This window comes from Klebsiella sp. GG_Kp146 (assembly GCF_040061975.1).
In the GTDB taxonomy this organism is placed as follows: domain Bacteria; phylum Pseudomonadota; class Gammaproteobacteria; order Enterobacterales; family Enterobacteriaceae; genus Klebsiella; species Klebsiella quasipneumoniae.
Genome location: NZ_JBEAHA010000001.1, coordinates 227472 through 282704 on the forward strand (window position 1 = coordinate 227472; position 55233 = coordinate 282704).

The window sequence follows — 55233 nt, forward strand, 5'->3', positions numbered from 1 at the left end:
GCCGCACGCGCAGCTGTCGCTGTTTTATCTGTTTAACGGCCTGCTGTCGTCCATCTCGGATAACGTTTTTGTCGGTACGGTCTACATCAACGAAGCGAAAACCGCCCTCGAACATGGCGCCATCAGCCTGAAGCAGTTTGAGATGCTGGCGGTGGCGATCAACACCGGCACCAACCTGCCGTCAGTGGCCACCCCGAACGGCCAGGCGGCATTCCTCTTCCTGCTGACTTCCGCGCTGGCGCCGCTTATCCGGCTCTCCTATGGCCGCATGGTGTGGATGGCTCTGCCCTACACCCTCGTGCTGACGCTGGTCGGCCTGCTGTGCGTCGAGTTCACCCTGATGCCGGTCACCGAATGGTTGCTGGCTCACGGCTGGCTGGTTACCCCCACCCTGCCCTGATCCACCTGTCGCCCGGGTTCGCCCGGGCGATTCAATAACCAGTTACGTAATATTTTCCGCCGGGCCGCTGGCGTCGGTTCGGTTTTCGTTTACACTGCCATGATTTAGCATCTTCCAGGGAAATGATTATGTTGCAATATTTAAACCAGTGCTCGCGGGGACGCGGCGCCTGGCTCCTGATGGCATTGACCGCGTTCATTCTCGAACTCGTCGCGCTGTGGTTCCAGCACGTGATGCTGCTGCAGCCGTGTGTGATGTGCATTTATGAACGCTGCGCCCTGTTTGGCATCATGGGCGCGGGCCTGGTGGGCGCCATTGCCCCCAAAACGCCGCTGCGCTATGTCGCCATGCTGATTTGGCTGTACAGCGCGGTACGTGGGCTGCAGCTGGCGTGGGAACATACGATGATCCAGTTGCACCCATCGCCGTTCCAGACCTGTGATTTCGCCGCCCGCTTCCCGAGCTGGCTGCCGCTGGATAAATGGTTGCCGCAGGTGTTTGTCGCGTCCGGCGACTGTTCGGTACGCCAGTGGCAGTTCCTGTCGCTGGAGATGCCGCAATGGCTGGTGGGCATTTTCGCGGCCTATCTGGTGGTGGCTATCCTGGTGATCGTTGCTCAGCCTTTTAAAGCGAAAAAGCGCGATCTGTTTGGCCGCTAAGCCGCTGTGAGTCCCGCACACCATGAAACGCCCTCCGGGGCGTTTTTTTGTGCCTGCTGTTCATCGCTGAATCGTTTCCAGTCTATGGTTGACCACGGCCACCAAAAGATGCATATTAGATACATCTTATATAGCCCCACAGGAGCTCACATGTCATCTTTACTGATCCCCGCAGACTGGAAAGTTAAACGCTCCACCCCGTTCTTTACCAAAGAGAACGTCCCCGCCGCCCTGCTGAGCCACCACAACACCGCAGCCGGCGTCTTCGGTCAGCTGTGCGTCATGGAAGGTACGGTGACCTATTACGGTTTTGCCAATGAACAGGCGACGGAGCCGGAGAAAAAAGTCGTGATTCATGCCGGGCAGTTTGCCACCAGTCCGCCGCAGTACTGGCACCGCGTCGAACTCAGCGACGATGCCCGCTTCAATATTCACTTCTGGGTGGCGGATGAAACCGACGGTGAAAACGGGCTGTTCCACGCGAAAAAAGCGTGACGGCGCTTACCGGGCCCTGTCAGGCAGATTGAGGATGTGGTCCTGCCAGTCGACAACGGTGGACTCGGGCACCGCAATATGACGGACGGAGATGCGTTCGCCGTGCATCGCCGCTTTTGAGCCGGTCAGCAGCGGGTGCCAGGCCGGCAGAGGCTTGCCTTCCGCCAGCAGGCGATAGGCGCAGGTCGGCGGCAGCCATTCGAAAGTCGGCAGATTTTCGCGCGTGAGCTTGATGCAGTCCGGCTCATATTCGAAACGACGCTCGTAGTTACGGCACTGGCAGGTTTTGATATTGAGCTGACGGCAGGCGACGTTGGTGAAGTAGATCTCATCGGTATCTTCATCCATCAGCTTATGCAGGCAGCACTGGCCGCAACCGTCACACAGCGATTCCCACTCCGCGTCGGTCATGTCATCCAGGGTTTTTTGTTGCCAGAAAGGTTGTTCGCTCATCGAAGTGTCCGTCGTTGCCAGTTAAGGGTGCACCTTATAACCAGTCTGGCACGACGATGCAAGTTTTGCCGCCCCAAAAGGCGGCAAACCGCGCTTACAGTACCCGGGTGGTGAGCGACAGGCCGTTGAAGCCGACCACCAGCTCGTCGCCGCTGTGCAGCGGCCCTACCCCTTCCGGGGTGCCGGTGAGGATCACGTCCCCGGCTTTGAGAGTAAAGAAGCGCGACATATAGGCGATCAGCGGCACGATCTTATGGATCATGTCGGCGGTGGTGCCCTGCTGGCGCACCTCGCCGTTAATCTTCAGGCTTAACGGCGTATTCTGCGGGTCGCCGTGGAACTCGGCGGCCGGAATAAAGCCGGAGATCGGACAGGCGTTATCGAAGCCTTTGGCCTTTTCCCACGGCTGTCCGGCCTTTTTCATCTTCGCCTGCAGGTCGCGCAGGGTGAGATCCAATGCGACGCCATAGCCGGCAATCCCTTTCTGCACATGCTCTTCCGTCGCCTGACGCAGCGTACCGCCGATCAGCACCGCCAGCTCGACTTCGTGATGCACCGAGCCCAGCCCCTCAGGAAGCACCAACGGCTGACGGAGATCGCATAGCGCGCTCTCAGGTTTAATAAACAGCACCGGCTCTTCCGGCGTCGCACTGCCCATTTCCTTGATGTGCTTTGCATAATTACTGCCGACGCAAACCACTTTGCTCACTGGATAATCCAGGAGCGCTCCCTGCCAGTTATGATGTTGGTACATTATTTTCCCTCGTGGGTTAATCGGATTGTTTCCCCTGTTCCGCCAGGTGTTTCTTTAGTAGATTTTCAGACGGCGGAGGAAGTTGCAGGTAATAGCCCTGTTCGCTTAACGCCTGTTTCACTTTTTCCAGGTCGGCGTTAACCAGTTTTTTGCGCCCATCCAGCGGCAGCAGCATCGCCATTTGCGGCGTGCCGAAGCCGCGCATCAGCTCGTCAGGAACGCGTGAGAAATCGTCCTTTTTTTCGACGTATAAATAGGTTTGTTCACGTTTAGTACTTCGATAGATCACACAAAACATAGTTTTACTCGGAATTAGACCCGTGGTCACTTGCCTCAATATATGAGTGACTATAACATGCCTTTTAGTCTTCGGAATATCACCGCACTTCGGCGGTCGATAAACAGCAAATTGAGTAAGGCCAGGATGTCAAATACGCCAATCGAACTTAAAGGCAGTAGCTTCACGTTATCTGTCGTTCATTTGCACGATGCAAATCCCGAGGTTATTCGTCAGGCGTTAGAAGACAAAATCGCCCAGGCTCCCGCCTTTTTACGCCATGCTCCGGTGGTGGTGAATATCGCCAGCGTCGAGGAGAGCGTCGAATGGCGCGCCGTCAACGAGGCTATCGCCGCGACCGGTTTACGTATTATGGGCGTCAGCGGATGCAAAATCCCGCGCCTGAAAACCGAAATCGACCGCGCCGGTATCCCGTTATTAACCGAAGGGAAAGAAAAAGCCCCTCGTCCGGCACCGTCCGAACCCGCCCCGCCGCCGCCAGTTGCTAACCAGATCACAAAAACGCGTTTGATTGACCAGCCGGTACGTTCCGGTCAGCGCATTTATGCGCCACACTGTGATCTTATTGTTACAAATCATGTGAGTGCCGGCGCGGAACTTATCGCTGACGGCAATATCCATGTATATGGCATGATGCGAGGACGCGCATTGGCAGGCGCCGGTGGCGACAGAGACGCCCAGATATTTTGTACCCACCTTGCGGCGGAGCTGGTCTCCATCGCCGGGGAATATTGGCTGAGCGATAACATCCCGGCCGAATTTTATGGCAAAGCGGCACGCCTGCGTTTAGGCGAAAGCGCTTTGACAATTCAACCGTTAAATTAATCCCTTTTTAACAAGGAATTTCTATGGCACGCATTATTGTTGTGACTTCGGGTAAAGGGGGCGTTGGCAAGACCACCTCCAGCGCGGCCATCGCTACAGGTTTGGCCCAGAAGGGAAAGAAAACCGTCGTTATCGACTTCGACATCGGCCTGCGTAACCTCGACCTGATTATGGGCTGCGAACGTCGCGTCGTTTATGATTTCGTCAACGTCATCCAGGGCGATGCCACATTGAACCAGGCGCTGATCAAAGATAAGCGCACGGAAAACCTCTACATTCTCCCGGCTTCCCAGACCCGGGATAAAGACGCCCTGACCCGCGAAGGCGTCGACAAAGTTCTCGAAGAACTGAAGAAGATGGAGTTCGATTTCATCGTCTGTGATTCCCCGGCAGGCATTGAAACCGGTGCGCTGATGGCGCTCTATTTCGCTGATGAAGCCATTATCACCACCAACCCGGAAGTCTCCTCCGTTCGCGACTCCGACCGTATCCTTGGCATTCTCGCCTCCAAATCCCGCCGCGCGGAAAATGGCGAAGAGCCGATCAAAGAACACCTGCTGCTGACCCGCTACAATCCAGGCCGCGTCAATAAAGGCGATATGCTGAGCATGGAAGACGTACTGGAGATTCTGCGCATCAACCTGGTGGGCGTGATCCCGGAAGACCAGTCAGTCCTGCGCGCATCCAACCAGGGTGAGCCCGTGATCCTCGATGCCGCGTCGGACGCAGGCAAAGCCTATGCCGATACCGTTGAACGTCTGCTCGGAGAAGAACGCCCTTTCCGCTTCATTGAAGAAGAGAAGAAAGGATTCCTCAAACGCCTGTTCGGAGGATAAATTATGGCTTTACTCGACTTTTTTCTCTCGCGAAAAAAGAACACGGCTAATATTGCGAAAGAACGCCTGCAAATCATCGTCGCCGAGCGCCGCCGCGGGGACGCGGAGCCGCATTACCTGCCGCAGTTGCGCAAAGATATCCTGGAAGTGATCTGTAAATACGTGCAGATCGACCCGGAGATGGTCAGCGTGCAGCTGGAGCAACGGGACGGTGATATTTCCATTCTTGAGCTGAACGTGACCCTACCCGAAACGGAAGAGTCGAAACCCTGACCTGCTGTTCCATCCCGAAAAAAAACCGGCTACGCCACGCGCCGCCGGTTTTTTTATACCCTGAACCAGACCGCCCGCTAGCGCGGATAGTCGTTTAACAGCCTCTTCAGCCGTTCGCCCATCAGCTCACCACGCCAACCGGAAATCAGCTCAGGCTCAGCGGCCTGCGTTTTCAGCTGCCAGTGCCAGTTCAGCAGCTGGTTGATCTGTCGACGCGACGCCAGCAGCTCCGCGCTTACGCCCTTCTCCGCGCTCACTTCCTGCACCAGCGCTTTAATCTCTTTAAAGGCTTTGCGGTAGCCCGGCATGTCGATCAGATTCTGCAGCGGCGCCGGCAGCGACGACTCCGGCAGCGCCTGGGCTTTCTCGACCAGGCCGATCAGCGTTTTGCCATGGAAGCGAATTTCGCTACCGGACAACCCGAGGCTGTCGAGCTCGCCGAGGCTGGTGGGCATATAGCGCGCCACGCTCCACAGATGCTCTTCCCGCACCACAAAGTTCACCGCCAGGTCGCGTTCACGCGCTTTGCGCAGACGCCACTCCGCCAGCAGCTGCAGGCAGCCCAGCTGGCGGGTACGCAGCTGCCAGGCGTTGCCGATATCGCGCCAGGCCTCGGCCGGGTCGACCACCTCCTGACGGCGCTGCTGCATCAGGCGGCATTCGTCCAGTGCCGCCGATAGCCAGCCCGCGCGATCGGTCTCCGCCATTAATTGGCTGGCGATCGGCAGCAGGTACCAGACGTCGGCCGCAGCGTATTCACACTGACGCTCGGTCAGCGGTCGCGCCAGCCAGTCGGTGCGGGATTCGCTTTTGTCCAGCGCGACCCCGGAATACTCTTCCACCATCGAGGCGAAGCCCCAGGACATCGGCCGACCGCAGAAGGCCGCCAGGATCTGGGTGTCGATCAGCGGCTGCGGCATCAGGTTGAACGCGTTGAGGAAGACTTCTAAATCTTCGCTGCCGGCATGCAGATATTTGGTCACATCCGGATTGAGCAGCAGGTCGCGCATCGGCGCCCAGTCGTTAATCGTCAAGGGATCGATCAGAGAGACCTGGTGGCCGTCGAACAGCTGCAGCAGGCCCAGCTGCGGGTAATAGGTGCGGGTACGGACAAATTCCGTATCCAGAGCGACGGCGGAGGCCGCGCTTGCCGCTTCGCAGACAGCGCGCAGGCCATCGTCGGTGGTGATCATCTGATAGTTCAATGCATACTCTCTTAACTTGCGCCCATAAAAAACGCCGGCGTAGCCGGCGTCTGGCGACTCATTCGTTACTCAGCCTTTATTGTCCACTTTAGCGCGCGCTTCGTCACGCAGTTCTCGCCGCAAAATTTTCCCGACGTTGGATTTCGGCAGTTCGTCACGGAATTCCACCAGTTTCGGCACCTTATAGCCGGTCAAATGGCGTCGGCAGAACGTAATCAGCGCTTCTTCGGTTAACGCGGCATCTTTCTTCACCACGAAGATCTTCACCGCTTCGCCGCTGCTGCCGGACGGCACGCCGATGGCCGCCACCTCCAGCACGCCGCTGTGCTGCATGACCACATCTTCGATTTCATTCGGATAGACGTTAAAACCCGACACCAGGATCATATCTTTTTTCCGATCGACGATGCGCAGGAACCCCTCTTCATCCATCACCGCAATATCCCCGGTGTGCAGCCAGCCGTTCTTGATGATCTCATCCGTCGCGTCAGGTCGCTGCCAGTAGCCCAGCATCACCTGCGGCCCCTTGATACAGAGTTCGCCAGGCTGGCCCGGCGCCACTTCGTTATCGTCATCATCCACCAGTTTGGCTTCGGTGGAAGGCACCGGCAGACCAATGCTGCCGCTGTGGTAGTCGATATCGTGGGGGTTGACGCTGACCAGCGGCGAACACTCGGTCAGTCCGTAGCCCTCAAGCAGATATTGCCCGGTCAGTTTCACCCAGCGCTCAGCCACCGCCTGCTGCACCGGCATGCCGCCGCCGGCGGAGAGGTGCAGCGAGGAGAAATCAAGCTGCTGGAACTCTTTGTTGTTCAGCAAGGCGTTGAACAGGGTATTGACCCCGGTCATGGCGGTAAAGGGATATTTCGCCAGCTCCTTCACCAGTCCGGGTATGTCGCGCGGGTTGGTGATCAGCAGATTCTGCCCGCCCAGCTCGATAAACAGCAGGCAGTTCATGGTGAGGGCGAAAATGTGATACAGCGGCAGCGCGGTCACCACGAACTCTTTGCCGCGATGCAGCAGCGGGCCGTAGGTGGCATTGACCTGCTCGAGGTTGGCCAGCATGTTGCGATGGGTCAGCATCGCCCCTTTAGCCACCCCGGTAGTGCCCCCGGTGTACTGCAGAAACGCCAGATCTTCCGCTACGATCTCCGGCTTCACGTACTGCATGCGATAGCCGTGCTGCAGCGCGCTGCGAAACGAGATGGCATCCGGCAGATGGTACTTCGGCACCAGGCGCTTGATGTACTTAACCACAAAGTTCACCAGCGTGCCTTTGGCGGTAGAGAGCTGATCGCCCATGCGCGTCAGGATCACGTGTTTCACCTGGGTCTTCGCCACCACTTTTTCCAGGGTATGGGCAAAGTTGGAGACGATGACGATCGCCGCCGCGCCGCTGTCGTTGAGCTGATGCTCCAGTTCACGCGGGGTATATAAGGGGTTGACGTTGACCACGATCATCCCGGCGCGCAGGATGCCAAACAGGGCCACCGGATACTGCAGCAGGTTAGGCATCATCAGGGCCACCCGATCGCCCTTCTGTAACCCTAAGCCCTCCTGAAGGTAAGCGGCGAAGGCGCGACTGCGCTCTTCCAGCTTACGGTAGGTCATCACTTCACCCATATTGATAAACGCCGGTTGGTCGGCGTAACGGGTGGTGGCATGTTCAAACAGTTCAACCAGGGATTGATAGCGGTCAGGATTTATCTCCGCCGGAACATCTGCGGGATAACGGTTTAGCCAAACCTTTTTCACTGCATCACCTCTGAAATAGTTATTCGTCGTCATCACAGCCCCTGGGAAATACATTTTGTTAACATTATATTAACTCAGCGTACCAGTTTATTAATTAGGCAATGAGCAGGTTGCGAAGCGCGTCACTATTTTTTTTCTTATTCGACTGAAAACAAAGAAACAGCGGACTGGCCGCTGTTTCTTTGAACTAACAAAAACAACAAAATCATTCAGTTACAACGTTTCTTACCTCAGCAGGGCCGGGGTTGTACCATCCCCATCCGCCATAGCCGTACCCCCAGGGGCGGGGACCCAGCATCCACGGGTCGATGGGCTGCGGGGGCATCACCACCTGCTGCACCACGTTCCAGCGTTTGTAGCCGGTGGCGTTCATCAGCATAAATTTGTAGGGCGTGCTACCCACTTTGCCATCCACCACCCCGGCAATCGGACCGACCACGGTCACCAGCTGACCCCGGAAGTCCACCGGATCGAGGAAGCCGTTAACATCGGCAAAGATTCGCCCGCGCGAGGGTTCGCCCAGTTCCGGCCGCGCACCGCTGTCCAGCGGCACGGTAGCGATTTCTAAGCGGGTTTTACCCTGCTGGTTCTGCACGTTGACCACCTTGCCGCCAAAGCGCGCTTCCTGACCAACGTACAGCTGCGGGGCGTTCATCACCCGCACCAAATCCTGCTGCGGCGTGGGGCTGGTGCCTTTGATGGCATCCGGCACCGATACGCAGCCGCTCAGCGCAACGGCAACCGCCGCGGCCAGCAGCCAGCGAACGCCCTGTTTTTGACCCGCCATGATGCGACTCCTTTTCTCAGTCTTCTTGTTACTGAGATTCACTCGCGGCCCGGAAGTTTCTTCCACGCCACCTCGTTACGCAAATAAACCGGCTCCGCTTTCTCCACGGCCACGGTTTTCCCTGCCGCCAGCAGATAACGGGCTAACGGCAGCATATCCTCTGCCGCCGGCAGTTCGATTTCGCCGCTGCTTAAGGTCAGTCCGCTCTCTTTCGCCAGATCCGGCCACGCCTGCCAGCCGGTGCCGACGGTGGCCCATTCGCCGGAAAGCTGCGCCAGCCGTTCGGCCACCGCGTCCGGTTTGAGCACCGCTTCCGTCTCTTCGCCGTGCCAGACGCCCTGCTCGTCGCGCTGGTACTCAGCCCAGTAGACTTCACCCATCCTGGCGTCAATCGCCGCCAGCACGCGGGTGGCGCCGGTTTTGCGCCAGGCGCCTTGCGCCATGGTGGCCAGCGTGGAAACGCCGATCATCGGCAGCTCCGCGCCGAGCGCCAGCCCCTGGGCGATACCGATGCCGATACGCACGCCGGTAAAGCTGCCCGGGCCGCGGCCAAAGGCCAGCGCGTCCAGCTCGGTCAGGGTGGTGCCGCTCTCGGTGAGAACCTCCTGCACCAGCGGCAGGATACGTTGGGTGTGTTCGCGGGGACAAATTTCGAAATGAGCACTAAGGGTGCCATCATTCCACAGCGCCGCGGAGCAGGCCTCTGTGGCGGTATCGATAGCCAAAATTCGCATGGGTGGTCACGCTCTCGTTACATAGTTCAGGCCTTCAGGCAGCCTGTTTACCGGCAGACGGTCAATCCGTCGCCACACCGCCCGAAGTCTAGTGGGAACCGCTAATTAACAAAATGGCGCGCAGCTTAACACATTTTAGGGCGGATTACCTTGCCGGCGGCACGGCGAGGAAGCGCACCGCCCGGCGGATATCGCGGGTCCGCGGCGCGGGCGGCAGGCTGGCCAGGAACACCGCGCCGTAAGGGCGCATCACCAGCCGGTTGTCACAGATAACCAGCACCCCACGGTCGTCGATATCGCGGATCAGCCGGCCCACCCCCTGCTTGAGGGTGATCACCGCGTCCGGGAGCTGCACTTCATCGAACGGATCGCCGCCGCGTAGCCGGCAATCTTCCATCCGCGCTTTCAGCAGCGGGTCGTCCGGCGAGGTAAACGGCAGCTTATCGATGATCACCAGCGACAGCGCGTCTCCGCGCACATCGACCCCTTCCCAGAAGCTGCTGGTGGCCACCAGCAGGGCGTTGCCGGCGCTGACGAACTGCTGCAGCAGCTGGCCTTTACTGGTCTCGCCCTGCAGCAGCACCGGCAGGGTCATGGTGGCGCGGAACTGCTCCGCCAGATCGCGCATCATGGCGTGCGAAGTACACAGCATAAAGCAGCGACCGTCGTTAGCCTCGATCAGCGGTTTAAGCATGGCCGCCAGATGGCGCGCCGCGCCGGGCTGGTTCGGCAGCGGTAGATTACGCGGTACGCAGAGCAGCGCCTGATGCTGATAGTCAAAGGGGCTAGGCAGCAGCAGAGTCTGCGCCTCGTCGATTCCCAGCCGGGCGGTGAAGTGGTGTAGATCGTCATTTACCGACAGCGTCGCCGAGGTAAAGATCCAGCTTCCCGACTTCTGCGCCATCACCTCTTTAAACTTCTCGGCCACGGTCAACGGCGTCAGCGCAAGGGTAAAGTGGCGCGAGGTGCACTCATACCAGTAGCTGTAGCCCGGCTGATTGATCTCTTTCAGCCGCTTCAGACGCCCGCGATAAAGCGTGGCGCGCTCAAAGGCGGCGTCAAGCAGCGCCGAGCGCCCCAGCGAAAGTTTGGCGACGTCGTAACACAGTTCAAGAGCATCATCGAGCAGCAGCAGCGCCCGCTGAATGTGGCTGTCCGCCAGCAGCTCGCGCAGGTTGCCGCGGTAGCCCGGGTCCCCCAGCTGCAGGCGAAAATCCTGGGCGCTTTGCGCCAGGCGGTCGGCGCATTTTTGCAGCTGCTGGGTGTCTTTCAGTTCGGTGCGGTAGGCAATGGTGATGTCTTTCGCCAGATCCAGCAGCTGGCGGCTGGAGAGCGACTGGCCAAAGTACTGGCTGGCGATATCCGGCAGCTGATGGGCTTCGTCGAAAATCATCACCTCCGCCTCGGGGATCAGTTCGGCAAAGCCGCTCTCTTTGACCACCATATCGGCAAGAAACAGATGATGGTTGACCACCACCACGTCGGCGTCCATCGCTTTTTTACGCGCCTTCACCACGAAGCAATCTTTATACAGCGGACAGTCGCTGCCAAGGCAGTTATCGTTGGTGCTGGTGACCAGCGGCCAGGCCTGGGAATCTTCCGCCACGCTGGCGCAGGTGCTGATATCGCCATCCTGGGTTTGGTTCGACCAGGAGCGCAGGAGGATCACGTCGCTGAGGGTTTGCACCGGCAGATCGCCCCCCGCCAGCGCCTGCTGTTCCAGGCGTTCGAGGCACAGGTAGTTGGAGCGCCCTTTTAGCAGCGCCAGTTTGCCGGTGAATTTCAGCGCTGTGGCGACGGTGGGCAGATCGCGGCTGTAGAGCTGATCCTGCAGCGCTTTCGACCCGGTGGAGATAATCACCTTTTTTTTCGCCCGCAGCGCCGGCGCCAGGTAAGCGTAGGTTTTACCGGTTCCGGTCCCCGCTTCCACCACCAGCGGCCGGGAGGCCTCAATCGCTTCGCTGACCGCCACCGCCATCTGGCGCTGCGGCTCGCGCGGTTTAAATCCCGGTATGGCTTTGGCTAGCTGGCCGTCTGCTGCAAAATCGTCGATCACATTGCCCCCTGGTTATTTGGACAGTGATTATGTCAGGGAGGACGGCGTTTCGCCAGTCCGGGTAGTGACGCGAGCGGAACATTATGGCAGTCTTGCCGCTGCCGAATGGAATGCTCAAAGAGGAATGAGAAATGACAATTACGCGTATTGATGCCGAAGCCCGCTGGTCAGATGTAGTGATCCACAATCAGACCCTTTACTACACCGGCGTACCGGCGAATCTTGATGCCGATGCCTTCGAGCAGACCGCCAACACCCTGGCGCAGATTGACGCGGTGCTGGAAAAACAGGGCAGCGACAAGTCGCGTATTCTTGACGCCACTATTTTCCTTGCCGACAAAAGCGACTTTGCGGCGATGAATAAAGCCTGGGACGCCTGGGTGGTAGCCGGTCACGCCCCGGTGCGCTGCACGGTGGAAGCGACGCTGATGAACCCGCAATATAAAGTTGAGATCAAAATCATCGCCGCGGTGTAATTACTCGTCTTCGTCTTCATCTTCAAAGCGCGCGACGATTCGTTCGCCGGTATGCGTCGCGCGTAGCTCTTCCGCCACCAGGGCAATCGCCTGGCCGCTGCTCATCCCCTGGGCCATCAGTTCCTGGATACGTTCGACCGCTTTTTGCTGTTGCTCGTGGCTCAGCGAAGGTAAACCTGCAAACATCTTGTACTCCTGCTACATTGTGGGGCGTAATTATTTCACGCCGTCCCCGCCTACGCCAGAGGGACGGTAACGTTCAGGATCGAGAAAGATGTTGTCCCCCGCGATTATTACCCTGCCCTGGCGCCCGGATGCCGCCGAATACTATTTTACGCCGTTAAGCGCCACGCCCTGGGCGATGCTGCTGCATTCCGGCTTTGCCGACCATCCGCATAACCGTTTTGATATCCTGGTGGCGGCCCCGCGCGCCACGTTGCTGACGCGCGGTGAACAGACCTGGATCGATGACGGCGAGACCGTTTGTGTCTCGGCTGACGATCCGCTGCAACTGCTTCAGCAGCAGCTGGATCGTCAGCCGTTCACGCCGCAGCCCCATGAGGATCTGCCGTTTCTTGGCGGCGCGCTGGGGCTTTTCGGTTACGATCTGGGCCGCCGTTTTGAGCGACTTCCCGCTGCCGCGCAGGCCGATATCGCGCTGCCGGATATGGCGGTGGGGATTTATGACTGGGCGCTGATCGTCGACCATCAGCGCCAGCAGGTGTCGCTGCTCAGCTATGACGACCCGCAGCAGCGTCTGCAGTGGCTGGAGGCGCAAACGCCGGCGCCGGGTGAAACCTTCGCCCTGACCTCGGCCTGGCAGTCAAATATGAGCCGCCAGCAGTACGGCGAGAAATTTCGTCAGGTGCAGGCCTATCTGCGCAGCGGTGACTGCTATCAGGTCAACCTCGCCCAGCGTTTTCAGGCCCGCTACGTCGGGGATGAATGGCAGGCCTTCCGCCGGCTGAACGCCGCCAACCGCGCCCCCTTTAGCGCCTTCATCCGCCTTGCGGAAGGGGCGATTTTAAGCCTGTCGCCGGAGCGATTTATTCAGCTCCGCCAGGGTGAGATCCAGACGCGCCCGATTAAGGGCACCCTGCCGCGGCTCGATTCGCCGCTGGCGGATGCGCAGCAGGCGGAGAAGCTGGCTAACTCGCCGAAAGACCGCGCTGAGAATTTAATGATTGTCGACCTGATGCGCAACGACATCGGCCGCGTCGCCGTCCCGGGCAGCGTGCGGGTCCCCGAGCTGTTCGTGGTGGAGCCGTTCCCGGCGGTCCATCATCTGGTCAGCACCATCACCGCCCGCCTGCCGGCGACGCTTCATGCCAGCGATCTGCTGCGCGCCGCCTTCCCCGGAGGGTCGATCACCGGCGCGCCGAAGGTACGGGCGATGGAGATTATTGATGAACTGGAACCCCAGCGACGCAACGCCTGGTGCGGGAGCGTCGGCTATCTGAGCTATTGCGGCAATATGGATACCAGCATCACCATTCGCACCCTGACGGCCTGGCAGGGGCAACTGTATTGCTCCGCCGGAGGCGGTATCGTCGCGGACAGCGAGGAAGATGCGGAATATCAGGAAACTTTTGATAAAGTTAATCGTATCCTGCACCAACTGGAGAACTAGACCATGGCGGACCACGCCCTCAATCTGGATGATTTTCTGTCCCGCTTCCAGCTGCTGCGCCCTCAGCCTTCGCGCCATGCGCTCAATCAGCGGCAGGCGGCGGTACTGGTGCCGATCGTGCGCCGGCCGCAGCCTGGCCTGCTGCTGACCCAGCGCTCGCCGCTGCTGCGCAAGCACGCCGGCCAGGTCGCCTTTCCCGGCGGGGCGGTAGATAATACCGATGCGACCCTTATCGCCGCCGCTCTGCGCGAAGCCCAGGAAGAGGTGGCGATCCCGCCGGAGACGGTTGAGGTGATTGGCGTTCTGCCGCCGGTGGACAGCGTCACCGGCTTCCAGGTGACGCCGGTGGTGGGTATTATTCCGCCGGATCTGCACTATCACGCCAGCCAGGACGAAGTCTCCGCGGTATTTGAAATGCCGCTCGCCGAGGCCCTGCGCCTCGGGCGCTATCATCCGCTCGATATCCACCGCCGGGGCAACGACCACCGCGTCTGGCTCTCCTGGTACCAGCATTATTTTGTCTGGGGGATGACCGCCGGGATCATTCGCGAGCTGGCGCTGCAGATAGGCGCGCGCCCTTAGCTATACTGATTATGAGAGGGCGCTCTCACTATTAGTAAAATCGCGGTTATCCATTAGTTTAATTCATGTGAATAGTTGAACTGACAGGGCGCTTCCCTCTTACACTATGCGCAGTTATTACATCGTTACCGCACCCGCGGTAACCCTGTCAGGAGTATTATCGTGATTAGTCTATTCGACATGTTCAAGGTGGGGATTGGTCCCTCATCTTCCCACACTGTTGGCCCGATGAAGGCCGGTAAACAGTTCGTCGATGACCTGGTCGAAAAAGGATTGCTTAATGCAGTGACCCGCGTGGCGGTTGACGTCTACGGTTCGCTGTCATTAACCGGCAAAGGCCACCATACGGACATCGCCATTATCATGGGACTGGCGGGCAATCAGCCCGATACGGTCGATATAGACGCGATACCGGCATTTATCCGTGACGTCGAGACACGCGGCCGTCTGCTGCTGGCCAACGGTCAGCACGAAGTCGACTTCCCGGCGGATGACGGCATGCGTTTTCGCAGCGACAATCTGCCGCTGCACGAAAACGGCATGACCATTCATGCCTGGGCCGGCGAGAAAGAGATCTACTGCAAGACCTATTACTCGATTGGCGGCGGCTTTATCGTCGACGAAGAGCACTTCGGCAAAGAAAACGCCAACGAACTGCAGGTGCCCTACCCGTTTAAATCGGCGCAGGAAATGCTGGCCTACTGCAAAGAGACCGGCCTGTCGCTCTCCGGGATGGTAATGCAGAACGAGCTGGCGCTGCACAGCAAAAAAGAGATCGAGGACTATTTCGCTAATGTCTGGCAGACCATGCGCGCCTGTATCGACCGCGGCATGAACACCGAAGGCGTGCTGCCTGGCCCGCTGCGCGTGCCGCGTCGCGCCTCGGCGCTGCGTCGTCTGCTGGTGGCCAGCGATAAGCTCTCCAGCGATCCGATGAACGTCGTTGACTGGGTCAACATGTTCGCGCTGGCGGTCAATGAAGAGAACGCCGCCGGCGGTCGCGTGGTGACCGCGCCGACCAACGGCGCCTGCGGCATCGTTCCGGCGGTACTCGCCTATTACGATCACTTTATCGAATCCGTCAGCCCGGAGATCTATATCCGCTACTTTATGGCCTGCGGTGCGATCGGCGCGCTGTACAAGATGAATGCCTCCATTTCCGGCGCCGAAGTCGGCTGTCAGGGCGAAGTGGGCGTCGCCTGCTCGATGGCGGCGGCGGGTCTGGCTGAACTGCTCGGCGCCAGCCCGGAGCAGGTCTGCGTGGCGGCGGAGATCGGTATGGAACACAACCTCGGCCTGACCTGCGACCCGGTCGCCGGCCAGGTACAGGTGCCGTGCATAGAACGTAACGCCATCGCCTCCGTGAAAGCGATCAACGCCGCGCGGATGGCGATGCGCCGCACCAGCGAACCGCGCGTCTCGCTCGATAAAGTGATCGAGACCATGTACGAAACCGGCAAAGACATGAACGCCAAGTACCGCGAAACCTCGCGAGGCGGCCTGGCGATTAAAGTTCAGTGTGACTAACATGTTGGCTTTCGCCTGCCGCCTCCCGGGGCGCAGGCGCGGAGCGAGGGTAACTAAAAGCCCCTGCCTTCCTGATGCGCCCTCCGTGGCGCATTTTCTTTTTTCTATACCTGGCGATATTCTGCCACTACAATTGCTCTATTAAATAAGCCACGCTTAACCTCTCGTCCTGTCGACAGGGTGTCGCACATGCAGACTGCACAAAAAGTCATTACGGCCTATCGCCGCAAACGCATTATAGTCTGCCTGCTGGTCGCCCTGGTGACCCTGGGCGCCACCTTAGCCATTCGATTTATTTCGCAGCGTAGCGAAAATGAAGACTATATCCGCACGGCCGCCAGCCAGCGGGTGGCGGCGCTGAATAACATCCTGCGCCCGCTGAGCGCGGAGCGCACCACCCTGCTTCCTCTGGTGGGCAAACGCTGCCCGGATATCCATCTGACCCTGCGCAAAATGGCAGCCTCGTTGCAGACCGTTCGTTCCGTCGTCCTCGTGACGGACGGTATCGTTTACTGTTCGAGTATTTTCGGGCAACGGCAGGCGGATTTACACCAGCTGCAGCCCTCGCTGCCAGCCCCCCATCCCTTATTACTCTTTTCAACCGAAAAATCGCTGCTTAAAGGGACGCCGGTATTGATCCAGTGGTACCCCACCCCGGAAAGCGGCCAGGACGGCGTGATGTTGATTGTCAATATCGAGCTGCTGGGGACCTTAATTCTCAACGAAAAATCATCCCTGATAAGCGACGTCAGCCTGCAGGTTGGCGATCGTTATTTTAGCAGCCGCCATGGGCTTCTCGATAAAACGCATACCCCGCAGGGAACGGTGATTTATCGCCTACGCTCTGGCGAGTTTCCGTTTACCATCAACATCAACGGCCCTGGCGCCTCGACAATCGCCCTCGAAGAACTGCCCGGCGAGCTGCCGCTGGGGCTGATCTTCAGCCTGCTAATGACAGGCATCGCCTGGCTGGCCACCGCCGGAAGAATGAGCTTCTCGCGGGAGATAAGCCTCGGTATTTCCGCCCGGGAGTTTGCCCTCTGGTGCCAGCCGCTGCAGGATGCGCGCAGCGGCCGCTGCTGCGGGGTGGAGATCCTGCTGCGCTGGAACAACCCTCGCCGCGGAGCGATTTCGCCGGAGGTGTTTATTCCCATCGCCGAAGGGGACAATCTGATCATCCCCCTCACCCGCTACGTCATTGCCGAAACCGCCCGCCGTCTGGATGTTTTTCCCAGCGACCGCCAATTTCATATCGCCATTAACGTCGCTGCCCGCCACTTCGCCAACGGCTTACTGCTGCATGACCTGCATAATTACTGGTTCAGCATGAACCCGGTACAGCAGTTGGTGGTCGAGCTGACCGAACGCGATGTCCTGCAGGATGGCGACCAGCATATGGCCGAAGATCTGCACCTGAAAGGCGTACAGCTGGCGATCGATGACTTTGGCACCGGCAACAGTTCGCTCTCATGGCTGGAAAAACTGCGCCCGGACGTGCTGAAGATTGACCGCTCGTTTACCAGCTCGGTGGGGATAGACAGCGTCAATGCCACGGTGACCGATATCATTATCTCCCTCGCCAACCGGCTGAATATTATTACCGTTGCCGAAGGGGTGGAGACGCTGGAGCAGGAAAATTACCTCAGAAACCACGGCGTCGATGTGCTGCAGGGGTTTTATTATGCGCGGCCGATGCCAGTGGAGGCGTTCCCGGCGTGGCTGGCCAGTCAAGAGGCAACAGAATAACTCGCCGGCCCCCACGGGGACCGGCGCGCAGGACGATTACTCTTCTTCGTCGCTCGGCGGACGGGTGACCACCGCGCGAACCAGATCGACCCGGTAGTCATTCGCTTCCACCACGGTGAAATGCAGCGGCGGCAGCGACACCACGTCGCCAATGCGCGGGATATGGCCATTAGCGGAGATCACAAGACCGGCAACGGTGGCAATATCCTCATCGTCATTGATCAGCGGATCCAGCCCCAGCGCCTGCTGCAGCGCATGCAGGTCGGTCGACCCCTTAATAAGCCAGCCGTCGCCATCGATAACGATCTCCGGCGTCTCATCGGCGTCCGGGAATTCACCGGCGATCGCTTCCAGGACGTCCAGCGGCGTCACCAGCCCCTGCACCACGCCAAATTCATTGGTCACGATGACGAAACTGCCGCGCGCGCGACGCAGGACGCCGAGCAGATTGATCGGGTCCAGCGTTTCAGGCACCACAATCGCCGGAGAGGCGGAGGCCAGCGCCGCGACGTTTTCGCCCGACTCCAGGGCCACCAGCATCTCTTTCGCCCGCACGATGCCAATGATTTCGTCCAGTTCTCCGCGGCAGACCGGGAACAGACTGTGCGGCGACGAAAGCAGCTGACGGCGAATTTCATCTTCACTCTGCTCAGCGTCCACCCAGCTGATTTCCCCGCGCGGAGTCATGATGCTGCGCAGAGAGCGCTGAGCCAGCGTCAGCACGCCGTTAATCATGTAGCGCTCTTCTTCCGCAAAGGCGCCCTCCGGTACCGGCACCGACGCCGGGCTGTCGGCGTCGTGGTTGACGGAGGCCTGTTTACGGCCGCCCATCAGGCGCAGGATCGCATCCGCGGTACGGGCGCGCAGCGGCAGCGTCGACTGGTGACGTACAAAGTTGCGGCGCGCCACCTGGTTAAAGAACTCAATGATGATCGAGAAACCGATCGCCGCGTACAGGTACCCTTTCGGAATATGGAAGCCAAACCCTTCCGCCACCAGGCTCAGGCCGATCATCAACAGGAAGCTCAGACAGAGCACCACCACCGTCGGGTGCTGGTTGACAAAGCGCGTCAACGGCTTCGACGCCAGCAGCATCATAATCATCGCGATCACGACCGCCGCCATCATCACCGGCAGATGGTTCACCATCCCGACCGCGGTGATCACCGCATCCAGAGAGAAGACAGCATCCAGCACCACGATCTGCAGTACCACTACCCAGAAACTGGCATAGCCTTTCCCGTGACCGGCGTCATGCTGGCGGTTTTCCAGCCGTTCATGCAGCTCGGTTGTCGCCTTGAACAGCAAGAAGATCCCGCCGAGCAGCATGATGAGGTCACGCCCGGAAAAGGAGAAATCGGCGATAGTAATCAGCGGCTTAGTCAGCGTCACCATCCAGGAGATCACCGACAGCAGCCCCAGGCGCATCACCAGCGCCAGCGACAGGCCGATCAGTCGCGCTTTATCACGCTGCTTCGGCGGCAGCTTGTCCGCCAGGATGGCAATAAACACCAGGTTATCGATACCGAGCACAATTTCCAGAACGATAAGCGTCAACAGGCCGGCCCAGATTGAGGGATCCATTAACAATTCCATGTGCGACTCCGGTTAGCGGCAACGTCAGTCATCGCCATGTCATGCACGGACGCGACAATAGATGCTGAGAGATAAGCGTGATGCGTGGAGGTGGCAACCAGGTGCCAGAAAGTGAAAAGACGTCGATGACGGTCCATACTGCGGGCTATGCCCTATACTCCTGAGTAATTAAACGGAAGTTAAACATAGCAAAATATAGATCGAAATTGGAAAAGATTTACCTGAATTTGCAATAACTAAGGCTATTTTTTGCGCTGCAAAATTATTACCAGGCGATGCCTGATTAACGGATCTTCATCACATTAATTATTTTTTCACTGTCTAAAATAATTCGCGGTAGTAACTATTTTCTATCTTACACCCTAACTGAATCGATTTTGTCCTCAAGAGTGATTCAGGATGTATCAAAGCAGATGATGCATTCACGATAATAAAGGAGGTAGCAAGTGACGATTGCTATTGTAATAGGCACACATGGTTGGGCTGCAGAACAGCTGCTGAAAACAGCAGAGATGCTGTTGGGCGAGCAGGAAAACGTTGGCTGGATCGATTTCGTTCCGGGTGAAAACGCCGAAACGCTGATCGAGAAATACAATGCCCAGTTGGCAAAACTGGATACCAGTAAAGGCGTGCTGTTTCTCGTCGATACATGGGGAGGCAGCCCGTTCAACGCTGCGAGCCGCATTGTCGTCGATAAAGAGCACTACGAAGTTATCGCCGGCGTCAACATCCCGATGCTGGTGGAAACCTTCATGGCCCGCGATGACGATCCTTCCTTTGATGAGCTGGTCGCCTTAGCGGTAGAGACCGGCAGCGAAGGCGTGAAAGCGCTGAAGGCCAAACCGGTGGAAAAAGCGGCCCCTGCGCCCGCTCCTGCCGCGGCGCCAAAAGCCGCCGCCCCGGCCAAACCGATGGGCCCGAATGACTACATGGTCATTGGCCTTGCGCGTATCGACGACCGCCTGATCCATGGTCAGGTCGCCACCCGCTGGACCAAAGAGACCAACGTCACCCGCATCATCGTCGTCAGCGACGAAGTCGCCGCGGATACCGTGCGCAAAACCCTGTTGACCCAGGTTGCGCCGCCGGGCGTCACCGCTCACGTGGTGGACGTCGCCAAAATGATCCGCGTCTACAACAACCCGATGTACGCCGGACAGCGCGTGATGCTGCTGTTTACTAACCCGACCGACGTTGAGCGCGTCGTCGAGGGCGGCGTGAAAATCACCAGCGTCAACATCGGCGGTATGGCGTTCCGCCAGGGCAAAACCCAGGTTAACAACGCGATTTCGGTCGATGCCAAAGATATTGAGGCGTTTAACAAGCTGAACGCACGCGGTATCGAGCTGGAGGCACGTAAAGTGTCCACCGACCCGAAACTGAAAATGATGGATCTGATCGCCAAGGTTGATAAATAACCCGGACGATCGCGCCCCAGTTTTCACTTTAAGACTTAATCAACAGGAGAAGTACAATGGAGATTACCCTTCTTCAGATTGTGCTGGTGTTCATCGTCGCGTGTATTGCGGGTATGGAGTCGGTGCTTGATGAATTTCAGTTCCACCGTCCTCTGGTCGCCTGTACGCTGATCGGCGCCGTTCTCGGCGATATGAAAACCGGTATTATCATCGGCGGTACGCTGGAAATGATCGCCCTGGGCTGGATGAACATCGGTGCGGCGGTTGCCCCTGATGCCGCGCTGGCGTCCATTATTTCCACCGTTCTGGTTATTGCCGGCCATCAGAGCATCGGCGCCGGCATCGCGCTGGCTATCCCGCTGGCGGCTGCAGGCCAGGTGCTGACCATCATCGTGCGTACCATCACCGTAGCCTTCCAGCACGCAGCGGATAAAGCGGCGGAGAATGGCAACCTGACCGCCCTGTCGTGGCTGCACGTCTCATCCCTGTTCCTGCAGGCGATGCGTATCGCTATCCCGGCCGTCATCGTGGCCATTTCCGTCGGTACCAGCGAAGTCCAGGGCCTGCTGAATGCGATCCCTGAAGTGGTTACCAGCGGCCTGAACATCGCCGGCGGCATGATCGTGGTTGTAGGTTACGCGATGGTCATCAATATGATGCGCGCGGGCTACCTGATGCCGTTCTTCTACCTCGGCTTCGTCACTGCCGCCTTCACCAACTTCAACCTGGTGGCCCTGGGCGTGATTGGCGCGGTCATGGCAATCCTCTACATCCAGCTGAGCCCGAAATATAACCGCGTCGCCGGTGCCCCGGCTCAGGCGGCTGGTAACAACGATCTCGATAACGAACTGGACTAACAGGTGAGCGAAATGGTTGATATGACTAAAAATACCACCGAGAAAAAACTCACTCAGAGTGATATTCGTGGCGTGTTCATTCGTTCTAACCTGTTCCAGGGTTCATGGAACTTCGAACGTATGCAGGCGCTGGGCTTCTGCTTCTCTATGGTTCCGGCGATTCGTCGTCTCTACCCGGAGAACAACGATGCGCGTAAGCAGGCGATTAAGCGTCACCTTGAGTTCTTCAATACCCATCCTTACGTTGCCGCGCCGGTACTGGGCGTAACGCTGGCGATGGAAGAGCAGCGCGCCAATGGCGCAGAGATTGACGATGGCGCCATCAACGGCATCAAAGTCGGTCTGATGGGGCCGCTGGCCGGCGTCGGCGACCCGATCTTCTGGGGTACGGTGCGTCCGGTGTTCGCGGCCTTAGGCGCCGGGATCGCGATGAGCGGAAGCCTGCTCGGACCACTGCTGTTCTTTATCCTGTTCAACGCGGTGCGACTACTGACCCGCTACTATGGCGTCGCCTACGGTTACCGCAAAGGCGTGGACATCGTGAAAGATATGGGCGGCGGCTTCCTGCAGAAACTGACTGAGGGGGCGTCAATCCTCGGCCTGTTTGTCATGGGGGCGCTGGTTAACAAGTGGACGCACGTGAACATTCCGATGGTGGTGTCAAAAATCACCGGCTCTGACGGACAGGTTCACGTCACCACGGTGCAGACGATCCTCGACCAGCTGATGCCGGGCCTGGTACCGCTGCTGTTGACCTTCGCCTGTATGTGGCTGCTGCGTAAGAAAGTTAACCCGCTGTGGATCATCGTTGGCTTCTTTGTCATCGGTATCGCGGGCTACGCTGTCGGTCTGCTGGGTCTGTAATTTCCAGGTTGTACGCCGGGGGCTTGCCCCCGGCTTTTTTTTATCAGGAGGAACGCAAAGCAATGACATTCACGGACCTGGTGATCATCCTGTTTATCCTTGCGCTACTGGCCTACGCGGTGTATGACCAGTTTATTATGCCGAGGCGCAACGGCCCGGTGCTGCTGGCCATCCCCCTGCTTCGCCGCAGCCGCGTTGACGGCATGATCTTTGTCGGCCTCATCGCCATTCTGATCTATAACAACATCACCCAGCACGGCACCGCGATCACCACCTGGCTATTATCTGCGCTGGCGCTGATGGGACTCTATTTATTCTGGATCCGTACGCCGAAAATCATTTTTAAACCGCGCGGCTTTTTCTTCGCCAACGTGTGGATAGAATATCAGCGAATTAAAGAGATGAATTTATCCGAAGACGGTGTACTGGTGATGCAATTAGAGCAACGGCGGCTGCTGATTCGCGTACGAAATATCGACGATCTGGAGAAAATATACAAACTTCTCGTTTCAACTCAATGAGTTAAAAATATAGCCAACGCTATGTTTTTTCAGATTTCGTCTGGGGAATTATATAGCCATGGCTATATTTCCCCCTCTGCCCTTCTGTTTTTCATTAACTATTTATTTACTTATAAATTCAAATGAAAATCGTTATCATTTGGTTATTAAAATAGCCCTCTTCTGTTATTGTTTTATATTCTAAAAATATGTTAAGGTTGCGCCCGTCGTTGGGGAGTAGCCGATTTCCTGCCCGTCAGGAAATGTACGTGTCAACATACTCGTTGCAAAACGTGGCACGTACGGGTTGAAGTGATTCAATCAGGCGAGACCATAGATACATCACTGCTGTACGTATTGCTCAGCCATTGAGCGGCTCCGCGTATATTTACTGGGGGCAGCGATGTGTCATATGGATTATCCCCGGTCAGGACAGGCACATGAATTTATCCGCAACCCTTCTTCTCGCTTTCGGCATGTCTATGGACGCCTTCGCGGCCTCTATCGGCAAAGGCGCCACCCTGCATAAACCCAAATTCTCAGAAGCTGTACGCACCGGGCTGATTTTTGGCGCCATTGAAACCCTGACGCCGCTGGTCGGCTGGGGACTGGGCATGCTGGCCAGCCAGTTTGTGCTCGAGTGGAATCACTGGATTGCTTTTATTCTGCTGGTGTTTCTCGGCGGGCGGATGATTGTCGAAGGGCTTCGCGGCGATAGCGACGAGGCGTGCGAGGCGCCTCGCCGGCATGGCTTCTGGCTGCTGGTCACCACCGCCTTCGCCACCAGCCTTGACGCGATGGCCGTCGGCGTCGGTCTGGCCTTCCTGCAGGTCAGCATTGTGACCACCGCGCTGGCGATCGGCTGCACCACCTTTATCATGTCGACGCTGGGGATCATGGTGGGTCGCTTTATCGGCCCGCTGCTGGGCAAGCGGGCCGAAATTCTCGGCGGTATCGTACTGATTGGCATCGGCAGCGAAATTCTCTGGAGCCATTTCGCCGGTTAAGCTTTACTCCTCACGCTGCCAGCAATGGATCATAAAATCGGTCTGGCAGCCAAAGGTCGCCTGCTGACGCAGCGCGTCATGCACTTCGGCTTTGGCCCGCCACGCGAACGGCGTCATCTGCAGCAGGGCCTGCGCTTCACTTCCCGTCAGGGTCATCGGATAAGCCAGCTGCTGCTGAGCATCCAGGCGGAACCCCGGCATCGCTTCCGTCTTCAGCTCATGCAGGCGGATCTCATCGTAAATCAGCCCTTTCAGCTCCAGCAGATGGCGAGGGCCCGGCGTGGCAGTGATCACCCATCCGCCGGGCCGCACCACCCGCGCCAGCTCACCGGCGTTGCAGGGGGCGTAAATGCGCACCACCGCATCGAAGCTGTTATCGGAGAATGGCAGCCGCTGGCTGGAGGCGACGCAAAAATTCACCTGCGGATAGCGTTTCGCCGCCGCGCGGATTGCCGACTTCGACACGTCCAGCCCCCAGCTGCGGCTGGCGATGGCGGCAAATGCGTGGGTGTAATAGCCTTCGCCGCAGCCGATATCCAGTAATGCCTGAGGGGCAGCGTGCCGCAGTCGCTCAGCGATAGCGTCCCGCAGCGGCTGATAATGTCCAGCGTCGAGGAACGCCCGGCGGGCCTGCATCATCTCAGCGCTGTCGCCGGGATCGCGCGACCGTTTGAACTGCACCGGTAGCAGATTGACGTACCCCTCTTTCGCCAGATCGAACTGGTGCCGCTGCGGGCAGGAATAGTGATTGTCGCTACGGCTGAGCGGCGCGTGGCAAAGGGGGCAACTGTATGACATGACGGCTCCGGTGTCGCTGAAAGGGCGAAAGTGTAGCGCTATTCGCCCCTGCAGACCACTGTTACAGCGCCGGCGCCAGCGGGTGGCTGTCGTGCATAACGATCAGATTCTCTGCGCCTTGTGGCATGCCGTCCGGCATGACGTTCTCCAGCCGCAGGACATCGCCCATAATCTGGCTGAATACCGGGGCGGAAACGGCCCCGCCGTAATAGGAGCCATTGCTCGGGTCGTTCATCACTACAACCAGCGCGAACTGCGGACGGCTGGCGGGCGCCACGCCGGCGGTATAGGCCACATATTTGTCGATATATTTGCCGTCCGGACCGATTTTCTTCGCCGTCCCCGTTTTTACCGCCACCCGGTAGTCGCGCACCGCTGCTTTGGTACCGCCCCCGCCCGGGAGCGCCACGCTCTCCATCATATGCTCCACGCTGTGAACAATATTCTCCGGCATTACGCGCGTGCCAATCACCGGCGGATCAATGCGGGTGATCGACAACGGTCGTTGTATGCCGAAGCCGCCGATGGTGGCGTAAACGTGCGCCAGCTGGAGCGGGGTAACCATCAAACCATAGCCGAAAGCGAAGGTGGCGCGATCCAGTTGCCCCCAGTAACGACGATGCGGCATCAGCCCGGCGCTTTCGCCGGTCAACCCCAACCCCGTCGGCTCGCCGAAGCCGAAAGCCGTATAGGTGTCAATCAGATGCTGCACCGGCATGGCGAGCGAGAGATGCGATACACCGGTATCGCTGGATTTCTGCAGGATGCCGGTCAGGCTCAGTTCCGGATAATAGCCGACATCGCGGATACGGTGGCCGTCGAGGACAAACGGATGAGTGTCCACGACGCTGTCCGGCTGGACAATCCCCTGCTGCAGCGCGGTCATGATCACCAGCGGTTTGACGGTCGACCCCGGCTCGAAGGTATCGCTGATGGCCCGGTTGCGAAAATCATCCAGCGTTGCGGCATCGCGATTGTTGGGATTGAAGTCCGGATAGCTGGCCATCGCCAGGATCTCGCCGGTATCGATTTTAATCAGCACCGCCGCCCCGGACTCGGCTTTATTCCAGCGAACAGCGTTGTCGAGGGCATCTTCCGTCACCGTCTGCAGGCGCTCATCGATACTCAGCTGCAGATTATGCGCCGGCACCGGTGGTACTTCGGTAATGTTCTCAATCACATTGCCATGTTTATCTTTCCGCACCAGACGTCGTCCGGGTTTACCGGTCAGCTGGGCGTTGAAGCTTTTCTCCACCCCTTCGATGCCCTGATTATCGACATTGGTAAAGCCCAGCAGATTGGCAGCCACATGGCCTGCCGGATAGAAACGCCGCGATTCATCGCGCAGGTAGACGCCTGGCAGATGCAGTTTATCAATCCACGCCGCCTGCTCGGGATTGATCTGCCGCGCCAGATAGAGAAAGCGGGCGTGGGGATGGCTCTGTACCCGCTGGGCCAGTTCCCCGAGGTTGAGATGCAGCGCTTCGGCCATCGCCTGCCAGCGGGGTCCGTAGCCGACGCCGCCCTTCTCCATGGTGGTCTGCGGGTCGATCCAGATTGCGCTGACCGGAACGCTCACCGCCAGCGGTCGTCCTTCCCGGTCGGTGATCATCCCCCGCTCAACCGCAACGGGCTCTTCGCGCAGAGAACGCATATCCTCTTGTTTTACCAGATTATCGGGGGAAATAATCTGCAGCCAGCCCACGCGGGCCAATAGCAGTCCCAGACAACCGAGTATGGCCACGCAGAGTAACCCGAAGCGAATCGGGGTAAAGCTGGCGGCGGACTTCATTTTTTTATTTAGCACCATAGCTCCGGCATTGTTTTGCAACCAACTGATTTAACAGAAAATTAGCAAAACAGACTGCTACACAATGCTAATAAAGTTGAGTATTTGCAACAAGACGCGACGAGAAGGAGAAAAATGACATGCTTTGCAATAAAAACGCAAAAGCCCCGCGCAGGCGAGGCTTTTATACAAGAAGAGTGGTCTTGTATCAGATAGCAGTTACGTTAACTGCAGCCGGACCTTTCTGTCCGTCCTGAATTTCGAACTCAACGTTCTGGCCTTCAGCCAGAGTTTTGAAGCCGTTACCCTGGATAGCGGAGAAGTGTACGAACACGTCTTTGCTGCCATCAGCCGGAGTAATGAAACCAAAACCTTTAGACTCGTTGAACCACTTAACTTGACCTTTAATCTTTGCCATTTGCAAAATTCCTTAGACTGTTTTCTTCGCCTGCTGGCGTTTACATAGATAAAACTGACACATAACTGCATGAGGCACTAATTTAAGGTTCGGCAGAGAAGCGGTATTCAACGACAACGTGTTTACTCAGGACTTCTTTACTGAAAATGCCACACATAAACAGAACTGTACCTCGTTTAACCCGAAAGGTGTTATCACACACTACGTAAATAATGGCAAGCCATTTTTAAACGTGTCTCGATCGTTCGCACAAATTATAAGGTAATCCTTTGATCGCCTGCACATTTATGCGTGTTTGTCGCCCCTGGCAAGGCGCTATGGCGTTTATCAATAACGCAAGAGCGCAGCCCGGTAACGGCAACTTTTTTACCATAGCTCAACAACTTCGCTTCGTCCAGGTATGTCCGTATACGAACTGCCAGTATACAGGCGACTGGCGGGCCGTGATGAATATTGATGCGCAAAATTCGTTATAACTCCAGACGAAAAATCGCTAAAGCCACGCCAGTGTAGTGATAATAAAACCTGTTAGTCGTCACGCTAAAAATAGTGCTAATTCTGCACCTTAATAATGAAAAAAAGATGACAGCGTCACGTTATCCAACAATAAACGCGGCGGAGATCACTTTATTTACAGCGTGTAAAAAAGAGGATAGTACATTGAGAAAGGAATAATGGAATAAGAATAAGATATTACCGCCCGCTATCATGCAGGTGCGCATCTTATGATGCACACCTGTCGAGGTACTTAGCGCTCTGCCACCAGGCGGATAAACTCGTCCTCCCCTTTCGCCTTACCGGCGACGGTCGGCTCAGCCACGTCCTCTTTTTCCGGCGCACTGGCTTCGCACAGGCGACGTAGCAGCGCATTCTGCCGCTTTTGCTGATCCAACAGCGCCTGCAGCAGTTCTATCTGCTCATTCGCCCGCGAGCTGGCGCGGTTGACGAAGAACCATAACAACAGACCGACAAGCAGCAGCGCCACAGACACGGCCAGCGATGCCAGATTTAAGATCCCAGGATTTAGTAACTCACTCATTTCACCACCTCAAAGAGAAGGCGTTCATTCTACCACCCGCGGCGCAGAAGGAAATCAGTCGTCAGAAAAATGTCTTACCACGGGATAAATTTATTGATAGTGCAAATGCCGCTGAAAAACTGAACATCCTGGTCGCACATTACGTTAAGCATCTGAGTCCACAGCAACAGGCAGCCTGCTATGATGACTATCAGTAAAACCCACCGTAATTTTTTCACTCCACTCTCCGCATCAGTACTTTATGTCGCCAGGATAACACGGCCTTCTTAAACCGCGGCTAACTGTAATACGAAAGGCAAGTTTAGGAATCATCGACTTGTTTCAAAACGTGTTCGTGTCAAAATCACGGCAAGGATCTTACAAATAATGAGGCATCAATGCGATTAATCATTCGTACTATTGTCGTAGTGGCTATCTTATGGATTGGCGTATTATTAAGCGGCTACGGGGTATTATTCCACAGTGAAGAAAACGTCGGCGGTCTGGGCCTGAAGTGTCAATATCTCACCGCCCGTGGGGTCAGTACCGCACTTTATGTGCATTCCAATAGCGGCGTGATCGGCGTCAGCAGCTGCCCGCTGCTGCGTAAAAGCGCAACCGTCGTCGATAACGGCTAAGATCGAACCGGCGACCGCGACGATAGCGCCGCGGTCGCCGAATGCTTCAGCGCCGTGTCAGAAGGGGTAGTCGTTATATCCCATCTGCTCAGAAATCTTGCGCGCCGCCTGGTGCAGCATCGCCACATATTCATGCAAACGTTCTTCAGAGAAACGTAAGGTCGGGAAAGAGATACTCAGCCCGGCGATGACCACGCCGAAACGGTCGAATACCGGTACCCCGATGCAGCGTAGCCCCTCTTCCTGCTCTTCGTTATCTTCGCCATACCCCTGCTCGCGAACGCCATCCAGCACCTTCAGCAACTCAGCGGTACTGGTGATGGTCCGCTCGGTGCTGCGTTTATACTCCACGCCGTCAAGGATCTGCTCCACTTCGCTGCGATCGCGCCACGCCAGCAGAACCTTGCCAATCGCGGTGCTGTACAGCGGGTTGCGACGGCCGATACGCGAGTACATCCGCAGGTTATACATTGAATCAATCTTGTGAATGTAAACAATACTGTCTTCATCCAGCGCGCCGAGATGGATAGTCTCTTTCGTCAGGCGGGAGAGTTCCCGCATCTGAATATCGGCGCTGCGCACCAGATCGACGTTCTGCAGCGCGCGCGCGCCCAGCTCGAACAGTTTGAGCGTGAGGGAGTATTTCTCAGACTCTCCCTCCTGCGCCACATAGCCCAGTGATTTCATGGTCTGTAAAAAGCGATAAACGGTGCTTTTCGACATCATGACGCGCTGGGACAGTTCGGTAATGCCAATTTCACGCTCTTCACCCAGCGCCTGCAGGATGCCGAAAACCTTCAATACCGAAGAGACAGAATCTGGCTGTTTATCCAAATCTGCACCTGCCATTTATCACCTCGTCGTAACTGTTTTATAAAATTTAGAACCGGTTTTTATTATAAATTCGCCGCCTCTGCGCCGCAATCATTCTTCTGCCACTTCGTTACAAATCTGCGACATACTGCGGAATAATCAATGCTAAACTCATCATTCAAAAAACCGTTTCATTCAAGACTTATATTCACCATGGATAAAAATTCATCCGATGGCGTGCCGCTGCCGCAACGCTATGGCGCCATTCTGACCATTGTGCTTGGGCTGACCATGGCCGTGCTCGACGGGGCTATCGCTAACGTTGCGCTGCCAACCATCGCCAGCGATCTTAACGCCTCGCCGGCGGCTTCAATCTGGATCGTTAACGCCTACCAAATCGCCATTGTTATCGCCCTGCTGCCGCTCTCTTTCCTCGGCGACATGGTCGGCTATCGCCGTATCTATAAGATAGGCCTGGTGGTATTTATCTTTACCTCGCTGGCCTGCGCCCTGTCGCGCAGCCTCGAAATGCTGACCTTCGCCCGCGTCGCCCAGGGACTGGGCGGCGCCGCGCTGATGAGCGTAAACACGGCGTTGATCCGCCTGATTTATCCACAGCGCTTTCTCGGTCGCGGCATGGGTATCAACTCCTTTGTCGTCGCCGTCTCTTCGGCGGCAGGCCCGACGATCGCCGCCGCCATCCTCTCCCTCGCCTCATGGCAATGGCTGTTTTTAATTAACGTGCCTCTCGGCATCGCCGCCTTTGTCCTGGCCATGCGCTTTCTGCCGCCCAACAGCGCGCGCAGCAAAATCGTCCGCTTCGATTTGCCGAGCGCCATCATGAACGCGCTGACCTTCGGGCTGTTGATCACCGCCCTGAGCGGTTTCGCCCAGGGCCAGTCCACGCAGCTGGTGCTGGCGGAGGTCGCCGCTATGCTGGTGGTAGGCTTTTTCTTCGTTCGCCGTCAGCTCACGATGCCCGTCCCGCTGCTGCCGGTCGATCTGCTGCGCATCCCGCTCTTCTCCCTCTCAATCTGCACCTCCATCTGCTCCTTCTGTGCACAGATGCTGGCGATGGTCTCTCTGCCTTTCTTCCTGCAGACGATGATGGGGCGCAGCGAAGTGGAAACCGGCCTGCTGCTGACGCCGTGGCCGCTGGCGACGATGGTGATGGCGCCGCTGGCCGGTTATTTAATCGAGAAATGCCATGCGGGGCTGCTGGGGGCCATTGGGCTGCTGGTTATGGCCTGCGGCCTGTTCGGTCTGGCGCTGCTTCCGGCGTCGCCCACCGATCTGGATATTATCTGGCGTATGGCGCTGTGCGGCGCCGGCTTCGGGCTGTTCCAGTCGCCCAACAACCACACCATTGTCGCCTCAGCACCGAGCCATCGCAGCGGCGGCGCCAGCGGCATGCTGGGCACCGCTCGCCTGCTCGGCCAGAGCACCGGCGCCGCGCTGGTGGCCCTGCTGTTCAACCTGCTCGGCAACAGCGGCACCCACACCGCCCTGCTGCTGGCCGGCATCCTGGCGACCGTCGCTGCGCTGATTAGCGGTCTGCGCGTCACCCAGCCGCGCGCAGCCTGACGATGAAGGACAAAAAAAATCCGCAGCCTTCGGGCTGCGGATTTTTATTTTCAGCGTCAGATGACGGACTATTTCAGATATTCACCGCTACGCAGGGCTTCAATACGCTTGTCCAGCGGCGGGTGGGTCATAAACAGCTCGCTCATGGATTTCGCTTTACCATTAATGCAGAACGCCATCATGCTGCTGGCTTCCTGCGGCTCATAGCTGGTTTTCAGACGCTGCAGGGCGGCAATCATCTTCTCGCGGCCCACCAGGCGCGCTGAGCCGGCATCAGCATGGAACTCGCGATGACGAGAGAACCACATGGTGATAATGCTGGCCAGAATACCGAACACCAGCTCCAGCACCGTGGCGACGGCGAAGTAGATCAGCGGGTTGCCATTGCTGCTCTCGCCTTCATCTTCCCGGTTGCCGCCGAGGAAGCCGGCCGCAATCTGCGCGATAACGCGGGAGATAAAGATAACGAAGGTGTTTACCACCCCCTGGATCAGCGTCATGGTGACCATATCGCCATTGGCGATGTGGCTGATTTCATGGGCGATGACCGCTTCCGCTTCATCACGGCTCATGTTTTGCAACAGCCCGGTACTGACGGCGACCAGCGAGGCGTCGCGACGCGCGCCGGTAGCGAAGGCGTTGATGTCAGGGGCGTGATAGATAGCCACCTGCGGCATGGCAATGCCCGCCTGCTGCGCCTGCTGTGCAACGGTGTTCATCAGCCAGCGTTCCGTTTCGTTGCGCGGCTGCTCGATCACTTCCCCACCCACAGACTTCAGCGCCATCCATTTCGACATCATCAGCGAAACGATAGAACCACCGAAGCCGAACAGCAGGGCCATAATCAACAGACCGGTCATGCTGCTGGATTGGATCCCCGTGAGGCTTAACACCAGCCCGAACACGACCATCACTGCCAGGTTCGTCAGCAGGAAAAGCGCGATTCGCATCATAATTTTCTTTTTACCTCAATTTAACAAAACGCACTATGCGATTACCCACATCGTATGGGTCAGGCTGCAATTTTCAACCATCAGCCCCCGCTAAGTCACGATAAAAACACAACTTTACATTTTGTAGCATCTTGCTGACAGCGGCAGAGCAGGTTGACATTTTGTTAGATGAGCTGAATGGCGATGACCAGGCGCAAAAAAAAACGGGCACCTCTCAGGGTGCCCGTTGGCGACTTATTGGCTGGCCGGCGGTTCCACCGCCGGGCGCGCTTTTTCGAGATGCGCCAGGTCTACCGCGATATGGACCGTTTCATCAAGATACGGATCCGGCTCCTGGTAATCCTTCGGCAGATCGTCCAGTTTTTTCAGCGGCGGTTTGCCTTCGCGTTTCAGGCGATCGTTAATCCGCGCCAGACGAATCGCATCATCCTCTTCGTTCTCTTTTTCACGCTGCGCGTAGTTCAGAGAGACGATGTTACGCTTGTCCTTCATCGCGTTATAACGGGCAATATCCTTCATGATGTACTGGAACTCAGGATCCTGGGCAATACGCTCGTCATGGCGCTTGAGCAGTTCCGGTCCAAACGGGGCGAGATCCCCGGACTTCACGTAGGTGGCCGCGTTGATGCTATCCCACGGCAGCGCGTTGTCTTCATACTGCTCGCCGGTTTCGCGATCTTCATTTCCGGTTGGCATCATGATATCCGGCGTTACGCCTTTGCGCTGAGTACTGCCGCCGTTAATGCGGTAGAACTTCTGGATGGTGTACTGAACGGAACCTAACGCCGGCCAGTCCGGACGCAGCATCTGATCGTAGATACGATTCAACGAGCGATACTGCTGTACGGTACCTTTACCGAAGGTCGGCTCGCCAACGATCAGCGCGCGGCCATAATCCTGCATTGCGGCGGCAAAGATCTCAGACGCTGAGGCGCTAAAGCGGTCAACCAGCACCACCAGCGGCCCTTTGTAATAGACTACGCCATCGTTATCGCTGTCTTCGCGCACCTTGCCATTGTTATCCCGCACCTGCACCACCGGGCCGGACGGAATAAACAGCCCCGAGAGCGATACCGCTTCGGTCAGCGCCCCGCCGCCGTTGCTGCGCAGATCGATAACCACGCTGCTGACGTTCTGTTTTTCCAGCTTCTGCAGCTGCACTTTCACGTCATCGGTCAGGCCGACGTAAAAGCCCGGGATATCCAGCACGCCGACTTTTTCTTTACCAACGGTTTTCACCGACATCTTCACCGCGCGGTCTTCCAGACGGATACGTTCGCGGGTAAGGGTGACGATACGTGTCTTGGCCCCTTTGCCGGCCGGCAGGATCTCAAGGCGAACCTTACTGCCCTTCGGCCCTTTAATCAGCGCCACGACGTCATCCAGACGCCAACCAATGACATCGACCATCGACTTACCGGTCTGGCCGACGCCGACAATGCGGTCGCCGACGCTGATCGCTTTGCTCTTCGCAGCCGGACCACCCGCCACCAGCGAATTAATGACCGTGTAGTCATCATCCATCTGCAGCACAGCGCCGATCCCTTCGAGTGAGAGACTCATCTCGGTGTTGAACTGCTCGGTATTGCGCGGCGACAGATAGTTGGTGTGCGGGTCGATTTCGCGGGCGAAGGCGGTCATCGCCAGCGAGAAGACATCTTCGCTGTTGGTTTGCGCCAGACGACGGATAGCGAACTTATAGCGACGGGTTAAGGTGTCGCGGATCTCTTTATCGTCTTTCCCCGCCAGCTTCAGGCTTAACTGGTCAAATTTCACCTTGGCGTCCCACAGTTTGTTCAGCTCGGCCTCGTCTTTCGGCCACGGCGCTTTGGAGCGGTCAAGGTTGAAATTATCGTTGCCGGTAAAGTCCATCGGACGTTCCAGCACCTTCAGCGCATACTGATAGCGCTCGAAGCGGCGCTGCTGCGCCAGGTTGTAGAGGTCATAGAAGACGTCCAGTTTCCCGGTGCGCAGTTCGTCGCCGATTTGGTCTTTTTTCGCCGCGAACTTCGCCACATCGCTGGCCAGCAGCACATTATGGCTGTAATCCAGCAGGTTCAGATAACGGTCAAAAATCTTTGCCGAGAAGGCGTTGTCGAGATCGAACTGACGGTAGTGAGAGCGGGTAAAGCGCGATGTCACGCGCTCGCTCACCGTCGCGTGCTGCGGCTCTTCTTTCAGCACGGGGATTTGATCTGCACGGGTTATTTCATCAACAGCGAACGCATGGCCTGCTATTGCCAGCAGGCCCGCAAGCGCGGTGATTTTAAAAAATGTGTTCATGCCTGGCCCGGCCTCCGTTTCAGAACACCAGGTGTTCTGCGCGTACAATCATTGACATACCAGAAGTCAGCTGTACACGAACGCCATCTTTGGTGATTTCCACAACGGTGGCGTCCATTGCGTTATTGCCTGCTTTTACCTTCAGCGCCTGGCCGACGGTCAGAACGGAAACATCCGATACCGGAGTAAGACGCTCTTCACGCGGAGCTTTGGCTGCAACAGGACGCGGTTTACGCTGTTCAGCACCCTCTTTACGACGCGGCTGCTGAGGACGCGGTTTACGCTCGCGGCGAACGCCTTCATCCGGCTGGCCTGCAGCGGCAGCGGCTTCGCGTTTTTTCGCCTGCTGGGCAGCGCGCTGCGCCTGAACGCGAGCTTTCGCTTCTTCCAGCTGCTGACGCGCATGGGCAATGTGCTGCTCTTCCAGTTCGCCGCACGGGTTGCCGTCCAGGTCAACGCGGATAGCGCCGGCTTTTACGCCGTAGAGATAGCGCCAGCTCGAGGTATAGAGACGTAATGCAGCGCGAAGCTGGGTTTTGCTGAGATTCATCTCACCACCCACTCGCTCAACGAGATCCTGAAAAATTCCGATTTTCAGGGGGCGCGCTTCGCCTTCTGCGCTGAAGCACTGAGGGAAACGTTCGGCCAGAAAGGCGATAACTTCTTTACTGCTATTCAACTTAGGTTGATTTTCCATGAAATTTCCTGATTACAACGGACGTAGCCAACAAGCCGCAGGCATGAACAGGCGACATTATAATGACGTCCTCGCTAAATGCTACGTTATCCGTTGATTATCCCACGACACGGGTAAAGATTTTTTGATAATCAGTGGCCGCGATGAGTTTTTCCAGATGCTCGACCAGCGTGCGCAACCCCTGCTCATCTTCAGCAGTGAAGCGGCCGTAAGCCGGACTGTCGATATCCAGCACGCCGATAATCTGGTCGTTCACGCGCAGGGGGAAGACAATTTCCGAATTACTGGCGGCATCGCAGGCGATGTGGCCGTCAAACGCGTGGACGTCCTCGACGCGCTGCACCTGGGCTTGCGCCACCGCCGCGCCGCATACGCCGCGCCCGACCGGGATCCGCACGCAGGCCAGTTTGCCCTGGAACGGCCCCAGCACCAGGGTATCGCCTTCCAGAAGATAGAAACCGGCCCAGTTGACCTCGCCCAGTCGTTCAAACAGCAGCGCGCTGGTATTGGCGATCATCGCCAGGAAACTGGTTTCACCTGCCATTAATGCCTGGAAATCGCGGTTCAAATCCGCGTAAAATTCTGTTTTGCTCATTATATCTTCACTTGGTTGTCTTACTGCCTGATACGTACAGCCTACTAAAATAAGCATTAAATGCGCTTGGGCTCAAGATGAATTCATTCATAGGTTAAGATAGTGGGATACATTCATTCCTGTACGTATTAAATGCCGATAAAAACATCCACCCTTAAGCCTGCGAATAAGATGGTCGTGCATGCCGTGAGCACACCGCTTCCCTATGCGCATTATCAGCGCTGTACGCAGTGTGACATGCTCTTTCGCTTACCGGTGCTTAAACGCAACCAAAGCGCCTGGTGTCCGCGCTGTAACGCGAAGGTGCGCGATGGTCGCGACTGGTCGTTGACCCGTCTGGGCAGCATGGCCCTGGCGATGCTGCTGTTAATGCCCTTTGCCTGGTCCGAACCCCTGCTGCGCCTTCACCTGCTGGGGGTTCGCATTGACGCCAACGTTCTGCATGGAATTTGGCAGATGACCGCGCAGGGCGACCCGCTTACCGCCGCGATGGTGCTGTTTTGCGCGGTGGTCGCCCCGGTGCTGCTGGTGGTTTCGATTAGCTATCTGTGGCTGGGCAACGTACTGGGGATGAACCTGCGTCCGGTGTTGCTAATGCTCGGTAAGCTCAAGGAGTGGGTCATGCTGGATATCTATCTGGTGGGCATCGGCGTCGCCTCCATCAAGGTGCAGGATTACGCCTTTCTGCAGCCCGGCATCGGCCTCGTGGCATTTATCTCCCTGACGCTCCTGAGCATCCTGACGCTTATCCATATGAACGTCGAAGAGCTGTGGGAGCGATTCTATCCCGAACGGCCGGCGACCCGCGCCGATAACAATCTGCAGGTTTGCACCGGCTGCCACTACACCGGCTACCGCGACGCCCGCGGCCGCTGCCGGCGCTGCCACACGCCGCTGCACCATCGCCGACCGCAGAGCCTGCAGCGCAGCTGGGCGGCGCTGATTGCCTCGCTGATTTTGCTCTTACCGGCCAACCTGCTGCCGATCTCCATCATTTACGTTAACGGCGCGCGCCAGGAAGACACCATCCTCTCCGGGATCATCTCCCTCGCCAGCAGCAATATCGCCATCGCCGGCGTGGTGTTTATCGCCAGTATTTTGGTGCCATTCACCAAAGTTATAGTGTTATTTACCCTGCTGCTCAGCATACAATTCAAATGCGAGCAGGGGCTGCGCACCCGCATCCTGCTGCTGCGGCTGATAACCTGGATTGGCCGCTGGTCGATGCTGGATCTGTTTGTTATCTCACTCACCATGTCGCTAATCAATCGCGATCAGCTCCTCGCCTTTACGATGGGGCCAGCCGCGGTTTACTTCGGTGGCGCGGTAATTTTAACTATTCTTGCAGTTGAATGGCTGGACAGCCGCTTACTTTGGGACGCACATGAGTCAGGAAACGCCCGCTTCGCAGACTGAAGCCAGAATAAAAACCAAACGTCGTATCTCGCCATTCTGGCTGCTGCCGGTCATCGCGCTGCTGATTGCCGCCTGGCTCATCTGGACCAGCTTTGACGACCGTGGATCGACGATTACTATCGATTTCCAGTCTGCTAACGGCATCGTGCCGGGGCGGACGCCTATCCGCTATCAGGGGGTGGAAGTCGGTACCGTCCAGGACATTAGTCTCAGTAAAGACCTGAGTAAAATTGAAGTTTCCGCCAGTATCAAACGCGATATGAAAGAGGCGCTGCGCAAAGATACGCAGTTCTGGCTGGTCACGCCGAAAGCCTCTCTGGCCGGCGTGTCAGGACTGGATGCCCTGGTGGGCGGGAACTACATCGGCATGATGCCGGGCAAGGGCGAACCCGAAGATCACTTCGTCGCCCTCGACACCCAGCCAAAATACCGCATCAACAACGGCGAGCTGATGATCCACCTGCAGGCGCCCGACCTTGGCTCTCTGAGCAGCGGCTCGCTGGTCTACTTCCGTAAGATCCCGGTCGGGCGGGTGTATGACTTCACGCTGAATGACAATAACCAGGGGGTCACCATTGATGTGCTGATCGAGCGCCGGTTTACCAACCTGGTGAAAAAAGGCAGCCGTTTCTGGAACGTCTCCGGGATCAAAGCCGACGTCGGCCTGAGCGGGGCCAAAGTGCAGCTGGAGAACCTTTCCGCGCTGGTGAACGGCGCCATCGCCTTTGACTCCCCTGCCGATTCGCAGGCCGCCTCGCAAAACGATGACTATCATCTGTACGAAGACCTGGCGCACAGCCAGCGCGGGGTGGTGGTGACCCTCGACCTGCCGGACGGCGACGGCCTGAAAGCGGGCTCGACGCCGCTGATGTATCAGGGGCTGGAAGTGGGCCAGTTAAGCAAACTGAATCTTAACCCTGGCGGCAAAGTCACGGGCGAGATGACCGTCGACCCGAGCGTGGTGACCCTGCTGCGGGAGAAAACGCTGATTCAGATGAAGAAGCCGAAGATCTCCCTTGATAACCCCAGCGTCAGCGCCCTGCTCACCGGCAATACCTTTGAGCTGGTGCCCGGCGAAGGCGAACCGCGTAATCACTTCTCCGTCATGCCAGCGGATAAAGCGCTGCTGGAGGAGCCCAATGTCGCCACCGTCACCCTTTCGGCGCCGGAGAGCTACGGGATCGACGGCGGCCAGCCGCTGGTGCTGCACGGGGTGAAAGTCGGCCAGGTGCTGGAGCGCAAGCTGACGGCCAAAGGGGTGACCTTCCAGGTGGCGATTGCCCCGGAATACCGCGATCTGATTCGCGGCGACAGCAAGTTTGTGGTGAACAGTCGTCTGGACGTCAAAGTGGGGCTCGATGGCGTGCAGGTGCTGGGCGCCAGCGCCAGCGAATGGGTGAACGGCGGGATCCGGGTGATCCCGGGTGAAAAAGGCGAAATGCAGAGCAGCTATCCGCTGTATGCCAACCTCGAAAAGGCGCAGGAAAACAGCCTGAGCGAAGTGCCGACCACCACCCTGAGCCTCTCCGCTGAGACGCTGCCTGACGTTCAGGCTGGCTCGGTGGTGCTGTATCGTAAATTCGCCGTCGGCGAGATCATCGCCGTCAAACCGCGCAAAGACGCTTTCGATATCGATCTGCATATCAAGCCGGAGTACCGCTACCTGCTGACCAACAACAGCGTCTTCTGGGCGGAAGGAGGTGCGAAGGTCAAACTTGACGGCAACGGGCTCACCGTTCAGGCTTCGCCGCTGGCCCGCGCCATTAAAGGAGCGATCAGTTTCGATAACCTCAACGGCAGCAGCGCCAACGCGCGGCTGAATAATAAACGCATCCTTTACGCTTCTGAAACGGCGGCGCGCGCCGTGGGCGGCCAGATCACCCTGCACGCGTTCGACGCCGGGAAGATGGCGGCCGGGATGCCGATTCGCTATCTCGGCATTGATATCGGTCAGATCCAGTCCCTGGAGCTGATCACCGCCAAAAACGAGGTGCAGGCGAAAGCCGTGCTTTACCCGGAATACGTCGGCACGTTTGCCCGCGCCGGGACTCGCTTCTCGGTGATCACCCCGCAGATCTCCGCGGCAGGCGTGGAGCATCTCGACACCCTGTTCCAGTCCTATATTAACGTTGAGCCCGGACGCGGCCCGGCGCGTCGCGACTTTGAGATCCAGGATACGACGATCAGCGACTCGCGCTATATCGACGGTCTGAATATCGTGGTGGAAGCGCCGGAGGCCGGATCGCTTGGCATCGGTACGCCGGTGCTGTTCCGCGGTCTGGAAGTCGGGACGGTGACCGGTCTGTCGCTGGGATCGATGTCTGACCGGGTCATGGTTAAGATGCGCATCAGCAAGCGCTACCAGTACCTGGTGCGCAATAACTCGGTGTTCTGGCTGGCCTCAGGTTACAGCCTCGACTTCGGCCTGGTTGGCGGCGTGGTGAAAACCGGGACCTTCAATCAGTTTATCCGCGGCGGGATCGCCTTTGCCACGCCGCCGGGTACGCCGCTGGCGCCGAAGGCCCAGGACGGCAAGCACTTCCTGCTGCTGGAGAGCGAGCCGAAAGAGTGGCGGGAGTGGGGCACCGCCCTGCCGCAGTAATCCTTACCTCCCCTTCTCCCGCCCCGGCAAACGCCGGCGGCGGGCAGACGACAAACCGCACGCCCCGGTGTCCTGCACCGGGGCGTTTGTGCTAAACTGCGCACCCTTTTTTTCTGTGGTGCGCTGCCCGTGGCCGAAAATACTGTCTATTTCCCTGAAGCGTTTCTCGCTCAAATGCGCGCGGCAATGCCGGCGCACCTCTCTTTCGACGACTTTATCGCCGCCTGTCAGCGCCCGCTACGCCGTAGTATTCGCGTCAATACGCTGAAAATTAGCGTCGATGATTTCCTCTCTCTGGTCGCTCCCTATGGCTGGCAGCTGACGCCGGTCCCCTGGTGTGAGGAGGGATTCTGGATCGAGCGGGACGACGATGCGCTGCCGCTGGGCAGCACCGCCGAACACCTCAGCGGGCTGTTCTATATTCAGGAAGCAAGCTCAATGCTGCCGGTCGCCGCCCTGTTCGCCGACAACCCGCAGCCTGAACGGGTCATGGACGTTGCCGCCGCCCCGGGGTCGAAAACCACCCAGATCGCCGCCCGGATGGGCAATGCGGGCGGCATCCTGGCGAATGAGTTCTCCGCCAGCCGGGTGAAAGTGCTGCATGCCAACATCAGCCGCTGCGGCATCAGCAACGTCGGCCTGACCCATTTCGACGGCCGGGTGTTCGGCGCGGCATTGCCCGAAGCCTTCGACGCCATTCTGCTTGATGCCCCCTGCTCCGGCGAAGGGGTGGTACGCAAAGATGCCGACGCGCTGAAAAACTGGTCGCCGGAGAGCAACCTCGACATCGCCGCCACCCAGCGCGAACTTATCGACAGCGCTTTCCATGCCCTGCGCCCTGGCGGGACGCTGGTCTATTCGACCTGCACCCTGAACCGCGAAGAAAATCAGTCAGTCATACACTGGCTGCTGTCCCGTTACCCGCAGGCGGTAGAGATCCAGCCGCTGGGAGCGCTGTTTCCCGGCGCGGCCGATGCCTTAACCGCGGAGGGATTTCTGCATGTCTTCCCGCAGATCTACGATTGTGAAGGCTTCTTTGTCGCTCGCCTGCGCAAGACTGCGGCGATCGATCCGCTCCCGGCGCCGGGCTATAAGGTCGGCAAGTTCCCGTTTGTGCCGCTGAAGGGCCGGGAAGCCGCCGCGGCGACCGCCGCCGCCCGCGCTGTCGGCCTGGAATGGGACGCGAGCCACTCGCTGTGGCAACGAGATAAAGAGCTGTGGCTGTTTCCGCAGTCTATGGAGCCTCTGTTTGGTCGGGTGCGGTTTTCGCGCATTGGCGTGCGCCTGGCGGAGCTGCACAATAAGGGTTATCGCTGGCAGCATGAGGCGGTTATCGCCTTTGCCGCGCCGCAGCGCGCCTTCGAGCTGACGCTGGAGGAGGCGGAGGCGTGGTATCGCGGACGCGACGTCTATCCGCAAACCCCGCCAGCGCAGGACGAAGCCATTGTGACCTTCCAGGGCGTGCCGCTGGGCCTGGCCAAGCGCGTCGGCTCCCGTCTGAAGAACAGTTATCCGCGCGAGCTGGTACGCGATGGGAAACTTTTTGCCGGCAAGGTGTGACACCGCGCAAAAAATACGCACTTTTTGACTGGCGGTTTTCCCCCCATTGACTACGCTGAAAAATGACGGCCGCAACTGGTCGTACCACAACTCAGCTGAAAAATGGGGTGAAGCGATGAGTAAAACCAATGTCCGCATCGGCGCGTTTGAGATAGACGATGCCGAACTGCATGGTGAACATCAGGGTGAGCGAACGTTAAGCATTCCCTGCAAATCCGATCCAGATTTATGTATGCAGCTTGACGCCTGGGATGCCGATACCAGCGTTCCCGCGATTCTCAATGGTGAACATTCCGTCCTCTACCGTAAACATTACGACCGCCAGTCCGATGCCTGGGTCATGCGCCTTGCCTGACACCAATGAACCCGTCGCCTGAGACGGGTTATTTATTTCCCCGTCCCGCCGTCATCCCCTACACTAAATAGTATGTGCCCCCGGACATGAGGCCAGGATGTTTGCCTTAGTGTTGTTTATTTGCTATCTGGATGGCGGCTGCGAGGACATTGTGGTTGACGTCTACCGCGAGGAAACGCAGTGCCTGGTGGCGATGGAAGATCAGCGGATCCGCCACGGCGGCTGCTACCCGATAGAAGATTTTATTGACGGCTTCTGGCAACCCGCCAGCGAATACAGTGACTTTTAGCCTGCCGACTGCAGCGCCACCAGGGTCAGCGTGCCGCCGAACACGGCGCCGGTGTCAATATAGTGTTGATTGTCGTAGTCACAACGCGCGCGAAGCGGCGTATGGCCAAACCAGAAATGGTCAGCCCCGGCGATAGCGCCATGACGCCCTGCCAGATGTTCACTCAGACGATGGCGGCTCCACAGGACCCGCTGGGGATCCACCGGCTGCTGCCAGCGATAGATCGGCGCCGGATAATCGGCATGGGCGATCACATGCCGCGCCTTTGCGCACTCCACTTCAATAATCAACGGCAGCCGCTGACAGCGCGCCAGCAGCCGATCGACGTCAGCCCGCTGCCGCACGTTGCTCCGGGCGTACCAGTCGCCGCCGTTCATCTGCCAGAGCGTCATATCTCCGCTCTCCAGCGCCTCCAGCGCCATCTGCTCATGATTCCCGCGCACGGCCCTGAACCAGCGGCTGCGCAACAGGCCGAGACAGTCAGCGCTTTGCGGCCCGCGATCGATCAGATCGCCAACCGAGATCAGCAGATCGGCCCAGGGATCAAAGCGCAGCCGGCGCAGGCGCTCCATCAGCAGCGCAAAGCAGCCATGCAGATCGCCCATCAGCCAGATATTACGCCAGTCGCTGCCATTAATACGCTGATACATATAATTACCTCTCTGCCGTAATTATAGGTAATTCCAGCTTACAGCCGCTGTTTTTTATTTACACCTCAATCGATTTTAAACAAACGGCAAATATAGTCGGCCAGAGCATTAAGCTTATCAGTGCCTCGCTTTAAAATAGCAGGAAATAACAACGAGGTGTTTATCGTGACAGACAATAGCCTGCATTCATCCAGCGTGCTTACGCCGCGCTCGCATCTCATTGCCGATCTGGTGATGGGCAGATTAACACCCGCACCTATCTGGCGGCAGAAAAATTACCGCTTTAAGTTTCTACTGCGCACGGCGTTATTTTATAGCCCTACCAAAGCGATGCTGGAGGCGCTGAGCGCTCGTGACGATTTTAACCAGCTGCTGACGGCGCAGGCGACGCTGCCGGGGAAAGTGCACCGTCAATATCTGACGCGCGATCTCAACGCCTGGCAGCGGGCGATGGCGGTCATAAGCCATTATCGCTATGTCGATACCCTGCGCGGGTCGCGGCTGGCGCATGCCATGACCGCGGTGTGCGAGGTCCCGTTGCTGACGCTCAATGGAAAAGATGAACGCCAGTTTACCCTCTCGGCCTCTTCGGCCGGGAAGGCCGAGCGTGAGGGTGAAACCACCCTATGGCTGCGCGACAGCGACCATACCCTGCTGGCCAGCGCGACCTTCAGCGTGACCCGGGATGGCGACGCCTGGCAGCTGGTCATCGGCGGTTTACAGGGACCGCGACGCCACGTTTCTCATGAGGTGATCAAGCAGGCGACCCGCGCCTGCTACGGTCTGTTCCCGAAGCGCCTGCTGCTGGAGTTTATCTGGCTGCTGGCCGCTCGCAGCCATATCGCGGCGATTTACGGCGTCAGCGATAACGGCCATGTGTTCCGCGCCCTGCGCTATCGCCTGAGCAAGGGGCGCCATTTCCACGCCAGCTATGACGAGTTCTGGCAATCCATCGACGGCAAGCCGGAAAGCCTCTGGCGCTGGCAGCTACCGCTGCGTCTGGAAAGAAAACCGCTGGAGAGCATCGCCAGTAAAAAACGGGCCGAATACCGGCGTCGATTCCAGCTGCTGGATCAGCTGGCGGAGCAGGTGGCAATATTGACGCAGCCGCTGCCGGGCATGTAAATTTCGCGACCAGCGACGCCCCGTTACGCGGCGTTTGCTTATTATGTTCTTATTTCGCTACTATCATGGTCCCGCAGGCCATTGGATAGTCGTTAGCATGATGAGTAAAACCGAAATTTTTCTGCTGATTATTCTGGCGGTCGTGCTGCTGGGCAGCATATGGTTTATTTTCAGCGATGAAATTTGGCTTTTACTCTGCTATCTGGAGAGTCAGATATTTCCCACCTTTAGCGTTCCGGAATAATACTGTTTGCCCGAAACTACACCTCTGAATATTATTTCCCGCCACCTAGTGGGGCGCGGACGACTAATCGCATGAATTGCCAAATCAATAAGGTTTTGTTTATTCTATTTATCATACAAATAGGTATACTAGCAGACTTCCGATGTTGGCCCGCCAGTTAACCTGCACGCCGGGCCTGTTTAGGTGCAGGTTTTTTCTTTTCCTCTCCCCTCGCTTACGGTTCCGCCTTCCTCATATCGTTCTTCCGCAGGATACAATTTGTGTGTAAATGAATTGTGTATGCTAAAAACGGTGTGCTATAACGGGACATCCAGAGACCAGCCTGGTGATTGACTGACAGGATGTCGCTGGTCATCGCGAAAGCAGACAGATTAAGATAAAAAGAGACCGAATACGATTCCTGTATTCGGTCCAGGGAAATGGCTCTTGGGAGAGAGCCGTGCGCTAAAAGTTGGCATTAATGCAGGCTAAGTCGCCTTGCACTATAAGAATAGTTTAACGCGTCAGCTTTTCCAGTCTGCGGCCAATGTGGCCGAATAATTCCTGGAAAAGAGGGCGCTGTTAGCGAAAAAACCGCCACTGCCGTTGTCCGGCAAGGGCGGTTTTTTTATGTCATTACAGCGAGATAGCGCGAAAATCTAGCAGAGCTTCTGCGCGCGCTCGATAAACGGCGCGAGGCTCATTTTTTGCCCAGGGTGCTGCGGATCGTCGATCTGGATCACCGAGATCGGCTGGGCAGTGGTTTTGCCGGCTTTGACCTGCTGCTCAGCCACCTCATTGAGCGGATACTGGACCAGGGTGCTCGGGTTGATAGCGTAGAGGGCATTGCCCGGACGACAGGTCAACATCACCTCTTCACGGTTGAACGCCCAGCTCTCCTTTCCTACCTCAAAGCGGCTCACGGTGATAATTTGCGGCGCCGCCAGAGCAGCGCCGGAGCTTGCCAGTAACAACATGGTCAGAACAATTTTTTTCATGATTTTGCCAGTTAATTCAATAAGGTTCCCAGGTGGCAAACAGGCTGACGGCCAGCAGCGCCAGCGCGCCCAGCCCTATCTCGGCCTGCGTGGTTCGCAGGATCAGGCTTTCCGCCCGCGAACCGCTTGCCGACATGCGCGGTACCAGAACATACCTGTTCACTAACGCAATTACCACCATCCCGGCCACCAGCGCACATTTGATCAACAGCAGGCGTCCCCAGGGCGATGCGCCAATCAATCCTCCCTGGATCAACAGCGCATTGATCGCCCCGCTGGCAAGGGTGCCGGCGACGGCCAGATGCCCGTAGCGTGAAAAGCGCGCCATGGTATAGACCGCGGCCTGCCGCCAGCGCCCCTGCGCCAGGCGCAGGCAATAGATAAAGGGCAACAGGCCGCCGAACCAGCTGGCAACGCAGAAGAGGTGGACAGCATGATTAGTCCGCTGCAGGGCGCCGAGTAAACCATCATGCATGGCGGCATGCCCTACCCCAGCGGAAAGCAGCAGCTGGGCCGCCAGCAGGGCCACCAGCTGGCGAGCGCCGTGGCGGGGACGGATCCACACCACGGCGAGGGCGATCCACGCCAGCAGGATCTGCCAGATCCACACCCCGCCGAAGCGGGTACCCGCCACCGCCTGCCAGACGGCGGGTTGCCAGACATCCGCCCAGCCCTCGCCCATCATCCCCCCCTGCAGCAGATACAGCGCCAGGGTAGAGAGCGCGCCGATCAGCAGCAGCGGGCGCAACAGCGGATAGAAGCGCAGCATCAGTACGCGTCGCAGCGGCACCGGCGCCCACCAGGCGCCATACAGCACGCAGCCAAAAGCCAGCATCAGGGCGATAAAATGCCCAAAACGCAGGGTAATATAGAGCCCGGTCAGCATCGCTTACTTCACGCTAAAGGTGTATTGCCCTTTGGTTTTATGGCCATCCACTGAGACCACATGCCATGCCACAGTGTATTCTCCCGGCCGCAGGGTTTCCGCCACAGGCACGGTGACCTGGGTGGGGTTGTCGGCGCTGCGGGTCAGTTTGCCGGTGGCCACCGCATGCTGCTGCGGACCGGTGACGGACACCCCGCTGAACGCGGGTTCAATGCCTTCGGAGAAACTGAGCGTCAGCGTCTGCGGAGAAGCCGCCAGCTGCGCACCGGCGGCGGGGATCTGCTGCTGCAGGTGAGCGTGGGCGAGCGCGCCCGTCGCGGTTAATAGCCCGGCAAACGCAACGGAGAGGCGCATCGCGCGTCCAGCAAGAAGTCGCATATTCGTCATTCCCTTTTGTTATGTCTGTAGCACAGAGAATAACCCTGTATAATGGCAGAGTCGAGCCGGGCGTCAGGCCCTGACCGGGTTTACAAGCAGAGTGGAGTGTATGATGGAAAGAAATCTGGCCAAAATTTCGCAAGATGAGATGGATAAAGTCAACGTCGATCTCGCCGCCGCCGGCGTCGCCTTTAAAGAGCGGTATAATATGCCGGTGGTCGCTGATTTGGTCGAGCGTGAACAGCCCGCCCATCTGCGCGACTGGTTCCGCGAACGACTGATCGCCCATCGGCTGGCCTCCGTCTCGCTGTCCCGCCTGCCCTGGGAGCCGAAACAGAAATAATGCCTACTTCCCCCCTCGCCGTCGGTTGGCAAGCCCAGCCAATTGCTTTACGCTTATTGTTTTGCTCTGGAGCGAGCCATGCTGCGCGTCATTGATACCGAAACCTGCGGACTGCAGGGGGGCATCGTTGAAGTCGCCTCGGTCGACATTGTCGACGGGCAGATCACCAATCCCATGAGTCATCTGGTGCGTCCTGACCGCCCCATCAGCCCGCAGGCGATGGCTATCCACCGGATTACCGAAGAGATGGTCGCCGATAAGCCATGGATTGAGGAGATTATTCCGCACTATCATGGCAGCCCGTGGTATGTCGCGCATAACGCCAGCTTCGATCGTCGGGTGTTACCGGAGATGCATGGCGAGTGGATCTGCACCATGAAGCTGGCCCGCCGGCTGTGGCCGGGGATCAAATACAGCAATATGGGGCTCTATAAATCACGTAAGCTGAACGTGGCCACGCCGCCGGGGCTGCATCACCACCGGGCGCTGTATGACTGCTATATCACCGCTGCGCTGCTGCTGGATATCATCAACGTTTCCGGCTGGACGCCTGACGAAATGGCCGATATCACCGGTCGGCCGGCGCTGCTCACCACCTTCACCTTCGGCAAATACCGCGGTAAAGCCGTCGCCGAGATTGCTGAAAACGATCCAGGCTATCTGCGCTGGTTATTCAACAATCTCGACCGCATGAGCCCCGAGCTGCGCCTCACGCTTAAGCATTACCTCGGGGAATAGCCCCTACACTGCCGCTTTCCCCGGCAGTGTCCCCTGCGCCAGGGCGATGAAAAAGGCGTACTCCAGCGCCACTCCCTCATAGCTTTTAAAGCGCCCGGATTTTCCGCCATGGCCGGAGTCCATATCGGTGCAGAGCAGCAGCAGGTTATCGTCGGTTTTCAGTTCACGCAGTTTCGCCACCCACTTCGCCGGCTCCCAGTATTGCACCTGGGAATCGTGCAGCCCGGTGGTCACCAGCATATGCGGATACGCCTGCGCCTTCACGCCGTCGTAGGGGCTGTAGCTTTTCATGTAGTGGTAATAGGTTTCATCCTGCGGGTTTCCCCACTCTTCAAATTCGCCGGTCGTCAGCGGAATGGTCTCATCCAGCATGGTGGTCACCACGTCGACGAACGGCACCTGAGCTATTACGCCGTGGAACAGCTCAGGGCGCTCGTTAACGGCCACTCCCATCAGCATTCCGCCGGCGCTGCCGCCCATGCCATAGCAGAGCCGCGGGTCGCCGTACCCCTGGGCCAGCAGCGCGTCGCAGACGTCAAGATAGTCGTTGAAGGTATTTTTCTTACACAGGAATTTACCGTCCTCATACCACTGCTGGCCCAGCTCGCCGCCGCCGCGGACGTGGGCGATAGCGTAGACAAAGCCCCGGTTGAGCAGGCTCAGCCGGCTGGCGCTGAAATCGGCATCGATACTGTCGCCATACGAGCCATAGCCATAGACCAGCAGCGGATTGCTCCCTTTACGAAAATGGTCGCGATGATAGACCAGCGAGACCGGGACTTCGACGCCATCGCGGGCGGTTACCCACAGGTGCTCGCTCTGATAGCAGCGGGTGTCCAGCCCCTTCACCTCCTGCTGCTTGATCACCCGTCGTTCGCCGGTATCCATATCCAGCTCAAACAGGGTGTCGGGCGTGGTCATCGAGGAGTAGCCGTAGCGCAGGCGCGACGTTTCAGGCTCCGGGTTATAGGCAAGCCAGGTGACATAGGCCGGATCGTCAAAGGCGATCCCTACCACCTCCCGGGTCCTGCGGTTAATCTGCCGCAAACTGGTCAGGCCGCGCTGACGCTCCTCGACGACCAGCCAGTCGGTAAACAGGGTAAATCCTTCGAGCATCACGTCGTGACGCGGCGGGATCAGCGTGGTCCACTGCTCTTCATCGCGCAGCACGGTACGGTAGAGGCCAAAATTCTTCCCCTCCCGGTTGGATCGCAGATAAAAAGCGTGCTGATAGTGATCGAGGCTATATTCATGATCTTTACGCCGCGGCAGGAAGCAGACCGGCTCGGCGTCTGGCAATTCGGCGTTGAGCAGCAGCACTTCGCTGGTGGTGGCGCTGGAGAGATAGATCACCACGAACTGCTGGGATGTGGTTTTATGCACGCTGACGTAGAAGGTCTCATCTTTTTCCTCATAGACCAGCGCGTCGCTCTGCGCCGGCGTCCCGACGGTGTGGCGCCAGACCTGATAAGGAAGCAGCGTGGTGGGATGTTTACGCACATACCACACAAAGCGTGAATCGTTGCTCCAGGCAAAGCCGGAGGTGACATTTTCCAGGGTCTCCGGATACCACTCGCCGTTGCTGAGGTCGCAAAAGCGCAGCCCGTACTGGCGGCGGGAGAGATAATCTTCCGCCACCGCCATCAGCTGGTTGTTGGGCGCAATGCCCAGCCCGCCCAGGGTGTAAAACTCGCTTTTCGCCGCCCGCTGGTTGGCATCAAGCAGGATCTCCCACTCGTCCCACTCCTCTTTCAGCACCGACTGGCGCTGGTAGATAGCGTATTCGCAGCCCGGCTCGTACACCTGACGATAGCGAAAGCCGTTTTTGCTGTAGGGGGCCGAGACTTCCCGCTGCGGAATGCGGTCGATAATCTCTTTCAGCAGACGCTCCTGCAGGCTGAGCTGCGAATCCATCACTTGCTTGCCGTAGGCGTTTTCCGCATGCAGATATTCCAGCACATCAGGCCGCGCGCGCTCATCGTCGCGCAGCCAGTAATAGTTATCGATGCGTGTATCGCCATGCAAGGTCATGGCGTGAGGGATCCGTTTGGCTTTAGGTGGCATGTTATTCTTCTGCTGCTTTTTCGTGACACAAGAGCATTCAGGCCGCAGGGTGGCGCCTGAATGATGACGTGTCTATAAGGGTGGCAAAAGACGCGGGCGATGCAAGCGAAACGTGATAATTTAAACGCTTAGCGCCTGTTTTTGTGACTGGATATCCTGTTCGATGTCGGCCCGGACATCTTTTGGCAACGCCAGGGCCTCACCCAGGGCGTTGAGATAGCTGCGCTCCATAAAGTGGTCGATATCGATCACCGCGCAGCTGACGTAGTAGATCTCCAGCGCCTCCTGCGGGTCAACGATGCCCTCGGCCAGACGCTGCGGATCCAGCGGCTGAGCCAGCGCCTGGTCAATCAGCACCCGGGCTTGAACGTCAATATTGGCCTCCCGAAGCTGGGCTTCAATCCTCGCCCGCTCGTGATCGTCGATATGCCCATCGCTTTTGGCGGCAAACACCAGGGCGGTGATCAGCCGCACGCTGCGCGGATCGACATCCGCCGGCGCCGCAGCCTTCTCTGGTGTCGGGGCGGGCGTGTTCTGAGCGCGCATTTTCTGCTGATACTTGTTCCACAGCACGGTACCCGCCACTGCCCCACCGCCAGCCAGCAGCGCGCTGGTGCCATATTTCGCCAGCAGCTTGCGTGACGATTTGCTGGCCACCAACAGCCCTGCCAGCCCGCCGATGGCGCCGGGCAGTAGGGCGCTCCCTTTTGACGATTCGCCGGACGGCGACGCGCCCTGCTGTCCGAGCAGCGACTGCAGTTGATTTAGCCAGTTAGCCATGGTTTTCCTCTCAGGTGACAAACACTGTTATCAGCCTAAACGACGCGATGTCAGGAAATGTTAGATATGGCTAAAGATGCGCAAAGGTGCGCGCGGCGGCGGTACCGGGTTCAGCCGACCAGCCGACCAGCCGACCGACCGACCGACCGACCGACCCGCCAACCCGCCAACCCGCCAGCCCGCCAGCCCGCCAGCCCGCCAGCCCGCCAGCCCGCCAACCCGCCAACCCGCCAACCCGCCAGCCATCAGGCCGCTTTGGCTTTCCGCGTTTTGGCAGCCGGCGCGGCGGCATCTTCCGCCGGGGTAGCCTCTGCGTCCGTTGACGGCGCGGGCGCATCGTGCGCAGTCGCATCCTGCTCCGGCAGTTTGCCGGCGCGCAGGATATGCTGCAGCGCCTCTTTACGCTCCGCCAGCCACATCGCCATGGTATCGCGCTGGGCATCGTCCATTTCCAGCGGCGATGCGACCAGCCAGTCATTCAGCACCTCTGCCAGATCGAGCATTTTGTCGTAAGCGTCGGCCTCTTTTTTGCTGGCAAAAGACATTTTTTCCTCACCTTCGCGGATCACCACATATTTAATTTCAACCGCCATGCTGCAGCCTCTCAATACTGTATTTTTATACAGTATAGCAAATTTCCCTTCCGGACTCAACTCACGCGCGTAAAGACAGACGCAAACGTTTTCGTTTATAATCGACCGCATCTTTTTTTACTGCGGAAGAGAGTTATGACTGTATTAGGCACCGCGCTGCGCCCGGCAGCCACCAAAGTTATGCTGTTAGGCTCCGGCGAGCTGGGTAAAGAAGTCGCCATTGAATGTCAGCGTCTGGGCATTGAAACTATCGCCGTCGACCGCTACCCCGATGCCCCGGCGATGCAGGTCGCCCACCGCGCCCACGTCATCAATATGCTGCACGGCGAGAGCCTGCGCGCGCTGATCGAACAGGAAAAACCTGATTACATCGTGCCGGAGATCGAAGCTATCGCCACCGATACCCTGGTCGAACTGGAGCAGGCCGGGCAGAAAGTGGTCCCCACGGCGCGGGCAGCGAAGCTCACCATGAACCGCGAAGGCATTCGCCGTCTGGCGGCGGAAGAGCTGCAGCTCCCCACCTCCAGCTACCGTTTCGCCGACAGTGAAGACGCCTTCCGCGCGGCGGTCGCGGAGATCGGCTTGCCGTGCATCGTCAAACCGGTGATGAGCTCTTCCGGTAAGGGCCAGAGCTTTATCCGCTCGGCTGACCAGCTCAGCGAAGCCTGGCGCTACGCCCAGCAGGGCGGCCGCGCCGGCGCCGGGCGGGTGATCGTCGAAGGGGTGGTGAATTTCGACTTTGAAATCACCCTGCTCACCGTCAGCGCCGTCGATGGCGTGCATTTCTGCGCCCCGGTCGGCCATCGTCAGGAAGATGGCGATTATCGTGAATCCTGGCAGCCGCAGCAGATGAGCGACCTGGCCCTTGAGCGCGCTCAGGATATCGCCCGTAAGGTGGTGCTGGCGCTGGGGGGGCATGGCCTGTTCGGCGTGGAGCTGTTCGTTTGCGGCGACGAGGTGATCTTCAGCGAAGTCTCCCCGCGCCCGCACGACACCGGAATGGTGACGCTTATTTCGCAGGATCTCTCGGAATTCGCCCTGCACGTTCGCGCCTTTCTTGGGCTGCCCGTCGGCGCCATCCGCCAGTATGGCCCAGCCGCTTCCGCGGTGATCCTTCCGCAGCTGACCAGCCAGAACGTCAGCTTCGGCCAGCTGCAGTCGGCCGTCGGAGCGGGCCTGCAGCTGCGTCTGTTCGGCAAGCCGGAGATTGACGGCACCCGTCGTCTGGGGGTGACCCTCGCCGTCGCCGATTCAGTGGAAGAGGCCGTAGCGCGGGCTAAAACCGCCGCCGCGGCGGTTATCGTCGAAGGGTAAAAACAAAAAACCCGGTCGCGTTGCCGCTGACCGGGTTGTTGACCTTGAGGCGCGGTTTACTTCGCGCCTTCTACCGCTTCACGCGCCAGGGTGGTGATGCGATCGTAGTCGCCAGCTTCCAGGGCGTCGGCCGGCACCAGCCAGGATCCACCGATGCACAGCACGCTGTTCAGCGCCAGGTAATCACGGTAGTTGGCCGGGGAGATACCGCCGGTCGGGCAGAAACGAATGTGACCGAACGGACCAGCAATCGCCTGCAGCGCTTTCACGCCGCCGTTGGCTTCCGCAGGGAAGAATTTAAACTCTTTCAGACCGTACTGCATGCCCAGCATCAGCTCGGAGACGGTGCTGATCCCCGGGATCAGCGGAATAGTGCCGTCTTCGGTCGCCGCTTTCAGCAGAGATTCGGTCAGCCCCGGGCTGATAGCGAACTGCGCGCCGGCTTCTGTTACCGCTTTCAGCTGCTCGACGTTGGTAACCGTGCCCGCGCCAACAATCGCGTCCGGCACTTCTTTAGCAATCGCGCGGATCGCCTCCAGGGCGCACTCGGTGCGCAGAGTCACTTCCAGGACGCGCACGCCGCCCGCGACCAGCGCTTTCGCCATCGGTACCGCGTGTTCCAGCTTTTTCACTACGATAACCGGGACAACCGGACCGGAGGTGAGGATTGCTTCTGCTGTTGTTTTCCAGTTTTTCATCAGGATTTTCTCTCGCCAGATCTAGAAATTAAATCGTCTTAAAAAGTGATGCAGGTTGCGCCCTGCTCCGCGCCAGAGAGCTTCTCACGCAGCGCCCCAAACATCTCCCGACCGGTTCCTACGCGCGACGCGCTGAGGTCAGGGATATGCGGCTGACGCGCCGCCAGTTCGGCATCGTCCACCAGCAGCGTCAGTTCCCCCGTCTGCCCGTTCACGCGAATAAGATCGCCATCGCGCACTTTCGCCAGCAACCCACCATCATAGGCTTCAGGCGTGACATGGATGGCTGACGGGACTTTACCGGAGGCGCCAGAGAGTCGGCCATCGGTCACCAGCGCTATTTTGAAACGGCGGTCCAATAATACACCAAGTGGCGGCATAAGTTTATGTAATTCTGGCATCCCGTTCGCTTTTGGCCCCTGATGACGGACCACCACCACGCAGTCTTTGTCCAGCAGACCCGCTTCAAAGGCCGGCAACACGTCGTGCTGGCTCTCGAACACCACCGCCGGCGCTTCGATCACCTGGTTCTCTACCGGCACTGCCGAGGTTTTCATGACCGCACGGCCGAGGTTACCGCTCAGCACCTTGGTGCCGCCGTGACGGGAGAACGGTTTCTCGAAAGTCGCGATGACCTGATCGTCAAGCGGCGCCGTCGCGCCTTCCCGCCAGTCCAGCTCGCCGTTGTTGAGCCACGGCTCGAGGGTGTAGCGCGACAGGCCGAAGCCGGCGACGGTGTGAACGTCCTCATGCAGCAGGCCGCCTTTCAGCAGCTCGCGCACCAGAACCGGAACGCCGCCCGCCGCCTGGAAATGGTTGATATCCGCCGGGCCGTTGGGGTAGAGGCGCGCCAGCAGCGGCACCACGTCTGACAGGTCGGAGAAATCATCCCAGTTAATGATGATGCCCGCCGCGCGGGCCATCGCCACCAGGTGCATGGTGTGGTTGGTGGAACCGCCGGTCGCCAGCAGCGCCACAATGCCGTTGACCACCACTTTTTCGTCAAACATTTTGCCCAACGGCATCCACTCGTTGCCATTGCCGGTCATGCGGGTGACCTGGCGCGCGGCGGCAGCGGTCAGCGCTTCCCGCAGCGGGGCATCCGGATGGACGAAGGACGATCCCGGCAGCTGCATGCCCATAAACTCCACCACCATCTGGTTGGTGTTCGCCGTACCGTAGAACGTACAGGTCCCCGGAGCGTGGTAAGAAGCGGCTTCGGACTCCAGCAGCGCCATGCGGTCAACTTTGCCCTCCGCGTACAGCTGGCGAATGCGAACCTTCTCTTTATTAGGCAGGCCGCTGGCCATCGGACCGGAGGGAATAAAGACCGACGGCAGGTGGCCGAATGAGAGCGCCGCCATGGTCAGTCCGGGCACAATTTTATCGCACACGCCGAGATAGAGCGCGCCATCGAACATGTTATGCGACAGGCCGATGGCCGCGGACATGGCGATCACTTCGCGACTCAGGAGAGAGAGCTCCATGCCGTCCTGTCCCTGGGTCACGCCGTCGCACATCGCCGGCACGCCGCCGGCCACCTGGCCGACCGCATTGGCGCTGTGCAACGCTTTGCGAATGATATCCGGGTAGTGTTCGTAGGGCTGATGCGCGGACAACATATCGTTGTAGGAGGTGATGATGGCGATGTTGTTGCGCAACATGCTTTTCAGGGAGGCTTTGTCGTCGGCCTGACAGGCCGCGAAACCGTGAGCCAGATTGCCGCAGGCCAGTTGCGCACGATGCACGGTGTCGGTTTTGGCCTGGTTAATCCTTGCGAGGTAAGCCGCGCGGGTATCACGCGACCGTTCGATAATGCGATTTGTTACCCGTAACATTGTCGAATTCATAAAGGCTCCTCAAAATTTTATCTGTCCGGCCGCTGCGAGATGACGTGTTTTGGTGCCCGAAGCCACCAACACCAGCGCTCAGGGGCAAAATGTCTGTAGGCAGTGTAATAAAAAAAGCCCCGTGGGTGAATCCTCACGGGGCTTAAAAGATTAAAAAGCGTGCGACTTTCTGCGTCAGATCATGTTACCGGTAAAATAACCCTGACGGATAAGACCGCGAGCTTACTCGAACTCGTTCCACGAGCGGCCATCGCGGGTGATCATGGCCACCGAGGCCACGGGTCCCCAGGTCCCGGCCTGATACGGTTTCGGCGCATCGCGGTCGGCCGCCCAGGCTTCGGTGATAGAGTCCACCCACTTCCACGCCTCTTCCACTTCATCACGGCGGACGAACAGCGCCTGGATACCGCGCATGGTCTCCAGCAGCAGACGTTCATAGGCATCGGCCAGATGCGTCTGATTGAAGGTTTCGGAGTAGCTCAGATCCAGCTTGGTGATCTGCAGGTTATGCTTGTGGTCGAGGCCCGGCACTTTGTTCAGGACCTGGATATCCACCCCTTCGTCCGGCTGCAGTCGAATAGTCAGCTTGTTCTGCGGCAGCTCCTGCCAGGTCTCTTTAAACAGGTTCAGCTCCGGCGTTTTGAAATAAACCACCACTTCGGAACATTTGGTCGGCAGACGTTTGCCGGTGCGCAGATAGAACGGTACGCCAGCCCAGCGCCAGTTATCGATATCAACGCGGATCGCCACGAAGGTTTCGGTGTTGCTGGATTTGTTCGCCCCCTCTTCTTCGAGGTAGCCTGGCACTTTTTTGCCCTGGGCAAAGCCGGCGGTGTACTGGCCGCGAACGGTTTTCTCGCGCACGTTGGAGCGGTCAATACGGCGCAGGGATTTCAGCACCTTGACCTTTTCATCACGGATGCTGTCGGCGCTGAGATCGGACGGCGGCGACATGGCAATCATGCACAGGATCTGCAGCAGGTGGTTCTGGATCATGTCGCGCATCTGTCCGGCCTGGTCGAAGTACCCCCAGCGCCCTTCAATGCCTACCT

57 protein-coding genes and 2 pseudogenes (2 of these 59 running past the window's edge) are annotated in these 55233 nt (G+C 58.2%); 28 read left to right on the forward strand and 31 right to left on the reverse strand.

What is annotated here, in order from left to right:
* The 3 genes from nhaB to ABLU95_RS01070 form a co-directional block, all read left to right on the forward strand.
* Positions 1–400, forward strand: partial view of a sodium/proton antiporter NhaB gene (gene nhaB, locus ABLU95_RS01060; protein WP_101978084.1) — the 3' end only. Its footprint begins 1151 nt before the window's first position; the window shows 400 of its 1551 coding nt (coding positions 1152–1551); the start codon falls outside the window, past its left edge; it ends in the stop codon at positions 398–400.
* Positions 401–528: 128 nt separating this feature from the next.
* Entirely contained in the window at positions 529–1059 is a 531-nt protein-coding gene (gene dsbB, locus ABLU95_RS01065; RefSeq protein WP_004203315.1) for a disulfide bond formation protein DsbB, read from the forward strand.
* Positions 1060–1209: 150 nt separating this feature from the next.
* Positions 1210–1554 carry a DUF1971 domain-containing protein gene (locus ABLU95_RS01070; RefSeq protein WP_032453353.1) on the forward strand — a complete coding sequence of 115 codons (345 nt, stop codon included), beginning with the start codon at positions 1210–1212 and terminating at the stop codon, positions 1552–1554.
* A gap of 6 nt (positions 1555–1560) precedes the next feature.
* On the opposite strand, the gene ABLU95_RS01075 is transcribed toward ABLU95_RS01070, so the two are convergent.
* The 3 genes from ABLU95_RS01075 to ABLU95_RS01085 all read right to left on the reverse strand — a co-directional run bounded on the left by ABLU95_RS01075 (position 1561) and on the right by ABLU95_RS01085 (position 3059).
* Entirely contained in the window at positions 1561–2007 is a 447-nt protein-coding gene (locus ABLU95_RS01075; protein ID WP_017900197.1) for a YcgN family cysteine cluster protein, read from the reverse strand.
* A gap of 94 nt (positions 2008–2101) precedes the next feature.
* Positions 2102–2761 (reverse strand): fumarylacetoacetate hydrolase family protein, encoded by a 660-nt coding sequence (locus tag ABLU95_RS01080; RefSeq protein WP_023290208.1) that lies wholly within the window; start codon positions 2759–2761, stop codon positions 2102–2104.
* Positions 2762–2777: 16 nt separating this feature from the next.
* A complete protein-coding gene (locus ABLU95_RS01085; protein WP_004203320.1) occupies positions 2778–3059 on the reverse strand; it encodes a YcgL domain-containing protein in 282 nt (93 codons plus the stop codon).
* A gap of 126 nt (positions 3060–3185) precedes the next feature.
* Between ABLU95_RS01085 and minC the strand changes: the two genes are divergently transcribed.
* The 3 genes from minC to minE are packed head-to-tail and all read left to right on the forward strand — an operon-like array spanning position 3186 to position 4993.
* Entirely contained in the window at positions 3186–3884 is a 699-nt protein-coding gene (gene minC / locus ABLU95_RS01090; RefSeq protein WP_023290209.1) for a septum site-determining protein MinC, read from the forward strand.
* A gap of 23 nt (positions 3885–3907) precedes the next feature.
* The gene (gene minD, locus ABLU95_RS01095; RefSeq protein WP_002910900.1) at positions 3908–4720 is read left to right on the forward strand and encodes a septum site-determining protein MinD; all 813 of its coding nucleotides are present in this window, start codon (positions 3908–3910) and stop codon (positions 4718–4720) included.
* Between the two features lie 3 nt (positions 4721–4723).
* Positions 4724–4993, forward strand: coding sequence for a cell division topological specificity factor MinE (gene minE / locus ABLU95_RS01100; RefSeq protein ID WP_004103270.1), 270 nt, complete (start codon positions 4724–4726; stop codon positions 4991–4993).
* 77 nt (positions 4994–5070) lie between these two features.
* On the opposite strand, the gene rnd is transcribed toward minE, so the two are convergent.
* The 5 genes from rnd to ABLU95_RS01125 form a co-directional block, all read right to left on the reverse strand.
* Complete coding sequence (gene rnd / locus ABLU95_RS01105; protein ID WP_023290210.1) at positions 5071–6186, reverse strand: ribonuclease D; 1116 nt, start codon at positions 6184–6186, stop codon at positions 5071–5073.
* Between the two features lie 81 nt (positions 6187–6267).
* Positions 6268–7953 carry a long-chain-fatty-acid--CoA ligase FadD gene (gene fadD / locus ABLU95_RS01110; protein ID WP_085551111.1) on the reverse strand — a complete coding sequence of 562 codons (1686 nt, stop codon included), beginning with the start codon at positions 7951–7953 and terminating at the stop codon, positions 6268–6270.
* A gap of 205 nt (positions 7954–8158) precedes the next feature.
* Complete coding sequence (locus ABLU95_RS01115) at positions 8159–8740, reverse strand: Slp family lipoprotein (RefSeq protein ID WP_032453356.1); 582 nt, start codon at positions 8738–8740, stop codon at positions 8159–8161.
* A gap of 38 nt (positions 8741–8778) precedes the next feature.
* Complete coding sequence (gene tsaB, locus ABLU95_RS01120) at positions 8779–9474, reverse strand: tRNA (adenosine(37)-N6)-threonylcarbamoyltransferase complex dimerization subunit type 1 TsaB (RefSeq protein ID WP_218810811.1); 696 nt, start codon at positions 9472–9474, stop codon at positions 8779–8781.
* A 145-nt stretch (positions 9475–9619) separates the two neighbouring features.
* Positions 9620–11530, reverse strand: coding sequence for an ATP-dependent DNA helicase (locus tag ABLU95_RS01125; RefSeq protein WP_348878629.1), 1911 nt, complete (start codon positions 11528–11530; stop codon positions 9620–9622).
* Positions 11531–11661: 131 nt separating this feature from the next.
* Here ABLU95_RS01125 and ABLU95_RS01130 point away from each other — a divergent pair, with 131 nt between their 5' ends.
* On the forward strand, positions 11662–12006 hold the full coding sequence (locus tag ABLU95_RS01130) for a RidA family protein (RefSeq protein ID WP_002910910.1): 345 nt from the start codon (positions 11662–11664) through the stop codon (positions 12004–12006).
* Here the strand turns inward: ABLU95_RS01130 and ABLU95_RS01135 are convergent, their stop codons facing one another.
* A complete protein-coding gene (locus ABLU95_RS01135) occupies positions 12007–12192 on the reverse strand; it encodes a YoaH family protein (protein WP_004203339.1) in 186 nt (61 codons plus the stop codon).
* Positions 12193–12280: 88 nt separating this feature from the next.
* On the opposite strand from ABLU95_RS01135, the gene pabB reads away from it, so the two are divergent.
* From pabB to ABLU95_RS01155, 4 genes are all read left to right on the forward strand, one after another.
* Positions 12281–13636 (forward strand): aminodeoxychorismate synthase component 1, encoded by a 1356-nt coding sequence (gene pabB / locus ABLU95_RS01140; protein ID WP_086075449.1) that lies wholly within the window; start codon positions 12281–12283, stop codon positions 13634–13636.
* A gap of 3 nt (positions 13637–13639) precedes the next feature.
* Entirely contained in the window at positions 13640–14218 is a 579-nt protein-coding gene (locus tag ABLU95_RS01145) for a CoA pyrophosphatase (protein WP_023290215.1), read from the forward strand.
* A gap of 162 nt (positions 14219–14380) precedes the next feature.
* Entirely contained in the window at positions 14381–15745 is a 1365-nt protein-coding gene (sdaA, locus tag ABLU95_RS01150) for an L-serine ammonia-lyase (RefSeq protein WP_004203344.1), read from the forward strand.
* A 189-nt stretch (positions 15746–15934) separates the two neighbouring features.
* Positions 15935–17491, forward strand: a complete 1557-nt coding sequence (locus ABLU95_RS01155) for an EAL domain-containing protein (RefSeq protein ID WP_348878630.1) — start codon at positions 15935–15937, stop codon at positions 17489–17491.
* A gap of 36 nt (positions 17492–17527) precedes the next feature.
* On the opposite strand, the gene yoaE is transcribed toward ABLU95_RS01155, so the two are convergent.
* Positions 17528–19087: a CNNM family cation transport protein YoaE gene (yoaE, locus tag ABLU95_RS01160; protein WP_023290217.1), complete on the reverse strand. Its 1560-nt coding sequence runs from the start codon at positions 19085–19087 to the stop codon at positions 17528–17530.
* 446 nt (positions 19088–19533) lie between these two features.
* On the opposite strand from yoaE, the gene manX reads away from it, so the two are divergent.
* The 5 genes from manX to mntP all read left to right on the forward strand — a co-directional run bounded on the left by manX (position 19534) and on the right by mntP (position 23733).
* Positions 19534–20505: a PTS mannose transporter subunit IIAB gene (gene manX, locus ABLU95_RS01165; RefSeq protein WP_004203357.1), complete on the forward strand. Its 972-nt coding sequence runs from the start codon at positions 19534–19536 to the stop codon at positions 20503–20505.
* A gap of 56 nt (positions 20506–20561) precedes the next feature.
* A complete protein-coding gene (locus ABLU95_RS01170) occupies positions 20562–21362 on the forward strand; it encodes a PTS mannose/fructose/sorbose transporter subunit IIC (protein WP_004203359.1) in 801 nt (266 codons plus the stop codon).
* 12 nt (positions 21363–21374) lie between these two features.
* On the forward strand, positions 21375–22226 hold the full coding sequence (locus tag ABLU95_RS01175; protein WP_004145526.1) for a PTS mannose transporter subunit IID: 852 nt from the start codon (positions 21375–21377) through the stop codon (positions 22224–22226).
* A gap of 62 nt (positions 22227–22288) precedes the next feature.
* Positions 22289–22747, forward strand: coding sequence for a DUF986 family protein (locus ABLU95_RS01180; protein WP_023290218.1), 459 nt, complete (start codon positions 22289–22291; stop codon positions 22745–22747).
* Positions 22748–23166: 419 nt separating this feature from the next.
* Complete coding sequence (mntP, locus tag ABLU95_RS01185) at positions 23167–23733, forward strand: manganese efflux pump MntP (RefSeq protein ID WP_241516503.1); 567 nt, start codon at positions 23167–23169, stop codon at positions 23731–23733.
* 3 nt (positions 23734–23736) lie between these two features.
* On the opposite strand, the gene rlmA is transcribed toward mntP, so the two are convergent.
* The 6 genes and pseudogenes from rlmA to mgrB all read right to left on the reverse strand — a co-directional run bounded on the left by rlmA (position 23737) and on the right by mgrB (position 27995).
* The gene (gene rlmA / locus ABLU95_RS01190) at positions 23737–24531 is read right to left on the reverse strand and encodes a 23S rRNA (guanine(745)-N(1))-methyltransferase (protein WP_065881180.1); all 795 of its coding nucleotides are present in this window, start codon (positions 24529–24531) and stop codon (positions 23737–23739) included.
* A 61-nt stretch (positions 24532–24592) separates the two neighbouring features.
* Entirely contained in the window at positions 24593–26341 is a 1749-nt protein-coding gene (gene ftsI, locus ABLU95_RS01195; protein ID WP_032428912.1) for a peptidoglycan glycosyltransferase FtsI, read from the reverse strand.
* Between the two features lie 187 nt (positions 26342–26528).
* Complete coding sequence (gene cspE / locus ABLU95_RS01200; RefSeq protein ID WP_001062678.1) at positions 26529–26738, reverse strand: transcription antiterminator/RNA stability regulator CspE; 210 nt, start codon at positions 26736–26738, stop codon at positions 26529–26531.
* A gap of 85 nt (positions 26739–26823) precedes the next feature.
* Positions 26824–26895: pseudogene (locus ABLU95_RS01205) on the reverse strand (DUF2627 domain-containing protein); the annotation flags it as partial.
* A 591-nt stretch (positions 26896–27486) separates the two neighbouring features.
* A complete protein-coding gene (locus ABLU95_RS01210) occupies positions 27487–27777 on the reverse strand; it encodes a YebO family protein (protein ID WP_023290222.1) in 291 nt (96 codons plus the stop codon).
* Positions 27778–27851: 74 nt separating this feature from the next.
* Positions 27852–27995, reverse strand: coding sequence for a PhoP/PhoQ regulator MgrB (gene mgrB, locus ABLU95_RS01215; protein ID WP_002911375.1), 144 nt, complete (start codon positions 27993–27995; stop codon positions 27852–27854).
* Between the two features lie 159 nt (positions 27996–28154).
* Between mgrB and ABLU95_RS01220 the strand changes: the two genes are divergently transcribed.
* Positions 28155–28394 (forward strand): YobH family protein, encoded by a 240-nt coding sequence (locus tag ABLU95_RS01220; protein WP_023290223.1) that lies wholly within the window; start codon positions 28155–28157, stop codon positions 28392–28394.
* A gap of 57 nt (positions 28395–28451) precedes the next feature.
* On the opposite strand, the gene kdgR is transcribed toward ABLU95_RS01220, so the two are convergent.
* Positions 28452–29243 (reverse strand): DNA-binding transcriptional regulator KdgR, encoded by a 792-nt coding sequence (gene kdgR / locus ABLU95_RS01225; RefSeq protein WP_004203369.1) that lies wholly within the window; start codon positions 29241–29243, stop codon positions 28452–28454.
* A gap of 177 nt (positions 29244–29420) precedes the next feature.
* On the opposite strand from kdgR, the gene ABLU95_RS01230 reads away from it, so the two are divergent.
* A complete protein-coding gene (locus ABLU95_RS01230; protein WP_241516504.1) occupies positions 29421–30791 on the forward strand; it encodes an MFS transporter in 1371 nt (456 codons plus the stop codon).
* 68 nt (positions 30792–30859) lie between these two features.
* Here ABLU95_RS01230 and htpX read toward each other — a convergent pair whose 3' ends face one another.
* The 4 genes and pseudogenes from htpX to ABLU95_RS01250 form a co-directional block, all read right to left on the reverse strand.
* Positions 30860–31744, reverse strand: coding sequence for a protease HtpX (gene htpX / locus ABLU95_RS01235; protein ID WP_023290225.1), 885 nt, complete (start codon positions 31742–31744; stop codon positions 30860–30862).
* Positions 31745–31978: 234 nt separating this feature from the next.
* Positions 31979–34027, reverse strand: a complete 2049-nt coding sequence (gene prc, locus ABLU95_RS01240) for a carboxy terminal-processing peptidase (protein WP_032453364.1) — start codon at positions 34025–34027, stop codon at positions 31979–31981.
* A gap of 19 nt (positions 34028–34046) precedes the next feature.
* Positions 34047–34724, reverse strand: a complete 678-nt coding sequence (gene proQ / locus ABLU95_RS01245) for an RNA chaperone ProQ (protein WP_023290227.1) — start codon at positions 34722–34724, stop codon at positions 34047–34049.
* An 81-nt stretch (positions 34725–34805) separates the two neighbouring features.
* Positions 34806–35319 (reverse strand): annotated as a pseudogene (locus tag ABLU95_RS01250) (GAF domain-containing protein).
* Positions 35320–35451: 132 nt separating this feature from the next.
* On the opposite strand from ABLU95_RS01250, the gene yebS reads away from it, so the two are divergent.
* From yebS to ABLU95_RS01275, 5 genes are all read left to right on the forward strand, one after another.
* Positions 35452–36735 (forward strand): membrane integrity lipid transport subunit YebS, encoded by a 1284-nt coding sequence (gene yebS / locus ABLU95_RS01255; protein WP_032428915.1) that lies wholly within the window; start codon positions 35452–35454, stop codon positions 36733–36735.
* Positions 36704–39337 (forward strand): PqiB family protein, encoded by a 2634-nt coding sequence (locus ABLU95_RS01260; RefSeq protein WP_065881173.1) that lies wholly within the window; start codon positions 36704–36706, stop codon positions 39335–39337. The genes yebS and ABLU95_RS01260 overlap by 32 nt, the downstream gene beginning before the upstream one ends.
* Positions 39338–39466: 129 nt before the next feature.
* The gene (gene rsmF, locus ABLU95_RS01265; RefSeq protein WP_348878635.1) at positions 39467–40897 is read left to right on the forward strand and encodes a 16S rRNA (cytosine(1407)-C(5))-methyltransferase RsmF; all 1431 of its coding nucleotides are present in this window, start codon (positions 39467–39469) and stop codon (positions 40895–40897) included.
* Between the two features lie 115 nt (positions 40898–41012).
* Positions 41013–41252 carry a YebV family protein gene (locus ABLU95_RS01270; RefSeq protein WP_002911393.1) on the forward strand — a complete coding sequence of 80 codons (240 nt, stop codon included), beginning with the start codon at positions 41013–41015 and terminating at the stop codon, positions 41250–41252.
* A 97-nt stretch (positions 41253–41349) separates the two neighbouring features.
* Positions 41350–41541: a YebW family protein gene (locus tag ABLU95_RS01275; RefSeq protein ID WP_002911395.1), complete on the forward strand. Its 192-nt coding sequence runs from the start codon at positions 41350–41352 to the stop codon at positions 41539–41541.
* On the opposite strand, the gene pphA is transcribed toward ABLU95_RS01275, so the two are convergent.
* A complete protein-coding gene (gene pphA, locus ABLU95_RS01280) occupies positions 41538–42191 on the reverse strand; it encodes a protein-serine/threonine phosphatase (RefSeq protein ID WP_348878637.1) in 654 nt (217 codons plus the stop codon). The genes ABLU95_RS01275 and pphA overlap by 4 nt on opposite strands.
* Positions 42192–42347: 156 nt before the next feature.
* Between pphA and ABLU95_RS01285 the strand changes: the two genes are divergently transcribed.
* Positions 42348–43316 (forward strand): VirK/YbjX family protein, encoded by a 969-nt coding sequence (locus ABLU95_RS01285; protein ID WP_348878639.1) that lies wholly within the window; start codon positions 42348–42350, stop codon positions 43314–43316.
* Positions 43317–43416: 100 nt separating this feature from the next.
* A complete protein-coding gene (locus ABLU95_RS01290; protein WP_032425946.1) occupies positions 43417–43560 on the forward strand; it encodes an Ecr family regulatory small membrane protein in 144 nt (47 codons plus the stop codon).
* Between the two features lie 638 nt (positions 43561–44198).
* Here the strand turns inward: ABLU95_RS01290 and ABLU95_RS01295 are convergent.
* The 3 genes from ABLU95_RS01295 to yobA are packed head-to-tail and all read right to left on the reverse strand — an operon-like array spanning position 44199 to position 45801.
* The gene (locus ABLU95_RS01295) at positions 44199–44537 is read right to left on the reverse strand and encodes a YebY family protein (RefSeq protein ID WP_002911404.1); all 339 of its coding nucleotides are present in this window, start codon (positions 44535–44537) and stop codon (positions 44199–44201) included.
* A 16-nt stretch (positions 44538–44553) separates the two neighbouring features.
* Entirely contained in the window at positions 44554–45423 is an 870-nt protein-coding gene (gene copD / locus ABLU95_RS01300; protein ID WP_048297809.1) for a copper homeostasis membrane protein CopD, read from the reverse strand.
* Between the two features lie 3 nt (positions 45424–45426).
* Positions 45427–45801 carry a CopC domain-containing protein YobA gene (yobA, locus tag ABLU95_RS01305; protein ID WP_032453372.1) on the reverse strand — a complete coding sequence of 125 codons (375 nt, stop codon included), beginning with the start codon at positions 45799–45801 and terminating at the stop codon, positions 45427–45429.
* A 112-nt stretch (positions 45802–45913) separates the two neighbouring features.
* Here yobA and ABLU95_RS01310 point away from each other — a divergent pair, with 112 nt between their 5' ends.
* Positions 45914–46144: a DNA polymerase III subunit theta gene (locus ABLU95_RS01310; protein WP_002911406.1), complete on the forward strand. Its 231-nt coding sequence runs from the start codon at positions 45914–45916 to the stop codon at positions 46142–46144.
* 78 nt (positions 46145–46222) lie between these two features.
* The gene (gene exoX, locus ABLU95_RS01315; protein ID WP_023290237.1) at positions 46223–46882 is read left to right on the forward strand and encodes an exodeoxyribonuclease X; all 660 of its coding nucleotides are present in this window, start codon (positions 46223–46225) and stop codon (positions 46880–46882) included.
* A gap of 3 nt (positions 46883–46885) precedes the next feature.
* Here exoX and ptrB read toward each other — a convergent pair whose 3' ends face one another.
* From ptrB to ABLU95_RS01330, 3 genes are all read right to left on the reverse strand, one after another.
* Positions 46886–48946: an oligopeptidase B gene (ptrB, locus tag ABLU95_RS01320; protein ID WP_048297811.1), complete on the reverse strand. Its 2061-nt coding sequence runs from the start codon at positions 48944–48946 to the stop codon at positions 46886–46888.
* 120 nt (positions 48947–49066) lie between these two features.
* A complete protein-coding gene (locus ABLU95_RS01325; RefSeq protein ID WP_243806196.1) occupies positions 49067–49726 on the reverse strand; it encodes a tellurite resistance TerB family protein in 660 nt (219 codons plus the stop codon).
* Between the two features lie 245 nt (positions 49727–49971).
* Positions 49972–50319 carry a YebG family protein gene (locus tag ABLU95_RS01330; protein ID WP_023290240.1) on the reverse strand — a complete coding sequence of 116 codons (348 nt, stop codon included), beginning with the start codon at positions 50317–50319 and terminating at the stop codon, positions 49972–49974.
* Positions 50320–50454: 135 nt separating this feature from the next.
* On the opposite strand from ABLU95_RS01330, the gene purT reads away from it, so the two are divergent.
* On the forward strand, positions 50455–51633 hold the full coding sequence (gene purT / locus ABLU95_RS01335; RefSeq protein ID WP_032453377.1) for a formate-dependent phosphoribosylglycinamide formyltransferase: 1179 nt from the start codon (positions 50455–50457) through the stop codon (positions 51631–51633).
* Positions 51634–51689: 56 nt separating this feature from the next.
* Here the strand turns inward: purT and ABLU95_RS01340 are convergent, their stop codons facing one another.
* The 3 genes from ABLU95_RS01340 to zwf form a co-directional block, all read right to left on the reverse strand.
* Positions 51690–52331: a bifunctional 4-hydroxy-2-oxoglutarate aldolase/2-dehydro-3-deoxy-phosphogluconate aldolase gene (locus tag ABLU95_RS01340; RefSeq protein WP_002911423.1), complete on the reverse strand. Its 642-nt coding sequence runs from the start codon at positions 52329–52331 to the stop codon at positions 51690–51692.
* Positions 52332–52369: 38 nt separating this feature from the next.
* Positions 52370–54181 carry a phosphogluconate dehydratase gene (gene edd, locus ABLU95_RS01345; protein ID WP_023290242.1) on the reverse strand — a complete coding sequence of 604 codons (1812 nt, stop codon included), beginning with the start codon at positions 54179–54181 and terminating at the stop codon, positions 52370–52372.
* 222 nt (positions 54182–54403) lie between these two features.
* A protein-coding gene (gene zwf / locus ABLU95_RS01350) for a glucose-6-phosphate dehydrogenase (protein WP_348878642.1) crosses the window boundary here: on the reverse strand, positions 54404–55233 show its 3' portion. Its footprint extends 646 nt past the window's final position; only the last 830 of its 1476 coding nucleotides appear in the window; its start codon lies beyond the right edge, outside the window — the gene reads right to left on this strand; the stop codon is at positions 54404–54406.

What these genes read in the sequence shown, in the direction of transcription:
- ABLU95_RS01310 (WP_002911406.1), top strand. Translation starts at nt 45,914, where the DNA reads ATGGAAAGAAATCTGGCCAAAATTTCGCAAGATGAGATGGATAAAGTC.
- ftsI (WP_032428912.1), bottom strand. Translation starts at nt 26,341, where the DNA reads ATGGTGCTAAATAAAAAAATGAAGTCCGCCGCCAGCTTTACCCCGATT.
- ABLU95_RS01135 (WP_004203339.1), bottom strand. Translation starts at nt 12,192, where the DNA reads ATGTTTGCAGGTTTACCTTCGCTGAGCCACGAGCAACAGCAAAAAGCG.
- ABLU95_RS01260 (WP_065881173.1), top strand. Translation starts at nt 36,704, where the DNA reads ATGAGTCAGGAAACGCCCGCTTCGCAGACTGAAGCCAGAATAAAAACC.
- ABLU95_RS01145 (WP_023290215.1), top strand. Translation starts at nt 13,640, where the DNA reads ATGGCGGACCACGCCCTCAATCTGGATGATTTTCTGTCCCGCTTCCAG.
- ABLU95_RS01340 (WP_002911423.1), bottom strand. Translation starts at nt 52,331, where the DNA reads ATGAAAAACTGGAAAACAACAGCAGAAGCAATCCTCACCTCCGGTCCG.
- yobA (WP_032453372.1), bottom strand. Translation starts at nt 45,801, where the DNA reads ATGCGACTTCTTGCTGGACGCGCGATGCGCCTCTCCGTTGCGTTTGCC.
- edd (WP_023290242.1), bottom strand. Translation starts at nt 54,181, where the DNA reads ATGAATTCGACAATGTTACGGGTAACAAATCGCATTATCGAACGGTCG.
- kdgR (WP_004203369.1), bottom strand. Translation starts at nt 29,243, where the DNA reads ATGGCAGGTGCAGATTTGGATAAACAGCCAGATTCTGTCTCTTCGGTA.
- yebS (WP_032428915.1), top strand. Translation starts at nt 35,452, where the DNA reads ATGCCGATAAAAACATCCACCCTTAAGCCTGCGAATAAGATGGTCGTG.
- ABLU95_RS01075 (WP_017900197.1), bottom strand. Translation starts at nt 2,007, where the DNA reads ATGAGCGAACAACCTTTCTGGCAACAAAAAACCCTGGATGACATGACC.
- ABLU95_RS01290 (WP_032425946.1), top strand. Translation starts at nt 43,417, where the DNA reads ATGAGTAAAACCGAAATTTTTCTGCTGATTATTCTGGCGGTCGTGCTG.
- ABLU95_RS01330 (WP_023290240.1), bottom strand. Translation starts at nt 50,319, where the DNA reads ATGGCGGTTGAAATTAAATATGTGGTGATCCGCGAAGGTGAGGAAAAA.
- prc (WP_032453364.1), bottom strand. Translation starts at nt 34,027, where the DNA reads ATGAACACATTTTTTAAAATCACCGCGCTTGCGGGCCTGCTGGCAATA.
- mntP (WP_241516503.1), top strand. Translation starts at nt 23,167, where the DNA reads ATGAATTTATCCGCAACCCTTCTTCTCGCTTTCGGCATGTCTATGGAC.
- ABLU95_RS01115 (WP_032453356.1), bottom strand. Translation starts at nt 8,740, where the DNA reads ATGGCGGGTCAAAAACAGGGCGTTCGCTGGCTGCTGGCCGCGGCGGTT.
- copD (WP_048297809.1), bottom strand. Translation starts at nt 45,423, where the DNA reads ATGCTGACCGGGCTCTATATTACCCTGCGTTTTGGGCATTTTATCGCC.
- htpX (WP_023290225.1), bottom strand. Translation starts at nt 31,744, where the DNA reads ATGATGCGAATCGCGCTTTTCCTGCTGACGAACCTGGCAGTGATGGTC.
- exoX (WP_023290237.1), top strand. Translation starts at nt 46,223, where the DNA reads ATGCTGCGCGTCATTGATACCGAAACCTGCGGACTGCAGGGGGGCATC.
- ABLU95_RS01080 (WP_023290208.1), bottom strand. Translation starts at nt 2,761, where the DNA reads ATGTACCAACATCATAACTGGCAGGGAGCGCTCCTGGATTATCCAGTG.
- dsbB (WP_004203315.1), top strand. Translation starts at nt 529, where the DNA reads ATGTTGCAATATTTAAACCAGTGCTCGCGGGGACGCGGCGCCTGGCTC.
- ABLU95_RS01170 (WP_004203359.1), top strand. Translation starts at nt 20,562, where the DNA reads ATGGAGATTACCCTTCTTCAGATTGTGCTGGTGTTCATCGTCGCGTGT.
- ABLU95_RS01220 (WP_023290223.1), top strand. Translation starts at nt 28,155, where the DNA reads ATGCGATTAATCATTCGTACTATTGTCGTAGTGGCTATCTTATGGATT.
- minC (WP_023290209.1), top strand. Translation starts at nt 3,186, where the DNA reads ATGTCAAATACGCCAATCGAACTTAAAGGCAGTAGCTTCACGTTATCT.
- ABLU95_RS01155 (WP_348878630.1), top strand. Translation starts at nt 15,935, where the DNA reads ATGCAGACTGCACAAAAAGTCATTACGGCCTATCGCCGCAAACGCATT.
- ABLU95_RS01175 (WP_004145526.1), top strand. Translation starts at nt 21,375, where the DNA reads ATGGTTGATATGACTAAAAATACCACCGAGAAAAAACTCACTCAGAGT.
- ABLU95_RS01230 (WP_241516504.1), top strand. Translation starts at nt 29,421, where the DNA reads ATGGATAAAAATTCATCCGATGGCGTGCCGCTGCCGCAACGCTATGGC.
- ABLU95_RS01085 (WP_004203320.1), bottom strand. Translation starts at nt 3,059, where the DNA reads ATGTTTTGTGTGATCTATCGAAGTACTAAACGTGAACAAACCTATTTA.
- ABLU95_RS01270 (WP_002911393.1), top strand. Translation starts at nt 41,013, where the DNA reads ATGAGTAAAACCAATGTCCGCATCGGCGCGTTTGAGATAGACGATGCC.
- cspE (WP_001062678.1), bottom strand. Translation starts at nt 26,738, where the DNA reads ATGGCAAAGATTAAAGGTCAAGTTAAGTGGTTCAACGAGTCTAAAGGT.
- pabB (WP_086075449.1), top strand. Translation starts at nt 12,281, where the DNA reads ATGTTGTCCCCCGCGATTATTACCCTGCCCTGGCGCCCGGATGCCGCC.
- ABLU95_RS01180 (WP_023290218.1), top strand. Translation starts at nt 22,289, where the DNA reads ATGACATTCACGGACCTGGTGATCATCCTGTTTATCCTTGCGCTACTG.
- yoaE (WP_023290217.1), bottom strand. Translation starts at nt 19,087, where the DNA reads ATGGAATTGTTAATGGATCCCTCAATCTGGGCCGGCCTGTTGACGCTT.
- rlmA (WP_065881180.1), bottom strand. Translation starts at nt 24,531, where the DNA reads ATGTCATACAGTTGCCCCCTTTGCCACGCGCCGCTCAGCCGTAGCGAC.
- tsaB (WP_218810811.1), bottom strand. Translation starts at nt 9,474, where the DNA reads ATGCGAATTTTGGCTATCGATACCGCCACAGAGGCCTGCTCCGCGGCG.
- pphA (WP_348878637.1), bottom strand. Translation starts at nt 42,191, where the DNA reads ATGTATCAGCGTATTAATGGCAGCGACTGGCGTAATATCTGGCTGATG.
- minD (WP_002910900.1), top strand. Translation starts at nt 3,908, where the DNA reads ATGGCACGCATTATTGTTGTGACTTCGGGTAAAGGGGGCGTTGGCAAG.
- ABLU95_RS01130 (WP_002910910.1), top strand. Translation starts at nt 11,662, where the DNA reads ATGACAATTACGCGTATTGATGCCGAAGCCCGCTGGTCAGATGTAGTG.
- ABLU95_RS01295 (WP_002911404.1), bottom strand. Translation starts at nt 44,537, where the DNA reads ATGAAAAAAATTGTTCTGACCATGTTGTTACTGGCAAGCTCCGGCGCT.
- purT (WP_032453377.1), top strand. Translation starts at nt 50,455, where the DNA reads ATGACTGTATTAGGCACCGCGCTGCGCCCGGCAGCCACCAAAGTTATG.
- ABLU95_RS01210 (WP_023290222.1), bottom strand. Translation starts at nt 27,777, where the DNA reads ATGAGTGAGTTACTAAATCCTGGGATCTTAAATCTGGCATCGCTGGCC.
- rnd (WP_023290210.1), bottom strand. Translation starts at nt 6,186, where the DNA reads ATGATCACCACCGACGATGGCCTGCGCGCTGTCTGCGAAGCGGCAAGC.
- ABLU95_RS01325 (WP_243806196.1), bottom strand. Translation starts at nt 49,726, where the DNA reads ATGGCTAACTGGCTAAATCAACTGCAGTCGCTGCTCGGACAGCAGGGC.
- minE (WP_004103270.1), top strand. Translation starts at nt 4,724, where the DNA reads ATGGCTTTACTCGACTTTTTTCTCTCGCGAAAAAAGAACACGGCTAAT.
- proQ (WP_023290227.1), bottom strand. Translation starts at nt 34,724, where the DNA reads ATGGAAAATCAACCTAAGTTGAATAGCAGTAAAGAAGTTATCGCCTTT.
- ABLU95_RS01070 (WP_032453353.1), top strand. Translation starts at nt 1,210, where the DNA reads ATGTCATCTTTACTGATCCCCGCAGACTGGAAAGTTAAACGCTCCACC.
- ABLU95_RS01275 (WP_002911395.1), top strand. Translation starts at nt 41,350, where the DNA reads ATGTTTGCCTTAGTGTTGTTTATTTGCTATCTGGATGGCGGCTGCGAG.
- ptrB (WP_048297811.1), bottom strand. Translation starts at nt 48,946, where the DNA reads ATGCCACCTAAAGCCAAACGGATCCCTCACGCCATGACCTTGCATGGC.